This is a genomic window from Streptomyces mutomycini, assembly GCF_001700505.1.
Taxonomy (GTDB): Bacteria; Actinomycetota; Actinomycetes; order Streptomycetales; family Streptomycetaceae; genus Streptomyces; species Streptomyces mutomycini.
Genome location: NZ_MAPV01000153.1, coordinates 1 through 43513, shown reverse-complemented (window position 1 = coordinate 43513; position 43513 = coordinate 1). Strand labels below are relative to the sequence as shown.

At 70.2% G+C, this 43513-nt stretch carries 34 protein-coding genes and 1 pseudogene; 28 read left to right on the top strand and 7 right to left on the bottom strand.

Annotation, left to right across the window (positions count from 1 at the left end):
* Positions 1-180: 180 nt before the first annotated feature.
* The 11 genes from BFF76_RS21715 to BFF76_RS21665 all read left to right on the top strand — a co-directional run bounded on the left by BFF76_RS21715 (position 181) and on the right by BFF76_RS21665 (position 9724).
* On the top strand, positions 181-1539 hold the full coding sequence (locus BFF76_RS21715) for an ABC transporter substrate-binding protein (protein ID WP_031092659.1): 1359 nt from the start codon (positions 181-183) through the stop codon (positions 1537-1539).
* The gene (locus tag BFF76_RS21710; protein WP_065848883.1) at positions 1536-2501 is read left to right on the top strand and encodes a carbohydrate ABC transporter permease; all 966 of its coding nucleotides are present in this window, start codon (positions 1536-1538) and stop codon (positions 2499-2501) included. Before BFF76_RS21715 ends, BFF76_RS21710 begins: the two co-directional genes overlap by 4 nt.
* Positions 2498-3376, top strand: a complete 879-nt coding sequence (locus tag BFF76_RS21705; protein WP_031092656.1) for a carbohydrate ABC transporter permease — start codon at positions 2498-2500, stop codon at positions 3374-3376. Before BFF76_RS21710 ends, BFF76_RS21705 begins: the two co-directional genes overlap by 4 nt.
* Complete coding sequence (locus BFF76_RS21700; RefSeq protein ID WP_031092654.1) at positions 3376-4365, top strand: zinc-dependent alcohol dehydrogenase family protein; 990 nt, start codon at positions 3376-3378, stop codon at positions 4363-4365. The genes BFF76_RS21705 and BFF76_RS21700 overlap by 1 nt, the downstream gene beginning before the upstream one ends.
* Positions 4362-5267 (top strand): PfkB family carbohydrate kinase, encoded by a 906-nt coding sequence (locus BFF76_RS21695; protein WP_065848882.1) that lies wholly within the window; start codon positions 4362-4364, stop codon positions 5265-5267. Before BFF76_RS21700 ends, BFF76_RS21695 begins: the two co-directional genes overlap by 4 nt.
* A gap of 249 nt (positions 5268-5516) precedes the next feature.
* Complete coding sequence (locus BFF76_RS21690; RefSeq protein WP_031098818.1) at positions 5517-5939, top strand: DUF6221 family protein; 423 nt, start codon at positions 5517-5519, stop codon at positions 5937-5939.
* Between the two features lie 200 nt (positions 5940-6139).
* Positions 6140-7030: an SDR family oxidoreductase gene (locus tag BFF76_RS21685; RefSeq protein WP_031098820.1), complete on the top strand. Its 891-nt coding sequence runs from the start codon at positions 6140-6142 to the stop codon at positions 7028-7030.
* Between the two features lie 106 nt (positions 7031-7136).
* Positions 7137-7370: a hypothetical protein gene (locus BFF76_RS21680; protein WP_031098821.1), complete on the top strand. Its 234-nt coding sequence runs from the start codon at positions 7137-7139 to the stop codon at positions 7368-7370.
* A 339-nt stretch (positions 7371-7709) separates the two neighbouring features.
* Complete coding sequence (locus tag BFF76_RS21675; protein WP_053930035.1) at positions 7710-8228, top strand: lamin tail domain-containing protein; 519 nt, start codon at positions 7710-7712, stop codon at positions 8226-8228.
* Between the two features lie 149 nt (positions 8229-8377).
* Positions 8378-8875 (top strand): peptidylprolyl isomerase, encoded by a 498-nt coding sequence (locus tag BFF76_RS21670; RefSeq protein ID WP_031098825.1) that lies wholly within the window; start codon positions 8378-8380, stop codon positions 8873-8875.
* A gap of 150 nt (positions 8876-9025) precedes the next feature.
* Complete coding sequence (locus tag BFF76_RS21665) at positions 9026-9724, top strand: ribonuclease H family protein (RefSeq protein ID WP_065848881.1); 699 nt, start codon at positions 9026-9028, stop codon at positions 9722-9724.
* A 16-nt stretch (positions 9725-9740) separates the two neighbouring features.
* Here BFF76_RS21665 and BFF76_RS21660 read toward each other — a convergent pair whose 3' ends face one another.
* Positions 9741-10256 carry an ATP-binding protein gene (locus BFF76_RS21660; protein ID WP_078850752.1) on the bottom strand — a complete coding sequence of 172 codons (516 nt, stop codon included), beginning with the start codon at positions 10254-10256 and terminating at the stop codon, positions 9741-9743.
* Between the two features lie 120 nt (positions 10257-10376).
* Here BFF76_RS21660 and BFF76_RS21655 point away from each other — a divergent pair, with 120 nt between their 5' ends.
* The 4 genes from BFF76_RS21655 to BFF76_RS21640 all read left to right on the top strand — a co-directional run bounded on the left by BFF76_RS21655 (position 10377) and on the right by BFF76_RS21640 (position 13922).
* A complete protein-coding gene (locus BFF76_RS21655; protein ID WP_053930037.1) occupies positions 10377-11231 on the top strand; it encodes a helix-turn-helix domain-containing protein in 855 nt (284 codons plus the stop codon).
* Between the two features lie 123 nt (positions 11232-11354).
* Positions 11355-11612 (top strand): WhiB family transcriptional regulator, encoded by a 258-nt coding sequence (locus tag BFF76_RS21650; protein WP_031098834.1) that lies wholly within the window; start codon positions 11355-11357, stop codon positions 11610-11612.
* A 41-nt stretch (positions 11613-11653) separates the two neighbouring features.
* A complete protein-coding gene (locus BFF76_RS21645; protein ID WP_031098835.1) occupies positions 11654-11989 on the top strand; it encodes a YkvA family protein in 336 nt (111 codons plus the stop codon).
* 37 nt (positions 11990-12026) lie between these two features.
* The gene (locus BFF76_RS21640; RefSeq protein ID WP_065848880.1) at positions 12027-13922 is read left to right on the top strand and encodes a rhamnogalacturonan lyase; all 1896 of its coding nucleotides are present in this window, start codon (positions 12027-12029) and stop codon (positions 13920-13922) included.
* A 47-nt stretch (positions 13923-13969) separates the two neighbouring features.
* Here the strand turns inward: BFF76_RS21640 and BFF76_RS21635 are convergent, their stop codons facing one another.
* On the bottom strand, positions 13970-14503 hold the full coding sequence (locus BFF76_RS21635; RefSeq protein ID WP_051834760.1) for an SMI1/KNR4 family protein: 534 nt from the start codon (positions 14501-14503) through the stop codon (positions 13970-13972).
* A 295-nt stretch (positions 14504-14798) separates the two neighbouring features.
* On the opposite strand from BFF76_RS21635, the gene BFF76_RS21630 reads away from it, so the two are divergent.
* From BFF76_RS21630 to BFF76_RS21620, 3 genes are all read left to right on the top strand, one after another.
* Positions 14799-17234 carry a GH92 family glycosyl hydrolase gene (locus BFF76_RS21630; protein ID WP_065848879.1) on the top strand — a complete coding sequence of 812 codons (2436 nt, stop codon included), beginning with the start codon at positions 14799-14801 and terminating at the stop codon, positions 17232-17234.
* A gap of 172 nt (positions 17235-17406) precedes the next feature.
* Positions 17407-20733 (top strand): LamG-like jellyroll fold domain-containing protein, encoded by a 3327-nt coding sequence (locus BFF76_RS21625; protein ID WP_065848878.1) that lies wholly within the window; start codon positions 17407-17409, stop codon positions 20731-20733.
* 90 nt (positions 20734-20823) lie between these two features.
* Positions 20824-21801: a phosphotransferase family protein gene (locus BFF76_RS21620; protein WP_031098842.1), complete on the top strand. Its 978-nt coding sequence runs from the start codon at positions 20824-20826 to the stop codon at positions 21799-21801.
* Positions 21802-21876: 75 nt separating this feature from the next.
* On the opposite strand, the gene BFF76_RS21615 is transcribed toward BFF76_RS21620, so the two are convergent.
* The gene (locus tag BFF76_RS21615) at positions 21877-24228 is read right to left on the bottom strand and encodes a glycoside hydrolase family 2 (protein ID WP_065848877.1); all 2352 of its coding nucleotides are present in this window, start codon (positions 24226-24228) and stop codon (positions 21877-21879) included.
* A 74-nt stretch (positions 24229-24302) separates the two neighbouring features.
* A pseudogene (locus tag BFF76_RS21610) lies at positions 24303-26744 on the bottom strand (RICIN domain-containing protein); the annotation flags it as partial.
* Between the two features lie 477 nt (positions 26745-27221).
* On the opposite strand from BFF76_RS21610, the gene BFF76_RS21605 reads away from it, so the two are divergent.
* From BFF76_RS21605 to BFF76_RS21580, 6 genes are all read left to right on the top strand, one after another.
* The gene (locus BFF76_RS21605) at positions 27222-28307 is read left to right on the top strand and encodes an ABC transporter substrate-binding protein (RefSeq protein ID WP_031098845.1); all 1086 of its coding nucleotides are present in this window, start codon (positions 27222-27224) and stop codon (positions 28305-28307) included.
* A 101-nt stretch (positions 28308-28408) separates the two neighbouring features.
* On the top strand, positions 28409-30016 hold the full coding sequence (locus BFF76_RS21600; protein ID WP_065848876.1) for a sugar ABC transporter ATP-binding protein: 1608 nt from the start codon (positions 28409-28411) through the stop codon (positions 30014-30016).
* A complete protein-coding gene (locus BFF76_RS21595; protein ID WP_053930041.1) occupies positions 30013-31011 on the top strand; it encodes an ABC transporter permease in 999 nt (332 codons plus the stop codon). The genes BFF76_RS21600 and BFF76_RS21595 overlap by 4 nt, the downstream gene beginning before the upstream one ends.
* On the top strand, positions 31008-32051 hold the full coding sequence (locus BFF76_RS21590) for an ABC transporter permease (RefSeq protein ID WP_065848875.1): 1044 nt from the start codon (positions 31008-31010) through the stop codon (positions 32049-32051). Before BFF76_RS21595 ends, BFF76_RS21590 begins: the two co-directional genes overlap by 4 nt.
* 60 nt (positions 32052-32111) lie before the next feature.
* Positions 32112-33149 carry a LacI family DNA-binding transcriptional regulator gene (locus BFF76_RS21585; protein WP_065848874.1) on the top strand — a complete coding sequence of 346 codons (1038 nt, stop codon included), beginning with the start codon at positions 32112-32114 and terminating at the stop codon, positions 33147-33149.
* Positions 33149-34246, top strand: a complete 1098-nt coding sequence (locus BFF76_RS21580) for an aldose epimerase family protein (RefSeq protein ID WP_065848873.1) — start codon at positions 33149-33151, stop codon at positions 34244-34246. The genes BFF76_RS21585 and BFF76_RS21580 overlap by 1 nt, the downstream gene beginning before the upstream one ends.
* Positions 34247-34324: 78 nt before the next feature.
* On the opposite strand, the gene BFF76_RS21575 is transcribed toward BFF76_RS21580, so the two are convergent.
* The gene (locus tag BFF76_RS21575; RefSeq protein ID WP_065848872.1) at positions 34325-37333 is read right to left on the bottom strand and encodes a carbohydrate binding domain-containing protein; all 3009 of its coding nucleotides are present in this window, start codon (positions 37331-37333) and stop codon (positions 34325-34327) included.
* A gap of 320 nt (positions 37334-37653) precedes the next feature.
* Here BFF76_RS21575 and BFF76_RS21570 point away from each other — a divergent pair, with 320 nt between their 5' ends.
* Entirely contained in the window at positions 37654-38253 is a 600-nt protein-coding gene (locus tag BFF76_RS21570; RefSeq protein WP_065848871.1) for a helix-turn-helix domain-containing protein, read from the top strand.
* A gap of 124 nt (positions 38254-38377) precedes the next feature.
* Complete coding sequence (locus tag BFF76_RS21565; protein WP_065848870.1) at positions 38378-39253, top strand: class I SAM-dependent methyltransferase; 876 nt, start codon at positions 38378-38380, stop codon at positions 39251-39253.
* Between the two features lie 38 nt (positions 39254-39291).
* On the opposite strand, the gene BFF76_RS21560 is transcribed toward BFF76_RS21565, so the two are convergent.
* Positions 39292-39915 carry a YdeI/OmpD-associated family protein gene (locus BFF76_RS21560; protein WP_079122451.1) on the bottom strand — a complete coding sequence of 208 codons (624 nt, stop codon included), beginning with the start codon at positions 39913-39915 and terminating at the stop codon, positions 39292-39294.
* Positions 39916-40007: 92 nt separating this feature from the next.
* Positions 40008-40994 carry a LacI family DNA-binding transcriptional regulator gene (locus BFF76_RS21555; protein WP_042837141.1) on the bottom strand — a complete coding sequence of 329 codons (987 nt, stop codon included), beginning with the start codon at positions 40992-40994 and terminating at the stop codon, positions 40008-40010.
* Between the two features lie 552 nt (positions 40995-41546).
* Here BFF76_RS21555 and BFF76_RS21550 point away from each other — a divergent pair.
* Entirely contained in the window at positions 41547-42467 is a 921-nt protein-coding gene (locus BFF76_RS21550) for a carbohydrate ABC transporter permease (RefSeq protein ID WP_065848869.1), read from the top strand.
* A 3-nt stretch (positions 42468-42470) separates the two neighbouring features.
* The gene (locus BFF76_RS21545; protein WP_031098867.1) at positions 42471-43412 is read left to right on the top strand and encodes a carbohydrate ABC transporter permease; all 942 of its coding nucleotides are present in this window, start codon (positions 42471-42473) and stop codon (positions 43410-43412) included.
* Positions 43413-43513: the final 101 nt, after the last annotated feature.

Here is a 43513-nt window from a genome sequence, read left to right as displayed (position 1 = left end):
TCATCAGAGTCTGACCCCACCCGACAGCGGGCCCCGGACCCGCCCGCACCTACCCCACCCCGCTCGCCTCCCCGCTCCCGTCGGAGGCCGGAGGGCAGCCCCGCCATGCCCGGAACCGACAGGAGACCCGGAGGGCACGGCTATCGATCCACGAGCCGCTACGACCGATCAGGAGAACATATGCCCCACCAGCAACGACGCCGTGGGACCCGCGTGCGTGCGGTCGCGGGCACGGCAGTGATGACATTCCTCGCCGCCGGATGCGCCGGAGCGGGCGGCACCGCGTTCGGAGGGGGTGACGCACTGAACGTACTCATGGTGAACAACCCGCAGATGGTCGAGCTGCAGAAGCTCACCGCCGAGCACTTCACCGAGGAGACGGGCATCAAGGTGCACTTCACCGTGCTCCCGGAGAACGACGTCCGCGACAAGATAAGCCAGGACTTCTCCAACCAGGCCGGGCAGTACGACGTCGGCACCATCAGCAACTTCGAGGTGCCCTTCTTCGCGAAGAACGACTGGCTGCACCCGCTCGACAGCTACGCCGCCGAGGACACCGCCTTCGACCAGGACGACATCCTCGAACCCCTGAGGGAGTCGCTCACCGCGGAGGGCAAGCTCTACGCCGAACCCTTCTACGGGGAGTCGTCCTTCCTCATGTACCGCAAGGACGTCTTCGAGGCGAAGGGTCTCACGATGCCCGCGCACCCCACCTGGAAACAGGTGGCCGGCCTCGCGGCGGAGGCGGACGGCGCCGAGCCCGGCATGAAGGGCATCTGTCTGCGTGGACTGCCCGGCTGGGGCGAGCTCATCGCCCCGCTCACCACCGTGGTCAACACCATGGGCGGCACCTGGTTCACCGAGGACTGGGAACCCCGGCTCACCTCGCCCGAGTTCAAGAAGGCCACGAAGTTCTACGTCGACCTCGTGCGCGAGCACGGGGAACGCGGTGCCTCCCAGGCCGGGTACGCCGAGTGCCTCAACAACATGACGCAGGGCAAGACCGCCATGTGGTATGACGCCACGGCCGGTGCCGGTTCCCTCGAGGCGGACGGCTCCCCGGTCAAGGGGAAGATCGGCTACGTACCCGCGCCGGTCGAGGAGACCAAGAGCTCGGGATGGCTCTACACCTGGGCGTGGGGCATCCAGAAGGCATCCAAGAAGTCCGACGACGCGTGGAAGTTCGTCTCCTGGGCCTCCAGCAAGGAGTACGAGTCGCTCGTGGGCGAATCCAGCGGCTGGTCCAACGCACCGGCCGGCAAGCGGGCCTCCACCTACGACAACCCCGAATACCTCAAGGCGGCAGGCGCCTTCGCCGACGTCACCGAGCAGGCCATCTCCGGCGCCGACCCGAAGAACCCGGGCACCCAGCCGCGCCCCGTGCCCGGCATCCAGTTCGTCGGCATCCCCGAGTTCACCGATCTCGGCACCAGGGTCGCGCAGGAGATCAGCGCGGCCATCGCCGGCCGCCAGTCCGTCGACCAGGCGCTGGCCACCTCCCAGAAGCTGGCCGAGCAGGTCGCCAAGGAGTACCGATGACCACAGCAGTCGGCACCACGCCCCAGTCGCCACCCCGGCCACCCGCCGCTCCCGCCCGCAGGAGGACCGGCCCCCGGGCCTGGGCCACCAGGGCCCCGCTCCTGCCCGCCCTGGTCTTCCTGATCGTCGTCACCCAACTGCCGTTCGTGGCGACCCTGGTGATCTCGCTCTTCGACTGGAACTCCCTCAACCCCGACAAACGCTCCTTCAACGGACTCGACAACTACGCGTCGGTCTTCACCGACGCCGCGCTCCGCGACTCGGTCCTCACCACGATCCTGCTGACCGCGAGTGTCGTCATCGCCACCGTCGTCATCGGACTGGCACTCGCGCTGCTCCTGGACCGTACGTTCTTCGGCCGCGGCATGGTCCGCACCCTGCTCATCACACCGTTCCTGATCGTGCCCGTCTCCGCCGCGCTGCTGTGGAAGCACGCGCTCTACAACCCGGAGTACGGACTCCTCAACGGCGCGCTGAGCTGGGTGGGGGAGCTCTTCGGCGACACGACGCCGAGCCAGCCGGACTGGATCGCGGACATGCCGCTCCTCGCGGTCGTCGCCGCGCTGGTCTGGCAGTGGACGCCGTTCATGATGCTGATCCTGCTCGCGGGCCTCCAGAGCCGGCCCGCCGAGGTCGTCGAGGCCGCACGCCTCGACGGGGCGAGCGCCTGGCAGACCTTCCGTTACCTGACCCTGCCGCACCTGCGCCGGTACCTCGAACTCGGGGTCCTGCTCGGCGCCGTCTACATCGTGCAGAACTTCGACGCCGTGTTCACGATCACCGCCGGCGGACTCGGCACCGCCAACCTTCCCTACACGATCTACCAGACCTTCTACCAGGCCCACGAATACGGACTGGCGTCCGCCGCGGGAGTCGTCGTGGTGATCGGCACGATCATCATCGCCACCTTCGCGCTCCGGACCGTCTCGTCCCTCTTCAGTGAGGAGGCGAACCGCGCATGACCACCGCCACCGTCCCCGCGCCCGCCCCATCCGTGCGACGCGTCCTGCGCAGGGCCAGGCGGCGCTCCGCCGCGCTCGGCCTGCTGGCCTGGGCGGCAGGACTCGCCTTCTGCCTGCCCGCGCTCTGGATGCTGCTGACCTCGCTGCACGCCGAACCGGACGCCGCGACAAACCCGCCGTCCCTCTTCGCACCGCTCACCCTCGACGGCTACCGGGCCTTCTTCGGCGCCGACACCGGGGTCACCCCCTGGCCGCCACTGCTCAACTCCCTCGGCGCCTCCTTCTTCTCCACGGTCCTGGTGCTCCTGCTGGCGCTCCCGGCGGCGTACGCCCTCTCCATCCGGCGCGTCCGCAAGTGGACCGACGTCATGTTCTTCTTCCTCTCCACCAAGATGCTGCCCGTCGTCGCCGGTCTCCTCCCCGTCTACCTGTTCGCCAAGAACGCCGGGATGCTGGACAACATCTGGCTCCTCGTCCTGCTCTACACCTCGATGAACCTGCCGATCGCGGTCTGGATGATGCAGTCCTTCCTCGCGGACGTGCCGGTGTCCGTCATCGAGGCCGCTCAGGTGGACGGCGCGAGGCTGCCGACCGTCCTGGCCCGGGTGGTCGCGCCCATGGCCGCGCCGGGCATCGCCGCGACCGCCCTGATCTGTTTCATCTTCAGCTGGAACGAACTGCTCTTCGCACGGGTGCTCACCGGTGTCGTCGCCCAGACCGCACCCGTCTTCCTCACCGGGTTCGTCACCAGTCAGGGCCTCTTCCTGGCCCAGCTGTGTGCCGCGTCCGTCGTCGTGTCCCTGCCGGTGCTCGCCGCCGGCTACGCCGCCCAGGACAAACTCGTCCAGGGCCTGTCTCTCGGAGCAGTGAAATAATGCAGGCAGCGATCGTCGAAGCCCCCGGCAAGGTCTCCGTCACGACCGTCCCGGACCCCACGCCCGGCCCCCGCGAGGTCGTCGTGTCCGTAGCCTCGTGCGGGCTCTGCGGCACCGATCTGCACATCCTGCAGGGCGAGTTCGCGCCCACGCTGCCCCTCGTCCCCGGCCACGAGTTCGCCGGGGAGGTCGTCGGCCTCGGACGCGACGTCACGGAGCTGGCCATCGGCGACCGGGTCGCCGTCGACCCCTCCCTGCACTGTCACGAGTGCCGCTACTGCCGCAGCGGACGCGGCAACCTCTGCGAACGCTGGGCCGCCATCGGCGTCACCGTCTCCGGCGGCGCCGCCGAGTACGCGGTGGCCCCCGTCGCCAACTGCGTCCGGCTGCCGGAGCACATCGACGTGAAGGACGCCGCCCTGATCGAGCCGCTGTCATGTGCGGTCCGGGGCTACGACGTACTGAACAGCACCCTCGGTGCCGAGGTACTGATCTACGGTTCCGGGACCATGGGCCTGATGATGCTCGAGCTCGCCAAGCGCACCGGGGCGGCGGGTGTGGACGTCCTGGACGTCAACCCCGACCGCCTCGCCACGGCAGCTCTCCTCGGCTGCTCCCGGTCGGCGGCCGGGGCCGACGAACTCGACCGGCCCGGTGGCTGGGACGTCGTCATCGACGCCACGGGCAACGCCGCGGCCATCCAGGACGGCCTGGGACGCGTCGCCAAGGGAGGAACCTTCCTCCAGTTCGGGGTCGCCGACTACGCGACGACGGCGGTGATCGAGCCGTACCGCATCTACAACCAGGAGATCACCATCACCGGCTCGATGGCCGTCCTGCACAGCTACGAACGAGCCGCCGCGCTCTTCGCCACCGGAGTCCTCGACCCGGCCGTCTTCATCAGTGACCGGCTTCCGCTCGCGCAGTACCCGCAGGCCATCGACCGCTTCAAGGCCGGCATCGGCCGCAAGATCGTGGTCGAGCCGTGACGGGAGGGCCCGGCGCCGTCCTCGTGCTCGGCGAGGCACTCGTCGACCTCGTCCCCGTCGCCGGGGACGGCGGCGTGCGGACCGCCCAGTCCGGCGGGGCTCCGGCCAACGTCGCCGTCGGGCTGGCCACACTCGGCACCTCCGTATCGTTCGCCGGCGGTCTCGGCGGCGACGGCTTCGCCCGCATGCTCGAGGAACGGCTGCGCAACGCCGGGGTCGACCTCACGCTCTGCGGACGCTCGGGTCTGCCCACCGCGCTGGCCGTCGCCGAGCCGGACGCCGGTGGAACGGGTTACCACTTCCACCTCCAGGACACGGCGACGTTCCGGCTGCCGGACCTCTCCGCGCGGGCCGCCGGGTTCGGAGCCGTGTACGTGGGCGGCCTCGCGGCCGTCGTCGAACCGGCGGCAACCGCCGTACGGGCGACCGCCCTCGCGGCCGCCGAGCACTCCCTGCTCGTCGTGGACCCCAACGTCCGCCAGGACCGCACCCTCGGGGCGGACCACGGCTCGGCGGCGCTGCGCGAGCTGTGCGGCCTCGCCCATGTCGTGAAGGCCAGCGACGAGGACCTGGAGAGGCTGTGGCCGGGGCAGGATCCGGAGGAGACCTGCCGGAAGCTGGCGGCCGGAGGCCGGCTGGTGGTTCTCACCCGGGGCGCCCGGGGCAGTACGGCGTACACAGCGACGGCACCGCCCGTGTCCGTCGCGGCCGCGCCGGTCGAGGTGGTCAACACGATCGGTGCGGGGGACGCGTTCGCCGCGGGCCTGCTGAGCCGGATGGGGGCCCTCGGCGCCTTCACGGCGACACCGGGGCCCCAGGAGCTACGAGACATGCTGGCCTTCGCCTCCCGGGCCGCAGCCTCGGTCTGCGCGCGGGCGGGCACGGAGCCCTCCGTGGACTGACAGGGACGAGGCATCCGAGCGTCAGCCCGGTGCCCTCGCCGCCGGCGGCGAGGGCACCGGGCGCCGGGTTTGGTCCGCCCGTCCGAGCCGTCACAACCGGGCGCTCATGTCCGTCATCCGGAACGCATCCCGTGTGGACTGCGTCTCCGGCGGGCAGGTGAGGCATCCTCTGCTGGACGGGCAGAGCGGGCCCGCGGCGGTGAGTGGATCTACCGCCGCGGTCTGTGACGGAGAAGGATTCGGAACCAGATGGCAGACAACTCGGACCTGTTGGCATTCGTGCGGGCACGCCTCGCCGACGAGGAGAACATCGCGCGGGAGGCGGGCGGCGACGGCTGGCGGACGCCGGCCGAGACACCCGGAGAGGTGCACGACCGCACGAGCGGTATCGCGTTCGTCGTACGGTCGCGCGCCTACGACCGGCACATCGTCTTCCAGGACCCGGCGCGCACCCTGCGCCGCATCGAGACCACCAGGGTCCTCCTGGACGAGTACGAGGAGATCGCGGTCCTGGACACCGACCGCCCGGCCCAGGACTTCACCTCGGGCCGCGCCGTCGGGCTGGGGTTCGTCGTGCGGCAGACGGCGGCGGAGCACGCCGGGCATCCGGACTACCGGGTGAAGTGGCTGCCCCGGTTCTCCCACTGGGGCCCGCCCTCCCCTCCGGAGTGAGGACGCCGTCCTGAGGCCGGCCGCCGGCATCCGTGTGACCGGCGGTCTGCCGGCAGCTTCTGCGGCCCGCGCTCCGGAACGCCGCCGCACCGGCTCGCCTCGCGGGGCGAGCGGCCATCCGGAATGCTGGGCTCCATGCGCTGTCCGTTCGCGAACCGGCTGGACGGAGCGCCTTCGGGGCCGACCGCGAGGAGACGCGTATGACGGGCACGGCTGGTCCTCTGGAGGGCCGCGTCGCCGTCGTGACGGGCGCCGCACGCGGCCTCGGCGCGGCCATCGCCCGCGAACTGGCGAACCGGGGCGCAACGGTCGCGCTGATCGGCCGGGAGGAGTCGACGCTGGCCGAGGTCAGCGACACGCTCCCCGGTCCGGCACGGTGCTGGGAGGCCGACGTCACCGACGACGCCCGCATGGCGGAGGTGGCGGACGAGGTCCGGGAACAGCTCGGGCACGCCTCGGTCGTGGTCGCCAACGCGGGGCTCGCCGAGGGCGGCCCCTTCGCCGAGTCCGACCCGGCGACCTGGAGACGCGTGATCGAGGTGAACCTGATCGGCAGCGCGATCACCGCGCGCGCCTTCCTGCCCCACCTGCGTACGACCCGGGGCTACTACCTGCAGATCGCATCGCTGGCCTCCATCGGTGCCGCGCCGTTGATGAGCGCCTACTGCGCCTCCAAGGCCGGTGTGGAGTCGTTCGGGCACGCGATTCGCGCCGAGTTCGCCCATGAGCACGTCGGGGTGGGGATCGGCTATCTGAACTGGACCGACACCGACATGATCCGCGACGCCGACCAGCACCCCGTCCTGCGCGAGCTGCGGGCACACATGCCGAGGCCCGCGCGCAAGGTCTACCCGGTGGAGACCGTGGCACGTGCCATGGTGCGGGCGGCCGAACGGCGCAGTGCCGCCGTGTACGTGCCCGCGTGGCTCCGCGCCACGCAACTGGTGCGTGCCGCCATGCCCCCGGTCGTCACCGCGCTCTCGAAGCGCGAGCTGCCGAAGCTGGAGCGCAGGACCCAGTTCGTGGCCACCGGGCTCCTCGGAGCCGGCGGACGGGCCGACGCCGAGGGCAGCCGTAGGGCGGACGGCTGAATCCGCCCCCTCCGGAGCGGACCGGGTTGGACTGAGTACGGGGGAGCGGCGCGTATGAGTACGTGACCCGATTCCGGAACGCGCGCCCGCTGGTCGAATGGGAACCATGGTCCCCCAAGCGCCGACGCGCCCCCGCATCCAGAACCTGACCAGTGCCGGCACGGCCCTGGCCGTGGCCCTGCTCCCGCTGGCCGTCGGCGTCCTCATGGCCAGGACCATGGCCCTGGATCCGATGGCACCCGTGAACGCACTGGTCACCGGCGGAGGACAGCGCGTCCGTCTCGCCCCTTCGCGCTGGATGCTGAAGGCTCGAACGCACGCGCTTCTTTCCCGACGGTAATGAAACCTTTGTCCAGTAAGCGCTGTCGCATTTGTTACACGGATCCGAGCGGTCCGGGCAGGGGTGCAGGGGGGTGGGTTCAGGGTGAACGAGATGTGATGACTGTGTGAACGGCCCCCTCGAAAGGGTCGGTGCAATGATCAACGGTTGACAGGTCTACGACTGTCGGGATTCATGCCGCATGCAGTCGTGTGTGACAGAAATGTCCGCATCTCGTCACACGAACCAGGGCGCCTTTCGGCCACCGGGAAAGCGGGACAAAGTTTGCGTTCCCGGCACGACGCCGGGGTCGGAAAACGCCCGGGACTCCATTCCGGGCCTGCATGATGAGGGGTTTCCATGTCCCGTTCCGCACGACGGATCACCGCCACCGTTCTTGCCTCAGGCGCCCTGCTCGCCGCAGCGGCTCTGCCGGCATCGGCCGATGGCCGGGACCACGGTCACAACCGGCCGTCGCACCGCTCGGCGGTCGTCCTGGGTGAGATCCAGTACGACAGCCCCGGCCGCGACAACGGCTCCAACCGCAGCCTGAACGCCGAGTGGGTGACCGTCACCAACACGAGCCGTCACTCCGTCAACCTCCGCGGCTGGACGCTCAGTGACGAGAGCCGTCGGACGTACAGGTTCGACCTGCGGCTGCCGGCCCGTTCCTCCGTCCGCGTCCACACCGGTGTCGGCCGTGACACCCGGCACGACGTGTACCAGGACCGTCGCCACTACGTCTGGGACAGCAGGGACACCGCGACGCTCCGCGACAACCGCGGGCACAGGATCGACTCCGAGTCCTGGGGCCGGTACCGCGACGGCGGTTACCGTGACGGCGGCCACCGCGACGGAGGTCACCGCGGCAACCGCTGATCAGCGGCGGTAGGGGGAAGCGGCGTTCTCCCTGACTGAAACGGCGTACCACGGCTCACCCCCGTGGTGCGCCGCATTCGTGCAGCCCACGGCCGCCGTAGGGCGGGGTCTGTGCATCGGGGGGCGTTGAGTGATGTCAGGATGGACCCATGACCATCAAGGCGTATTTCGACATCACCATCGACGAGAAGCCCGCTGGGCGGATCGTGTTCAACCTCTTCGACGACGTTGCCCCCAAGACCGCGGAGAACTTCCGCGCGCTGGCCACCGGTGAGCACGGCTACGGCTACGCCGGCTCGCCGTTCCACCGGGTCATCCCGGACTTCATGCTCCAGGGCGGTGACTTCACCCGGGGCAACGGCACCGGCGGCAAGAGCATCTACGGCGAGAAGTTCGCCGACGAGAACTTCACCCTGAAGCACAACAAGCCTGGCCTGCTCTCGATGGCCAACGCCGGCCCGAACACCAACGGCTCGCAGTTCTTCATCACCACGGTCCTCACCCCGTGGCTCGACGGCAAGCACGTCGTGTTCGGCGAGGTCGCCGACGAGGCGAGCATGGAGCTCGTCCGCAAGATCGAGACGTACGGCTCCTCGAACGGCAGCACCAAGGCGAAGATCGCCGTCTCCGAGTCCGGCGTTCTCTGAGGCACGCGACGGGGCTCCCGGCCGGTTTCCACGGGCCGGGAGCCCCGCGCCGTCCCCGCGGCCGGCCCGGCGGCCGACCGGTCTCCGGGGCGAGGCCGTCAGGGCGCGACTCGATCGTGTCCCGGCCTTCCGTGCTGGCATGATCGGGGCATGGAAGAGCGCATCATCGCCGCGTGTGACGGGGCATCGAAGGGCAATCCGGGGCCTGCGGCCTGGGCATGGGTCGTGGCCGATGGCCAGGGGAGCCCCCGGCGGTGGGAAGCGGGCCCTCTGGGCACGGCCACCAATAACGTCGCCGAGCTCACCGCCCTGCTGGAACTGCTGAAGTCGACGGATCCCGCCGTGCCCGTCGAGGTGCGCATGGACTCGCAGTACGCGATGAACGCGGTGACCAAGTGGCTGCCGGGGTGGAAGCGCAACGGCTGGAAGACGTCGGCGGGCAAGCCGGTCGCCAACCGGGAACTGGTGACCGGCATCGATGAGCTGCTGAGCAGCCGCAGCGTGACCTTCCGCTACGTGCCGGCGCACCAGGTGGGCGGCGATCCGCTCAACGCTCTGGCCGACCAGGCCGCCAGTGAGGTGGCCGTCTCCCAGCAGGCGGCGGGTACGGCGTACGGCACGGCTGACATGCCCGTCCCGGCCCCGGCCCGCTCGACGAAGAGCCGGACGGCGGGGGCGGCCGACGGCGGGACCGCGGGCGGCTCCACGGGCCGGACGCGCTCCGGCGGTACGATCCGGGCGAAGTTCGCGGGCCGATGCCACTGCGGGAAGCCCTATGCGGCCAAGGACATGATCGCCAGGAATCCGAACGGCTGGGGCCACCCGGAGTGCCGGGCGGCGCTCGCCTGAGCCGTCGCGGAACGGCTCAGATGTCGGCCCAGACGAGCCGGCCGGACACGCTGGTGCGGGTGCCCCATCGCGTCGCCAGCATGTCCACGAGCATCAGACCCCGGCCGTCCTCGGCCACCGACGCCAGGCTGAAGCCGTCGATCCCGTCGAGGGCCACCGGACCCGGGCCGCCCGCGCCATGAGGTTCGCCTGCTGGCGGGTTGGCGGACTGCGGTGAGCGTGGTCCGGGCAGCCCCGGAGCGTGCCGCCGCCCGCGGTTCCACACGCAGATGCGCACCCGGCCGGGGGTCCGCACGAGGCGGCAGCGGATCCGCCGGCCCGCGGTGTGCTCCACCGCGTTGGTGACCAGCTCGGTCACGACCAGGGCCGCCGTCTCGACGCGCTCGTCGGGCTCCCCCCAGCTCCGCATGGCTTTCTGCACCCGGTGCCTCGTCAGGGGGACACTCCGGGCGGCGCGGGGGATCCACCAGTTCTGTGCGCGTCGACCCGAGCTCTCCGGGGCCTGGCGCGCGCTCGCGACTATTTCCGACATGTACGTACTCTCCGTGCAAAGTGCATACTTTGCAAGAGGCAGAATGCCGGAATGGTCCGTTTCTGAGTCTGCCCGCCCCGGAAACCGCACCGCATCGGCGCATGCGAGGAAGGTACGTGGATGAGGCCCCGATCCGGCCCCACCGTCGAGCACCGCGTCCTGGCGGCGCGCCTGCGACTGCTGCGGGAACGTGCGGGCGTAAGCCTCCAGGCGGCAGCCGTGGCACTGGGTGCCCACCCCGCCACCGTCCGCCGAATCGAGCGCGCCGAGACCGGGCTCGACCCCCACCAGGTGCGCGTCCTCCTGGAGCGCTACGAGGTGTCGGCCATGGAGGCCGAGCCGATCATGGCGGGCCTCGCCGCCGCGAACCTGCCGGGCTGGTGGCACCGGTGGCGGGACGCGATGGAGCCGTGGCAGCAGGAGGTCATCGGCATCGAGTCCTCCGCCGCGCTCATCCGGACCTGGCACCCGGCACTGGTCCCGGAGCTGCTCCGCACCCCTGCCTACGAGGCGGCCCTGTGCCGGACCCTGACCGCCGATCCCGCGTCGAGGCGCGAGGGCCGTCTCGAACTCCTGGCGGAGCGGCAGCGGCGGCTGGAGGATCGCGGTGCGGCGCTGTGGGCCCTGTTCCCGGCCGCCGCCCTCCACACGAGCGTCGGCGGTGCCGCGGTGATGGCCGAACAGCGGGCGGTGCTGGAGGAGGCCGCGCAACGGCAGCACCTCACGGTGCAGGTGGTGCCCCTCGACTTCCCGCCGCACCCCATGACCGGCGTCCCGCCGATACACCTGCTTCGAGCCCCGGCCCCGGAGATCGGCGACCGTGTGGTCCTGGAAACCCCCGGGGCCGGGGTGGACATCATCGGTGAACCGGCCGCCGTCATGGACTACCGCATCAGGCTGGACGCCGCGTGCACGGCCGCCCCGCCCCCGGGCCCAGCCCTGCCGGAGGACGGCCGGGGCACCGGGAACCGTTGAAGGCCGTCGCCTCGTTGTGGTTTCGATCGTCCGATGACGGTCACGCGCAGAGTACGGAACCCGGGAACGAAGCGGAATCCAGCAGAGACCGACGCACCGCCCCTGCGAGAAGGAGTGAGAGACATGGACAACTGGCGCATGCACGCGGCGTGCCGCGAAGAGGACCCCGACCTGTTCTTCCCCATCGGCAGCACCGGCCCCGCGCTCGTACAGGCCGAGGACGCCAAGGCCGTCTGCGGAACCTGCCCCGTGCGGGAGCAATGCCTGGCATGGGCCCTGGAGAACGGACAGGACTCCGGCGTCTGGGGAGGCCTGGACGAGAACGAACGCCGCGCCCTGAAGCGCCGTCGCGCCCGGCAGCACGCCAGGAGCCACGGGTGACACCTCCTGGCCACGGCCGCCCCGCCGGGAGACGATGAGCCATGGACACCTCGGTCTGGCTCATCATCGGCGCGCTGGCACTCCTGCTCATGGCGGGTGCCGCCGCCGTCCTCCTGGTACGCGTGATCCGCGCCAGGAAGCTCCTCGTCGACGCGGGCATCCCCCTGCGCAACAAGGCGCTCGTGTGGGCGGCGGTCATCTACACCGTGTCGCCCGTCGACCTTCTGCCGGACCCCGTCTACCTCGACGACATCGGCTTCCTGCTGCTCGCGCTGCGCTCGCTGCACACCGCGGCGCACGCGGCCGGCCTGAGGCGTGGGCCGAAGGCCACGCGAACGGAACCGGGCGGCAACCTTTCGGCTTCCGGGAGCAACTGAGGGGGCGTAAGCCGTCCCCTGCCAGAAGGTGCCTCCCGTGGAGCCTCTGCTTCCCCACCCCCGTTCCCGCCGCAAACGCCGTACCACCCGTACCCGCGCGCTGATCGGCGCTCTGGCGGCGGGGCTGCTCGCCGCAGGCGGGCTCGTAGCGCTCGGCCCGGCCTCGCAGGCCGCCACCGCCAGGCAGGCCGAGGCGCTCGACCGCGGTGTCGTGAGCGTGCACACCGACAGCGGGAACCTCGTCAGCTGGCGCTGGCTCGGTACCGACCCGGACAACGTGTCGTTCAACGTCTACCGGGCCGGCACCAAGGTCAACACGTCGCCCGTGACCGCCTCGACGAACTACTTCCACTCCGGCGCGCCGGCCACCGCCGACTACACGGTGCGCGCGGTCGTCGGCGGCGTGGAACAGGGCGACTCGGTGCACGCGATCCAGTTCCGCGCCGGATACAAGGACGTGCCCATCAGCCCGCCCGCCGGCGGGACGACACCCGACGGGGTCGCCTACACCTACGAGGCCAACGACGCCTCCGTCGGCGACCTCGACGGCGACGGTGCCCTCGACTTCGTACTGAAGTGGCAGCCCACCAACGCCAAGGACAACTCCCAGTCGGGCTACACGGGCAACACGGTCATCGACGGGATCCGCCTCGACGGCACCCGGCTCTGGCGGATCGACCTCGGACGCAACATCCGCTCCGGCGCGCACTACACCCAGTTCCAGGTGTACGACTACGACGGTGACGGCCGGGCCGAGGTGGCGATGAAGACCGCCGACGGCAGCGTCGACGGGGCCGGGAAGGTGATCGGCAGCTCCTCGGCCGACTACCGCAACTCCTCCGGCTACGTCCTGTCCGGACCCGAGTTCCTGACGATGTTCAACGGGAGGACCGGCGCGGCGATGGGCACCGTCGACTACGTGCCCGCGCGCGGCACGGTGTCCTCATGGGGCGACTCCTACGGCAACAGGGTCGACCGCTTCCTCGCCGGCACTGCCTATCTGGACGGTGCCAGGCCCTCCCTGATCATGGCGCGCGGCTACTACACGCGCAGCGTCATCGCCGCCTGGGACTGGCGCGGCGGGGCCTTCACCCGGCGCTGGACCTTCGACACCAACAGCTCGACCAACTCCGGCAAGGGGTATGACGGTCAGGGCAACCACCAGCTGTCCGTCGCGGACGCCGACGGTGACGGCAAGGACGAGATCATCTACGGGGCGATGGCCGTGGACGACAACGGCAGCGGACTGTGGACGACGAAGAACGGCCACGGAGACGCCATGCACGTGGGGGACCTCGATCCGTCCAGGGCCGGCCTGGAGGAGTTCAAGGTCGACGAGGACAGCTCGAAGCCGTCCTCGTGGATGGCGGACGCCAGGACCGGTCAGATCCTCTGGTCCACCCCCGCGAGCGGGGACAACGGGCGGGGCGTGTCCGGCGACATCTGGTCCGGCAGTGCCGGCGCCGAGTCCTGGTCCTCCGCCGTCTCCGGTGTGCGCGGCCCGAAGGGCGACGTGGTCACCAGCCGCAAGCCGTCCAGTTCCAACTTCCTGTCCTGGTGGGACGGCGACACGACCCGCGAACTCCTCGACGGCACCCGCATCGACAAGTACGGCACGTCGGCGGACACCCGTCTGCTGACCGGGGCCTCGGTCCACTCCGGCAACGGCACCAAGGCCACGCCCGCGATATCCGGCGACCTCTTCGGCGACTGGCGCGAGGAAGTCGTCTGGCCGACCACCAACAACACGGCGCTGCGGATCTACTCGACGCCGTACGAGACCGGCACGAAGATCACCACCCTGCTCCACGACACCATGTACCGGACCGCGCTGGCCTGGCAGAACACCGCCTACAACCAGCCGCCGCATCCCAGCTTCGCCATCGGCAGCGGGATGGCGACCGCGCCCCGGCCGAGCGTCACCACGCCGTAGCGCGCCGGAGCCGGCAGGTCCCGCCCCGGTGGGTGGGCCCTGCCGGCTCACGCTCGGAACTGCGCCGGGCCAGGTGCGGCCGGCACGTCGAAGGTGCCCTCGGAGGTGAGGCCCTCGACGAACGACCGGAAGTCGGGGGCCAACGCCAGTTCCTCGTCGCGTTCGACGTCGAACCAGGTGACCGAGGGTTCGCCGTACGGGCCGCACGAGCGGTAGTCGAGCGCGATCCAGGTGTGCCCGTCGCCGGACAGGAGCACGATCGGTGACGGCAGCCCCCACTCCTCCACCAGATACGCGGAATCGAGCAGGGAGGTCATTCCGGCGTGTTCCCCGATACCCGTCAACTCGTCGAACGGGACGTGGCTTTCGCTCCAGGACGTGGGGCGGGTGGTGGGGAACGCGTCTCGCTCCGAGGACACGACGCCGCCGTTCCGAGCCCGCAGGAGTACGAGCAGGTCGGCCGGCAAGGCCACGCCGAGCACACTTTCGGCCTCCCGTACGGCCTCGTCCGTCAGGGCCGGTCGGACTCCGTGCCGGCCGTCCTCCCAGAACGTGGCTCTGACCTCGTCGAATCGTGCCATGGCCGCACCCTATGCTGCGGCGCGGCCGCCATGCCTGCGGGCGCCGCACTGTCGGGACGGCCTGCCGCCGCCGCCTCCACGCGCATCGGTGCCGGGCGAGGGATCGCTGTTCTCGGGGGACGCGGCGCGGGCGGTGCCGAGGCCCGTTCACGGCTCGTTCACCGGCCGGATCCGTCCGCGGCATTCCCACGCACGCCGTGGGCGCCTACGCTCGGCCGCGAATCGATCAACGCCGCACGCCGTGTCCGTGCGATGCTGACAACGTTGTCCACATCTGTCGGAGGTATCCGAGAACATGCCCTCCAGACCGTCCGCGGCCCGGCGCCTCGCCGCACGCGCCGCCGCGATCGTCCTCACCGGCGCGCTCGCCGGTGCCGTCACGCCGCCGGCCGCCCAGGCCGACGCGCTCGTCACGCGTCCCACGGCGTACGTGGATCCGATGATCGGAACGGCGAACGGCGGCAACACCTATCCCGGCGCGGTCCGCCCGTACGGCATGATCGCCTGGTCGCCGACCAGCACCACCGGCGACCAGACGAGCACCGGGGCTGCCAACGGCTACGAGTACGGAGTCACCCGCATGCGCGGGCTGAGCCTCACCCATGTCAACGGCGCAGGATGCAACCCGGGCGCCGCGGGTGACGTGCCGGTCATGCCGTTCGTCGGCGACGTCACCTCCTCGCCCTCCGCCGACACCAAGGACGCCGTCTACGCGTCCGGCTTCTCCCACGACAACGAGCGTGCCGTGCCCGGCCGTTACACCGTCAAACTGGACTCCGGCGCCACCGCCGACCTCGCGGTGAGCGAGCGGGCGGGCGTGGCCGACTTCAGTTTCCCGGCGGGCAAGCCCGCCAACCTGCTCTTCCGGGTGTCCAACTCCCTCAACGGCAGCGAGGACGCCGAGGTCGAGATCGACACCGCGAACCGGAAGGTGACCGGTTCGGTGCTCACCGGGGCGTTCTGCGGCCGGCGCGCCAACGGCGGGACCAACAACCGCAAGAGCTACTACCGGCTCTACTTCAGCGCGTCCTTCGACCGCGCGTTCTCCTCCAACGGCACCTGGAAGGACGGCACCCTCGCGCCGGGTGCGACGAGCGCGAGCGGTGGCGAGGGATACGCCACCGGAGCCGACCGCGCGGGACGGGGATCGGGCGGCTGGGTCGGCTTCGACACCGCGGCCGACGACGACGTCCGTATGCGGATCGGGATCTCCTACGTCAGCCAGGCCGGCGCCGAGGCCAACCTCCGCAAGGAGATCGCCCCGAGGGCGAGCGTCGACGACGTCGCCCGGGCGGGGTCCGCCGCATGGGACCGAGAGCTCTCCTCCGTGCGCACCGGCGGCGGCAGCGACGCGCAGCGCACCTCCTTCTACACCGCGCTGTACCACTCTCTGATGCAGCCGAACCTGATCAGCGACACCGACGGCCGCTACCCCGGCATGGACGGGAAGCCGCACCGTGTGACGCGCGGCCAGAAGGCCCAGTACAGCAACTTCTCCGGCTGGGACCAGTACCGCGCCCAGATCCAGCTCCTGGCACTCCTCAAGCCGAGGATCGCCGGGGACTTCGCCCAGTCGCTGTACAACTTCGCGCGGCAGAACGGCGGTGTCTGGGACCGCTGGGTGCACGTCAACGGCGCCACGCACGTGATGACGGGTGATCCCACCGCCGCCACCCTCGCCACGTTCTACGCGATGGGGGTGCGCAACTTCGACTACGAGGGCGCATTCGAATCCCTGGCCCGCCAGGCCACGGTGCCCCACCCCGACGGCCTCTCCGACGCGGGGTGCCCCGGCCAGTGCGCCGGCCAGCGGCCCAACCTCGCCCAGTACCTGGAATCCCACTACGCGGCCCAGGACGTCTGCCACTGCTGGGGCGGTGCGGCCGAGACCCTCGAGGACGCGGTCGCCGACGCGGCGCTCGGCCGATGGGCACGGCTGCTCGGACGCGACGAGGAAGCCGACGCCTTCGAGGAGCGCGGCCTCTGGTGGCGCAACGTGTTCAACCCCCGGGCCGGCGACGGCGCCGGGACCACCGGCTACATCCAGGCACGCAACCTCGACGGCTCCTGGGTGACCCCCTTCAGTCCCGGCAGCGACAAGGGCTTCGCCCAGGGAACGAGCGCCACGTACACCTGGATGGTCCCGCAGGACGTGCAGGGCCTGGCGGAGGCCATGGGCGGCAGGGAGACGGCGGCGAAGCGGCTCGACGCCTTCTTCCACACGGCGGACGGCTCCTGGTCGGTCAAGGGCGGTGACGCGCTGCGCTACGACCCCACCAACGAGCCCGGAATCCACGCCCCTTGGCTCTACAACGCGCTGGGCCGGCCGTGGAAGACCCAGGAGACCGTGCGCGAGATCGTGAACACGGTCTACGGGACCGGCCCACGCGGTCTGCCCGGCAATGACGACCTCGGCACGATGTCGGCCTGGTACGTCTTCTCCGCCCTGGGCATCTACCCGCAGACGCCCGGCAGCGCCACCATGCTGCTCGGGGCGCCGCTCTTCCCCTCAGCGGTGCTGGACCGGCCGCAGGGCGGGGACATCCGCATCAGCGCTCCGCAGGCCGATGCGACACATCCGTACATCGACGCGGTGAAGGTCGACGGGCGGGCGAGCGACAGGTCCTGGACGGACGCCCGACTGGTCACCGGCGGGGGGTCGTTGACCTACCGGCTGGCCGACCGGCCGAACACGTCCTGGGCCACGGGGCCTGCGGGTCTTCCGCAGTAGCACACCAACCGGCCCTGAACCGCGATCCGGTGGGCGGCGCGACGCCGCCCACCGGATCACGCCTGCCCGCTGCCGGGGACCGGAAGGGGGTCGTTTTTCTATCGTTGAAAATTCTGCGTGCACGACCGTTGTCAGGTGTTTGGGGCTGTGGCTCAATGTTCGACTATGTGCAGTGCTTCGCGGTCCGGAGCACTCCGGCTTCTTCGACGAGGACGACGCCTTGATACGACAACCAGTCCGCCCGCGCACGATTCTCAGAACGCTCGCCTGTACGGCGGCGCTGCTGCTCCCCGTGGGGGCCGTCCTGGTCCCGGCCGCTGCCGCAGCCCCCGCCGCGAGCGCCGCCTCCGCCTCCGCGGTGACGGCGGAGAACCCCTCCACCGAGGTGCACGGCCTCAAGGGCGAGTACTTCGCGATGTCCGCCCCCGGTGCCCGTGACTTCGCGAAGCTCGGCGCCACCGCGCTCGACCCCGACATCAACTTCCCAGGGCTGACCGGCGCCTTCGAATCGGCCACCGGGAAGACCGAGCACACCACCGCCCGCTGGACGGGGCAGATCGAGGCCCCGGAGGACGGCGACTACACCTTCGCCGCCATCGGTGACAACGGCTTCCGGCTCTTCATCGACGACAAGGCCGTCATCGACCACTGGGAGCCGGACTGGGACAAGGAGCAGACCAGTGCTCCGGTCACGCTGAAGGCCGGTGAACAGCACACCTTCCGGCTGGAGATGTTCCAGGACACCGGCGGGGCGAACATGTTCCTGCGCTGGTCGAGCGCGAAGCTCGCCAGGCAGATCGTCCCCGAGTCCGCCTTCACCCCGCCCGCCGACTTCGAGGTCTACCCGGTCGGGCTGAGCGTCGCCGGAAACGGGCTGAAGCTGCAGGCCGCCTTCGACCACGAGGTCAGCGGCATCGAGGACGTGAAGAACCACCTCGACGTCGAGGCGGACACCACGCCGATGCCCGTGAAGTCGGTCGCCAGGGTCCCCGGCAACAGCAAGGCGCTCGTCGTCACCCTGGGCGCGGCCGTCCAGAAGGGCCAGCAGGTCAAGTTCGTCTACGACGGCGAGGCCGGCCTGAAGAACGGCGACGAGACCGTCCCCGAGATCAGCCGCAGGGCGAAGAACCTCTCGACGCACCGGCTGCTCACCCCGTGGGGCGAGAAGGCCGACCGCAAGAACCCGCTCCCCGAGTACCCCCGCCCGCAGCAGGTGCGCGACGACTGGAAGAACCTCAACGGACCGTGGGAGTTCGCGGGAGCCACCGCAGGTGAGAAGCCGGTCTTCGGCAAGTCGCTCGACGAGCGCATCACCGTGCCGTACCCCGTCGAGTCCCAGCTCTCCGGACTCGAGCGCCACGAAGACCACATGTTCTACCGCAAGCTCGTCACGGTGCCCAAGAAGTGGTCGGTCGGCAAGCGGAGCAGTGACGACCGGCTGAAGCTGAACTTCGGCGCCGTCGACTACCAGGCGCGGGTCTGGGTCAACGGCAAGCAGGTCGCCGAGCACACCGGCGGCTACACCGCCTTCAGCGCCGACATCACCGAAGCGCTCAAGGGCGGCGGCCCCCAGGAGATCGTGGTCGCGGTCACCGACACCACCGGTGCCGACCAGCCCACGGGCAAGCAGTCCGCCAACCCCAGCGGCATCTTCTACACCGCCTCCTCCGGTATCTGGCAGACCGTCTGGATGGAGCCCGTCGCTCCGGCCGCCGTCGACTCCCTGAAGACCACGCCGGACATCGACAAGGGCCGGCTCGCCCTGACTGTCAACTCGGAGGGCGCCTCGAAGTCCGCCCGCGTCACCGCTGTCGCCCGCGACAGGAAGGGCAAGGCCGTCGGCACCGTCACCGGCCCGGCCAACAGCGAGCTGAGCCTCCCGGTCGCCAAGCAGCACCTCTGGACGCCGGACGACCCGTATCTGTACGACCTCGAGGTCACCCTGAAGGACGGCCGCTCCGAGGACACCGTCGACAGCTACTTCGGGATGCGCTCCTTCGGCGTCGCCGAGGTCGGCGGCTACCAGAAGCTGGTCCTCAACGGGAAGCCGTTCTTCTCCCTCGCCCAGCTCGACCAGGGCTTCTACCCCGACGGTCTGAACACTGCGCCCAGCGACGACGCCCTGGTCTTCGACCTGAAGGCGCAGAAGGACCTCGGCTTCAACTCCGTCCGCAAGCACATCAAGGTCGAGCCCGCGCGCTGGTACTACCACGCCGACCAGCTGGGCCTCCTGGTGTGGCAGGACTTCGTCTCCGGCAACCTCACCGGTGAGAAGGGCCACAAGGCCTTCCTCGACCAGGGTGCCGAGATGATGGAGCAGATGCACAACTACCCCTCGATCGGCGCCTGGATCGTCTTCAACGAGGGCTGGGGCGAGTGGGACCGCATTGAGACCGGCAGGATCACCGAGAAGGTCCAGGCCGCCGACCCGTCACGCGTCGTCAGCGCCCACAGCGGTGTCAACTGCTGCAACAGCAAGGGTGACTCCGGCAAGGGCGACATCATCGACCACCACGACTACAACAACACCGACCCGGCCTTCCCCGATGAGACGCGAGCCGCGATCGACGGTGAGCACGGCGGCTTCACCCTGCGGATCCCCGGCCGTATGTGGCCCGGTGCCCCCACCGCGATCTACAGCGGCGTCGCCGACAAGGACGCACTGACCGCCAAGTACGTCGACAACACCCGTACGTACTACCTGGAGGCGGCCGGAGCCGAACTCTCCGGCTCCATCTACACCCAGGTGACCGACCTGGAGAACGAGCTCAACGGGCTCTGGACGTACGACCGCCGGGAGATCAAGGTCGACGCCGCCAAGGTGCGGAAGATCAACCAGGAGGTCATCGCGGCCGGTGCCGCCGCGGGCGAGCGGGACGGGATCAAGGGTGGTGGCGGCTGGTCCCTGGACGAGAACCAGGGCACCAGGGCCGCCGACAGCGGCCCGAACCACAAGGACCTCACCCTCTCCGAGGGCACGTCCTGGACGCCCGGAGTCCAGGGTTCGGCGCTGAAGTTCGACGGAGAGGGCCAGTACGCCGAGACGGACGGCCCGGTCGTCGACACCACCGGTGACTACACCGTCTCCGCCTGGGCGTCGCTCGACGCGCTGCCCGGCAACTACGCCACCGTCGTCAGCCAGGACGGCCGGCGCCAGGAGAACCCGTTCTACCTCCAGTACGGGCAGGGCGGGTTCGCCTTCTCCACCCCGGGCGCCCACCGGGCCCGGCTGGAGATCAAGCCCGAACTCGGCCAGTGGTACCACCTGGTCGGCGTACGCAGCGGTGACGAGATCAAGCTGTACGTCGACGGCGAGCTCGCCTCCACCGCGGCGGCCGGAACCGCCGACGTCAGCACCGGCTCCCTCGCGGTGGGCCGCGCCAAGTGGTCCGGCGGCAACGTCGACTTCTGGAACGGCTCCGTCGACCAGGTCAAGGTCTACGACAAGGCGCTCACCGACCAGGAGGTGACCGCACTCCACGACGGCGAACAGCCGTAGGGAACACCCCCGCAGGGCCGCTCCCGGCAGTGTGCGCACGCGCCTCACTGCCGGGAGCTCCGCGCCGGCCCTGGTCGGTAGGTTGTGCGCATGGACGAACAAGTCGCCTTCACGGAGCCCGGCGTCGTCGACGACCGGGGCTGGTCCCGTACGCGCACGTGGGTGGAGGAGCAGGTGGGCGAGGGCCGGCCGGTGGTCGCGGCCGAACGGCTGCGTGGCGGGTGGACTTCGCAGATGCGCCGCCTGCGCGTGGGCGGACCCGGCGAACCTCGCTGGTTCGTGCTGCGGTCCTTCACCGAACCCTTCTTCGTCCGCCACGCGGAGGGCCTCCTCACGCGGGAGGCCGACATCCTGCGGCTCCTCGCGCGGACCGAGGTGCCGGTGGCCGGGTTCGAGGCCGTGGACGCGACCGCGCGGTACTGCGACCATCCGTCGCTGCTGATGACGCTGCTGCCCGGCACGGTGCGCCTGGGTGATGAGGACGCGGGACTGCGGACGGAGCTCCTGGCGCGCCAACTCGTCGGCATCCACCGGGTACGTGTCCCGGCCGGGGCCCGGCCGCGTGTGTACGAGGCCTGGACCTCACCGGAACGGGTGAGGCCGCCCGAAGCGACGGAACGCTCGTACCTGTGGCAGCGCGCCGTCGACGTCATCCGCCGCGACCCCCCGGACTACCGGCCCTGCTTCCTGCACCGTGACTTCCACCCCGGGAACGTGCTCTTCAGCGGTTACGGCACCGATACCCGGATCACCGGAGTCGTCGACTGGGTCGAGACGTCCATGGGGCCGGCGGACCTCGACGTGGCCCACTGCTCCACGGCCCTGGCTCTCCTGCACGGCCCGGAAGAAGCGATGCGGCTCGCCGAGCGGTACGTAGCAGCCGGAGGCGTCCTGAGCGGTGATCCCTCGGCTCACCTGTACTGGCGGGTCCTGGACGCCCTCGCCTTCTCGAACGTCGAGAAGGTCGCGCGGCCCTGGCGCGAGCTGGGACACACCCACCTGACGACGGCCCTGCTCACGAGCCGGCTCGAGGACTACCTCCACGCCCTCTTCCACCGATACGCCTGACTCTTCGCAGGACGCAGGACGCAGGACGCAGGACGCAGGACGCAGGACGCAGAACCGGGCCCGGCGCAGCTCACCTCAGGGAGCCCAGGGGCCGTCCACGGCCCAGGTGGTGTCCTCGGCGAAGGTGGCCGCGTTGTCCCAGGCGTGACCGCCGCCGGGAGTGGCCAGCCACACCTCCGAGCCGATGTGGCGCAGGTAGCTGCCGGGCAGATTGGCGCTCGACAGCCGTACGCCGCCCTGACCGGCGACCGCGCACCACGTCGCGTCGGCCTTGAAGAGAGCCGAGCCGTCGCTCGCGTCCCGGCGGATCCGGAAGTCCCGGTGCCGCAGGTACTCCCCGGGGTAGTTGCGGGACTCGAACGAATAGCAGTTGCTGTTCGCGAGGCCCGTGACGACCTTCCAGGTGGCGTCGTTCTTCACCAGCGCGCTGCTGCCACTGTCGACGACCGCCGTGTACGCGAGTCCCTGCGAGTGCCGCAGGTACTTCGTCGTGTGCCCCGGCGTGGTGACCCGGAGCGACTTGTACTGGCCGGTGGGAAGGGTGACCGGCGGGGCGGGTGTCCTGGACGCCTGGATGAGGGCCTGGTTGGCCGCCTTCACCCGTCCGGTGTCCACCTTTACCACCTGGCGGTCGTAGGTGAGCAGCCCGTTCGCCTCGTTCTCGACGTCCGTGATCTCGGTGTAGACGGAGGCCGAGAGCCCGGCCGGCAGCTGGCCGACGCGGATGGCGTCCAGGAGCCCGACGAACCGGTTGCCCAGTGCGCCGAGGCTCGCCTGGTCCTCGTAACTGAAGCCGCCGCCCGGATACCACTCGTGGCCCGGGACCTTGTACCCGAGCCCGCCGAACTCGCCGAGGACGGCGGCCCGGGTCGCGGTGGGCGCGGTGTTGCCGGGGCCGACGTAGATGTGGTTGTCGATCACATCGCCGTTGCCGCCGTCGACGGAACCGCAGCAGTTGACCCCGCTCATGTTGTTGACCAGCCGGGACGGGTCGTAGGCCTTCACCTCGTCGGCGATCCTGGCCTGGTCGTACTGGCCCCAGCCCTCGTTCTGGTTGACCCACATGACCACCGACGGCGAGCTCCGGTGCTGGTCGATGACCGCGTGGTACTCGGCCTCCCACTGCGTCCGTGCCGCGCCGTCGGGCGTCTTCCCGGTGTCCATCGCGGGCATGTCCTGCCAGACGAGGAGGCCCAGCCTGTCCGCCCAGTAGAACCAGCGCTGCGGTTCGACCTTGATGTGCTTGCGGACCATGTTGAACCCGAGGTCCTTGTGCGCCTGGAGGTCGGACCTGAGAGCGGCGTCGGTGGGCGCCGTGTAGATGCCGTCGGGCCAGTAGCCCTGGTCGAGCGTGCCGGTCTGGAAGACGAACTTCCCGTTGAGAACGGGGCGCAGGATGTTGTCGACCTTCGCGACTCCGATGGACCGCATGCCCGCGTAGCTGCCCGCCGTGTCGACCACGGCCGTCCCGTCGAGCAGGTCGGCGCGCACGTCGTACAGGAACGGGTCCTCCGGGCTCCACAGCCGGGGATTCGGCACGGGGACGGAGATCTCGGTGCCGGCCGCCCCGGTCGCCGTACCCACGACGGTGCCGCCGCTGGAGACGGTGACCCGCGCGGTCCGGCCGCCGGCGGAGGCCGCTCTGACCTTCACCCGCAGCGTGCTGTTGCCGAGGTCCGGCGTCATGTCCAGCCGCGTGACGTGCGAGGCCGCGACGGGCTCCAGCCAGACCGTCTGCCAGATGCCGGAGGCCGCGGTGTAGAAGATCCCGCCGCCCGGATGCGGGTTCACGTCGTTGATCCGCTGCTTCCCGACGGCCTGGCCGCCGGTCTGCGTCGGGTCGTACACGGAGACGACGACGGTGTTCGTGCCGCCGCCCAGCTGCGGCGTGATGTCGTAAGAGAACGAGTCGAAGCCGCCCTTGTGGGCGCCGACCTGGGTGCCGTTGACCCAGACGGTGCTCTGCCAGTCGGACGCGCCGAAGTTGAGCACGACCCGGCGGCCGTTCCAGTCCGACGGCACGGTGAAGGTGCGCTTGTACCAGAGCTTGTCGTTCTCGGTGATCCTGCGCTTGATACCGGAGAGCGAGGACTCCGCGACGAACGGAACCCTGATCTGCTCGGAGAACGACGCGGGCTGTCCGGCGTCGCGGCCGGTGACCGCGAAGTCCCAGATGCCGTTGAGGTTCGCCCAGTCGGGCCGGGTCAGCTGGGGGCGCGGGTACTCGGGGAGGGGGTTGTCGACGGGGACCTGGTTCGTCCAGGGCGTCGTCATCGGCGCCGGCTTCGGCGTCCAGGCGGCGGGTGCGGCCGCCGCGGGGGCCGTGCCGGCTCCCACGAGCGCGGTGGCGAGCAGGGCCAGCAGGCCGGTTCCGGTGGTTAACCGTCTCCACCAGGTGCGACGGCGTGGTGCGGGTGCGGACTTCATTCCCGTATCTCCTCGGGGGAGGGAAGAACTCCCCACACCGGGGCGGCGTGGGGGCCGGTGGGGGCCGCTGCTCGGAGCAGCTGCCAGAGATGGTCACTGGTTCCGTTGTCGTCGTACTGCACGACGTGGGCGCTGTCGGCGCCGGACATGCCGTCCACGCCGAGCACCTTGTCCGAGTTGCGGTTCCGGATGCGGTACCAGCCGCCGCCGTCGGGCACGAGCTGCCACAGGTGGTCGGCGGTGTCGTTGTCGTCGTACTGCACGACGTGGGCGCTGTTCGCCGTGGACATGAGGTCCACGCCGAGCACCTTGCCGGAGTGCTGGTTGCGGATGCGGTACCAGCCGTCGCCGTTGGCCACGAGACGCCACAGGTGGTCGGCCGTCCCGGTGTCGCCGAACTGGACGACGTGGGCGCTGTTCGCGGTGGACATGCCGTCCACGCCCAGCACCTTGCCGGAGTTCCGGTTGCCGATGCGGTACCAGCGGTCCGCGAGCCAGGGCGCCGCGTCCGGGCTCGCCGTCGGGAAGGACGTGATCCGCAGCCGCGCCGCGCCCATCGGGACGAGCGTGACCTCCTCGACCGGCTCGGTACTGCGCGCGGGGCTCGGCTGGAGGGGCGCCACCACGTGCTCGTCGTCGGCGCTCCACTCGGGTATGCGGCGGGCCCGGGCGGTCATGACGAGCGGGGTGCCCTCCAGCGTGAAGGGGTTGTCGCCGGGGGCGCGACCGGTGGAGCGGCGCCGCAGAGAGGCGGCGGGCCGCGCGCCGTCCACGACGAGACCGTAGTTCCACGGGGTGGTGGCGTGGACGGCGTACTCCGGGAACTGCTCGGTGCCGCCGATGCGCTCGTAGGTCTCCCCGATGCGCAGGGAGTAGGTCAGCGGCCCGTGGTCCACGCTGACCGAGCCGTGGGTGTCCGCCCAGGTGCGCAGGGTGGTCCGCTGCGGCAGGCGCAGGGTGACCTTGTCGCCGTCGGACCAGGTCCGTTCGATCCGGGTGAAGGCGGGGCCCGCCGGGGCGGTGACCCGCCGCCCGTTGACCCGGATGTCAGGTTCGGCGCACCAGGCGGGCACGCGCAGGACCAGGGGGAAACGCAGCCGCTCCGGGGACCTGAGGGAGAGGGTCACGGTGTCCGTGAACGGGTAGCCGGTCTCCTCGGTGAAGGTGACCTCCGTGCCGTCGGCGACCTTCGCGGTGACCTCCGAGGCCGCGTACATCGCCGCGGCGAGACCGCCGTCCGGGGTGGCGAGCCAGAGCTCCTCGACGAAGTAGGGCCAGCCCATGCCGTAGTTGTGCGGGCAGCAGCGGTACTGGTCGACGCCCGGCAGGTACGCCTGCATCGCGAAGCCGTTCTGGAACTGCCGGTCCCGCTTCGGCGCGTTGTCCAGGTCGACGCTGTTGGCACCGGTGACGTAGTGGACCGCCTTCCCCGACGGGTCCAGCGAGGCGGGCAGCGAGTTGAAGGCCAGTTCCTCGCAGCGGTCCGCCCAGAGCGGGTCGCCCGTGATCCGGGTCAGCAACTGGTGGCTCGCCATGAACTCGACGATCCCGCAGGTCTCGAAGCCCTGCCGGGGATCTCCGTGTCCGGGACGGGCGTTCTCGTCCCCGGCGAAGCCGCCGCCGGGGAACTGGCCGTACTGGTCCATGGCCCTGGCGTACGTCCCGTACGTGTCCCGGGTGTCCTGCTGCGAGCCGCTGCGCAGGGCGTACTGGGCGGGCTCGCGGAAGCCCTGCGCGATGTTGACGTTGTGCGGATTGACGAGGTTGTCGCCCCAGTCGGCGCCGTACCGGTGGATCTTGTCGGCGAGGTCGAGCAGGAAGGTGTCGCCGGTGCGGTTGAAGAGCCAGTAGACGCTGTCGAGGCCGTCGCCCCAGCGCAGCGCGATCCAGCTGGTGTTGAAGGCGCCGGGGCCCTGTGCGTTCATGTAGCGGAAGAACCTGCTCAGAAACGGGATGATCCGGTTGTCCCCGTCGTACTCCTGCCAGGAGCGCAGTGCCTGGATCATGGGCAGGAAGGGCCAGAAGTCCGGGCCGCCGTTCAGCGAGGTGCGCAGGGCCTTAGGGCCGAAGAAGCCGTCGGACTGCTGGGTGGTGAGGACCGCGTCGATCCAGCGGCGTGCGGCGGCCAGCGCCGTCGCGTCACCGGTGACGATCGCCAGGTCGGTGTATCCGCGCAGCCAGTAGGGGACTTCCTCCCAGCCTCCCCGGTCGGGGCGCACCCAGCCGGAGGCCTCGAAGTCGAGGAAGTGCGAGAACTCCTCGTAGCGTCCGCAGAGACCGTCGAGCTGCAGCCGGAGCTGGCCCGCCAGCCAGCCCTTGGCGGTGACCCGTCCGGGCGGCAGCCTCAGGAAGGCCGTCGGGTGCAGTGGGGCGGCGTTGGGGGAGTAGTGGCCGCCGCGTGCGGCGGCCATCACGCCCCCGGCGGCCGTCGCCGTGGTGGCCCAGCGGCCGGCCGCGGTGGCCGCGGCGACGGTGGCCAGGGCGCCGGTGACGAGTTGTCTGCGGTTCAGGGGCATCGTGGGGGACTCCGCTTCTGCTCTGCCGGACAGGGTGGGTGACCGGCCCGGACCGGGCCGGCGCATGGCGAAGGTGGCCGTCGCGTCCGGACCCGGCGGCACGACAACTGGTGTGCAACGTTGGAAAACTGATGTCGGCGGTATGACAGCACGCGGTCAAGTCGGTGTCCAGGGGTGGCGCAGCAGCCGGTGCGCCGGCTCCCCGGTGGCGGGCCCGTGGAAGTCCGCACCCGGGGGCGACACATTTTGGAAACGCATCGACAACTCTCTTGCCGCCTGCGGCGCCACGCCTATATAACGTTGTAAACCGAGCCGCCGAGAGGCCTCACAAACCCTCGTGACCGCAGTTTCCGCAGCTAGGAGCCGGGTCGCGAGGGGTACAGCGTCATCTGCCGCCGAGCGGCTGACGCGCCGTCCCGCCATGCCCGACGGCACGCCGCACGGCGTGCCGTCACCTCGCCAAGGAGCGTCCCGCGCATGATGACCCAGCGTCGATCCCGTACCCTCGCCGCGGCCTGCCTGCTCGCCGCAACCGCCACGCTGGCCGTGTCCGGCTGCTCGAAGTCGGAGACCTCGGACAACGCGGGCGGTGACAGCAGCCAGGGAGCACAGGAGGCCAAGTCCCCCGAGGCCGCCTCGGGCCCCGGCTGTTCGCTGCAGACCTACGGCGCACCAAAGATCGACCTCAAGGACGCGGTGGTCGGCTTCTCCCAGTCGGAGAAGGAGGCCAACCCGTTCCGTATCGCCGAGACCCAGTCGATCAAGGACGAGGCCGCGAAGATCGGCGTCAAGAAGCTGCTCACCACCAACGCGCAGTCGCAGCTGTCCAAGCAGATCAGCGACATCCAGGACATGCTCTCCCAGGGTGCCCAGTTCCTCATCATCGCGCCGCTGAACTCCGACGGTCTGGAGCCGGCGCTCAAGGCCGCGGCGGCGAAGAAGGTGCCCGTCCTCACCGTCGACCGCAAGGTCAACTCCACCGCGTGCAAGGACTACGTGGCCTTCCTCGGCTCCGACTTCGTCGAGCAGGGCAAGCGGGCGGCCGACGCCATGATCAAGGCGACCGACGGCAAGGGGAAGGTGGCGATCCTCCTCGGCGCCTCCGGCAACAACGTGACCACCGACCGGACCAAGGGCTTCGTCGACCAGATCAAGGCCGAGGCGCCCGGCATCGAGATCGTCGCCCAGCAGACCGGCGAGTTCGCCCGCGACAAGGGCCAGCAGGTCATGGAGCAGCTCATCCAGTCCAAGCCCGACATCACCGCCGTCTACGCGGAGAACGACGAGATGGGCCTCGGCGCCGTCACTGCGCTGAAGGCAGCCGGCAAGAAGCCCGGCAAGGACGTCAAGATCGTCTCGGTCGACGGAACCCGCAACGCCGTGCAGGCCCTGGTCAACGGCGAGTACAACGCCGTCATCGAGTCCAACCCGCGCTTCGGACCGCTCGCCTTCGCGACCGCGCAGAAGTTCTACGCCGGCGAGGAGATCCCCGAGAACGTCATCATCACCGACCGCGCCTACGACGAGACCAACGCCGAGCAGTCGCTCGGCGGGGCGTACTGATCCGGTCCTGAACCCAGTGGCCCCGGCCGCCGTGGCGCTCGCACCGCGCCACGGCGGCCCCCGGGCCCTCGACCTTGGACAGCGGAAGGCCAAGAACACCCATGGCACCACCCGAAGCAGTACCTGAGGCACCGGAGGCGGCCGGGTACACGGCCTCCGCCGTGCTCGAAGCCCGCTCGGTGAGCAAGAGGTTCCCCGGCGTCGTCGCCCTCGACGACGTCACCTTCTCCCTGCGCGCGGGGGAGACCCACGCGCTGGTCGGGGAGAACGGGGCGGGCAAGTCCACCCTCATCAAGGTGCTGACCGGCGTGTACCGGCCGGACGGGGGCGAACTGCGGATGACGGGCGAACCGGTCAGGTTCGCCCGGCCGTTCGAGGCCCAGCAGGCCGGGATCTCCACGATCTACCAGGAAGTCAACCTCGTCCCGCTGATGAGCGTGGCGCGGAACATCTTCCTGGGCAGGGAGCCGAGGAACCGCTTCGGGCTCATCGACTTCGCCCGAATGCACCGGGAGACCGGCGAACTGCTCGACGGATTCGGCGTACGCGTCGACCCCCGGCGTCCCCTGCACACCCTCGGGGTCGGCACCCAGCAGATGGTCGCCCTCGCACGGGCGGTGTCCGTCAACGCCCAGGTCGTCATCATGGACGAGCCCACCTCCTCGCTCGAACCGCGCGAGGTGGAGACGCTCTTCCGGGTCATCGGCAACCTGCGGGACAAGGGCATCGCCGTCCTCTACGTCAGCCACCGCATGGACGAGCTCTACCGGATCTGTGACCGGGTCACCGTCCTGCGCGACGGACGCCACATCCACACCGGTGAACTCGCCGGCCTCGACCGGATGCAGCTCGTGTCGATGATGCTCGGCCGCGACCTCTCCGAGGTCCGCCGCTCCGGCGTCACCAGCTTCACCGCGGAGGGACACGAGGCCGCCCGCACACCCGTACTCACCGCGACCGGTCTCTCCAGCCGCCTCCAGCTGCACGACATATCCGTGTCGCTGTACGCGGGAGAGGTGCTCGGCCTCGGAGGTCTCCTCGGCTCCGGCCGCAGCGAGACGGCCAAGGCACTGTCCGGCGCGCTGCGCCTGGACGCGGGCGAACTCACCGTCGACGGCACCACCCTGAAGCGTCTCACCCCGGCCGCCGCCATCCGGGCCGGCATCAGTTTGCTGCCCGAGGACCGCAAGGCCGAGGGCATCGTGCCCGGTCTCTCCGTCCGCGAGAACATCGTGCTCGCCGCCATGCCCCGCCTCTCCCGGGCCGGCGTCGTCTCGCGCGCCAAGCAGGACCGCATCGTCGACATCTTCATGAAGCGCCTGCGGATCAAGGCGTCGAGCCCCGAGCAGAAGGTGGGGGAGCTCTCCGGCGGCAACCAGCAGAAGGTCCTGCTCGCCCGCTGGCTCTGCCTCGAGCCCAAGGTCCTCCTGCTCGACGAACCCACCCGGGGCATCGACGTCGGGGCCAAGGCCGAGGTCCAGAGCCTCATCGACGACCTCGCCCGCGAGGGCCTCGCCGTCCTGCTCATCTCCTCCGACATCGAGGAACTCATCGAGGGCGCCGACCGGATCGTCGTCCTGCGCGGCGGAGCGGTCGCCGGTGAGCTGTCGGGCGACGACGTGGCCGAGGACCAGCTGCTCGAAGTGCTCGCCGACCACGCACCAGAGCCGGCGGACACGGCCCCGGCCGCCCAGGAGGACCCCCGATGAACCCGACCGCCGTCGCACCGCCCGCGAAGAGCGACGAACCCCGCACGTCCGTGAGCCCACTGGCCCGGCTCCGCGATCCCGCCTGGTACCAGCGGTACGGCGTGTACATGGCCGTTGCGGTGGTGCTGCTCTTCAACGCGCTGTTCACCGAACACTTCATGACCGCGGACAACTTCCGCACCCAGCTCGTCCAGGTCGCCCCCATCGTCATCGTCGCGCTGGGTATGGCCCTGGTCATCGGCACCGAGGGCGTCGACCTGTCCGTCGGCTCGACCATGGCGCTCGCCGCCGCCTTCCTCCCGCTCTACCTCGGATACGGGCTCCTGCCCGCGCTCGTCGTCGCGCTCCTCGCCGGTGCCGTCGTCGGTGCCGTCAACGGCGCACTCGTCTCCCTCGTCGGACTGCAGCCCATCGTGGCCACGCTCGCCCTCTTCGTCGGAGGCCGCGGACTCGCCCTGGTCATGGCCGACGGCCAGCTCAAGCAGATCGTCAACCCCGACCTGCTGTCGCTGGGCACCGGCTCCTTCCTCGGCATCCCGCTCGTCGTCTGGATCGCGGGAATCCTCGCCGCCGTCGTGGCCTTCCTGGTGCAGCGCACCACCTTCGGCCGGCAGGTCGTCGCCGTCGGCGGCAACCGCTCCGCCGCCGCACTCGCCGGGCTGCCCGTCAAGCGGGTCCTCATCGGCGTCTACGTGATCTGCGGGGTGCTCGCGGCCCTCGCCGGCATCCTCGCCACGGCCAGGCTCACCGCGAGCGACCCGTCCTCGCTCGGCACCCTCATGGAACTCTCCGCCATCACGGCGGTCGTCGTCGGCGGCACCCCCCTCAACGGGGGCTCCGTCCGGGTGCTCGGCACCGTCGCGGGCGCCCTGCTCATGCAGCTCCTGCGCGCCACGCTGGTCAAGCACGACCTGCCCGACTCCACCGCACAGATCGCCCAGGCGGCCATCATCATCGCCGCCGTCTACGTCGCCCGGGAGCGTCGGTCCCGATGAACGAAACCAAGCCCGCCACCGCCGCCCCGGCCCCGGTGCCGACGAAAGCGCCCGCGGCACGCCCCGCCGCCGGCGCCGAGCAGACCGGCCGGCAGCGCGCCGCCGAACTCCTGCAACGCCAGGGCGTCCTCGCGGTCCTGCTGACCGTCGTGATCGCCGCCTCGTTCATCTACCCGACGTTCGCCTCCCTCGACAACGCCCGCGGGGTGACCATCCAGGCGTCCTTCCTCGCCGTGGTCGCACTCGGCATGACGATGGTCATCATCACCGGCGGCATCGACCTGTCCGTCGGATCGGTCTTCGCCCTCGGTGGAGTCCTCGCCGCCTGGGCCTCGCAGTACGGATTCCTCGCCGCACTGCTGCTCCCCCTCGTGGTGTGCGGCGGGATCGGCCTGCTCAACGGGCTCCTGATCGCCCGGGGGAACATGGCGCCCTTCATCGTCACCCTCGCCACCCTGCTCGGCGCCCGCGGCCTCCTGCTCGCCCTCACCGACGAGGGCGCGACCACCTACCTGGTGCCCGAGGACTCCGCCTTCGGCGAACTCGGCCAGGGCAGCGTCTGGGGCTTCGGCCACCCGATCATCATCGCCCTGGTGCTGTTCGGTGCCGGCGGACTCGTCCTGCAGCGCACCTCGTTCGGACAGACACTCTTCGCGGTGGGCGGCAGCAGCGACGCGGCCACCCTGATGGGCCTCCCAGTCGCCCGCACGAAGATCCTCGTCTACACGCTCAGCGGCCTGCTCGCCGGCCTCGCCGGCGCCCTCAACGCCGCCAGGCTGTCCTCCGGCGTCACCATCGTCGGTGTGGGCATGGAACTCGACGCGATCTCCGCCGTCGTCATCGGCGGCACGCTCCTCGTCGGAGGCGCCGGATCCATCAGCGGAACCCTCTGGGGCGTTCTGCTGCTGGCCGTCATCCAGAACCTGATCAACCAGATCGGCTCGCTCAACTCCTCCTACCAGTCGGTGGTGAGCGGCGGGTTCCTTATCGTTGTCGTGGTGGCCCAGCGCTATCTCGCGCGCAGTCGCAGAAGCACCTGACGACGAGCCGGCCGGTCACGGCCGGGCCCCGAACCAAGCCGAGCCGAACCAAGGAGTGCCGTGGGCGTCAGCCTCAAGGACGTTGCGCAACGGGCGGGCGTGTCCATCAAGACCGTGTCGAACGTGGTGAACAACTACCAGCACGTCACACCCGCCATGCGCGCCAAGGTGCAGCACGCGATCGACGAGCTCGGCTACCGGCCGAACCTCACCGCCCGCCACCTGCGCAAGGGCCGCACCGGCATCATTGCCCTCGCCGTCCCCGAGTTCGGCAACCCGTACTTCGCCGAACTCGCCGGAGCGGTCATCGACGCGGCCGCCCGGCACGACTACACCGTCCTGGTCGACCACACCGCAGGGCTCAGGGAGAAAGAGCTCCTGGTGAGCCAGGGATTCCGGTCCCATGTGATCGACGGCCTCATCCTCAGCCCCATCCACCTGGAGACCGAGGACCTCATGGCGCGCACCGAGACCGCGCCGCTGGTCCTGCTGGGCGAGCGGGAGTACGAGGCCCCCTACGACCACATCGCCATCGACAACGTGGCTGCGGCACGCGCGGCCGTGCGCCACCTCGTCGCCCAGGGCAACCGGCGGATCGCCTTCCTCGGATCGCGCACCGGCCAGGAACGCCAGCCCGCGCACCTGCGCCTGAGGGGCTGGCGCGAGGAACTCGCGGCCGCCGGCATCACACCCGACGAATCCCTCGTGGTGGTCACCGACGGCTACGGCAGAGAGGACGGCGCCGCCGGCATGGCGCGGCTCCTGGACCGGGAGGACCGGCCCGACGCCGTGTTCGCGTACAACGACCTCATCGCCATCGGCGCGATGCGTACCGTCACCGAACGGGGCCTGCGAATCCCGGACGACATCGCGGTCGTCGGCTTCGACGACATCGAGGAGAGCCGCTACACCACCACCACGCTCACCACCATCGCCCCCGACAAGGAAGCCATCGCACGCCTCGCCGTCGACAGCCTCGTCGCACAGCTCGCGGGCGAACCCGTCGCGGAACCGCGCAGGCCACGCCCCGGCTACCGCCTCGTCGTACGCGAATCCACCACGCCCGGGCCCGGATCCGGCCACACCGAGGACCTCTGATGCCGCGCCCCACCGTGCACCGCACCCCCTTCGGTTCCGCCCAGGGAACCAGGACCGACCTGTGGACCCTCGACAGCGGTACGGGGGTCAGCGCCGAGATCCTGACCTACGGCGCGTCCCTGCACCGCCTCACCGTGCCGGACACCACCGGCGCCGCGGCCTCCGTCGTCCGGTCGCTCACGACCCTCGACGACTACACGGCCAAGCACCCCTACTTCGGCGCCGTCGTCGGCCGGTACGCCAACCGCATCGCCCACGGACGCTTCGTCCTGGACGGGACCGAGCACCACATCCCCGCCAACGACCGGGGCCACGCCCTGCACGGAGGGCCGGACGGCTTCCACACCAGGGTCTGGGAAGCGGCCCCGGAGCAGACCGGTGACAGCGTGTCCGTACGGCTCACCCTGCACAGCCCCGACGGAGACATGGGCTTCCCCGGAGCACTGGACGCCACCGTCACCTACACCCTCGACACCTCGGGCACCCTGGCCGTCGACTACACCTCGGTCACCGACCGCCCCACGGTCGTCAACCTCACCAACCACGCCTACTTCGACCTCGCCGGTCACGACGACGTCCTCGGCCACCGCCTGGAGGTCGACGCCGACTCCTTTCTGCCGGTGGACGACGACGGCATCCCCCTGGGACCGCCGGCCGACGTCAGCGGAACCCCCTTCGACCTGACCGCGCCCCAGGTCCTCGGGGAACGCCTCGGCACCGAGGACGGACAACTGCGTGCCGCGGGCGGGTTCGACCACTGCTGGGTCCTGCGGGACCCCAGCGGCGGCCTGCGCCGCGCCGCACGTCTCACCGCCCCGGACGCCGCCCGGATACTGGAGGTGTGGACGACGGAGCCCGGTATCCAGGTCTACACCGCCAACCAGCTCGACGGCTCCTTCACCGACGGCACCGGCCGCCGCCACGAGCGGCACGGCGCGGTCTGCCTGGAGACCCAGCACCTGCCCGACTCGCCCAACCGGCCCGACCTGCCCAGCACCGTACTGCGCCCCGGCGACACCGCGCGCAGCCGCACCGAGCTGCGTTTCCCGCACCTCGGGAACCAGCCGATCGCCGCCCGGAGCGGCGGCCCGCTGTAACACGCACCCTGCGCGACGGCGCGCGGTGGGAGACGGCCGGTGTGACGGACGAGCGGCGCGCGCCCGTCACAGCACGGGTCACTTCAGATAGGCACCCGCCGTCCCGATCTTCCCCGGGGCCGCGTTCCTGCCGCCGAGGTCGAGGACGTACACCCGCAGATTGCCCTTGCCCGGTGCCGGGACGGCCAGCGTGCCGCCCGTCACCACCTTGGTGTCACCGGTGACGACGTCCTTGTAGGTGCCGTTGAGGATGCCCGAGTACGTGGCGCCGCCCGAGACCGTCACCAGCGCGAAGCTGTCCGTGCCGCTCGCCGCGTCGGTGTAGCGGCGCTTGTACGCCATCGAGCCGGTGATGCCCTCCGTCGAGTACTGCCCCATCTGCAGGGCGGGCACCGCACGGCGTATCTGGTTGAGCCGCTGCACGTGCTTGACCAGCGGCTTCGCCAGGGTGTCGGCGACCGCGCCGGTCGCCGAGTCGACGGTGCCGAAGTCCGACGCCTTGACGTCCCCGGCGAGATGGCCGCCGTAGTACGCCCGGCCGGTCGTCTCCAGCGGGCAGGTGGGGCCGCAGTCGATCTTCTTGCCGGCCCGGAACTCGATCTCGGAGCCGTAGTACAGCGTGGGGATTCCCCGGAAGGTCCACATCAGTGACATGTTCTCGGCCCAGGCGTCCGTACCTCCCGCGTAACGCTCGCTGCTCTTGTTGGGGCCGTAGTCGTGGCTGTCGACGTAGACGACGTTGTAGGTGGCGTCGTTGTAACTGTCGTCGGAGTCCTTGCCGTTGTTGTAGGCGTTGTTCGCGTCACCGAAGTTCATGTGCATGCGCATGTCGATGACGTTCATCCCGGAGGACCGGCTGTGATCCGGGGCGTGGTAGGAGTTGCCTTCCAGGAAGGCGTTGGTGGAGGTGGGCTGGGAGCCGGTGCCCTGCTGCTGTTCGTAGTCGTACATCTCCAGGGCGGCCTTCTCGTCGTCCGCGCTGTACTCCTTGCGCTCCTTCCACGTGTAGAACTGCGCGGAGTGGTTGACCGAGCCACGGTTCCACTTGTCGTTGACGAAGGCGGCGACCTCACCGAAGACGAAGAAGTTCTTCGCGGCCTCGGCACCGAACCGCTGGGTGACGCGCTCCTGGATGGCGGGCAGGAAACGGCGGTTCCAGGTGGTGCGGGGGATGTGCACGGCGGTGTCGACGCGGAAGCCGTCGACGCCCATGTCGATGTACTTGTGGTAGGCGCCGATCAGGTAGTTCTGCACGGGCGCGCTCTCGGTGTCGAAGTCGGCGAGATCGTCGTGCAGCCAGCAGGAACGGGAGTCCTCGCCCTCCCAGTTGCCGATCCAGCAGTTGTGGTAGTACGCCTTGGGGAACATTCCCGAAGTGGGGCTGGGCCACTGGCAGTTGTAGATCCTGTAGCCCTCCGGCGAGGTGTGCTGCGTGGGGGTGCCCCAGTTGACGCAGGTGTTGCCCGAGGGCTCGGCCGTGGACCACAGATCGCCGTTGTAGTACGACTTCCCCGACTTCGTCTCGACCGTCAGACCGTCGTACTCGAAGCCGTCGTTCCTCTCGTCGTAGTACCAGCTCCACTGGGTGTCGCGGACCCCGTACACCGTCGGGGTGAACAGGCCCTTGGCGCCCCAGCGGGAGGAGTGGTTGTAGACGACGTCCTGGTAGATCTTCATGCCCTTGGCGTGGGCCGCGTCGATGAGGTCCTGGTAGGAGGCGCCGGCGGACTCCAGCCTGGAGTCGACCTCGTAGAAGTCGTAGCCGTGGTAACCGTGGTAGTCGTAGTCGGACCGGTTCAGGACGACGGGGGTGATCCACACGGCCGACATGCCGAGGCCCTTGATGTAGTCGAGCTTGTCGACCAGGCCCTTGAAGTCGCCCCGGAACATCGGGTCGTCGTTGGCCGCGTTGCCCGACTTCGTGTGCTGGCTGCCACCCCGGTTGTTCGCGGTGTCACCGTCGTTGAAGCGGGCGGTGAGCACGAAGTAGACCGGATCCTTGCGGGGGTCGGTGCCGAGCGGCTTACCGGAGGCCGGGGCCGTCGGCTTCTCCCCGGTGGTCGCGGTGGCAGCGGCGGAGGCCGCCGAGACGTTCCCCGCGGCGTCGACCGCCCGCACGGTGTAGCCGTACGTCGTCCTCGCCTCCAGGCCGGTGTCCGAGAACACCGTGGAGCCGACGTCGCTGACCAGCGTGCCCCTGGTGCCGCCCGTCCGGGTCACCTGGTACTTCGTCACGCCGCGGTCGTCCGTGGACGGGTCCCAGGTCAGCACGACGGACACCCCGTCGGCGTTCGCCTCCACCTTCGACGGGGCGGTGGGGGCCTGGGTGTCCGGCGTCCCGGCGGCACAGGGGTCCGCGGCGCCGGCGGTGACCTTCTTGTCCTTCACCGTGGTGAGACCGGCGGGGACGGTGTAGTCGGCGCCGTTGTTGTTGTCCCACACACCGTTGCCGTTGTTGAAGGTGGCCCGCATCGACGTGGCCGTCCCGAGGGCCACCGTCCTCCTTACCCAGCCGGTGCAGGCGGGCTCCATGCCCACGCCCGGCACAGTGGTCCAGGCGCCTCCCGCAGGCTGGTAGTGCAGATTGGTGGTCGTCCAGCCGACGGTGGCGGTCGAGTAGTAGACCGTGGCCGTACGGGCTTCCCCGGGCTCAGTGCCGGTCTCCGCGCAGGGGTCGCTGTGGGCCACCACTCCGTCCTTGACGGTGATGGCGCCGGTGCCCAGGGCGTAGTTCTTCCCGGCGTTGTTGTCCCAGACACCGGAGCCGTTGTTGAACGTCGCGGCCAGGCCGGACGCGCTGCCCAGCGAGACGGTCCGCTTCACCCAGTCGGTGCACGCGGCTTCCATGGCCACCCCGGGCACGGCGGTCCAGGATCCGCCGTCGGGCGCGTAATGCAGCTTGTATTCGGACCAGTTCCTGGTCTTCGTGTAGTAGAAGACGGTGGCGGTGGATTCCGAGGCTGCCACGGGCACGGCCGGCCCCGGGCCGGAAGACCCGGGTGCCGGGGTCAGGAGCCCCAGCATCACCGTAGCCGCGAGGGCCGCCGCGGCGGGGCGCCCGAGCAGCCGGACAGGGGTGCGTCTCATTCGTGTGTCTCCAGGGGAGGGCCGCGGGCGGGTGGGCCGCGGCTGCCGAGAGCACAGCCGCTCCGCGAGCGGCTGCCAGGATCCCGCCGGAGAACCCGGACGCGCCTCGGGGTTCGGGCGAGCAGTGCGCACTGACAGCAATTCCCGTCAGAACCTTTCTGCAATGTCTTGCATCGGGGAAGTTACCGGTGCATGACAGGTCCGTAAAGGGGTGTGCGCAGCCTCGCCCACGCGGCAGGCGTAGGGGGCCGGGTCCCAGCTGCTCCTGACCGCGTCGGGGAACGTCGCCCGCTGTGCACCAGAGGCATACGATGTTGCCTATGACGCAAAACGCCGCCGAGCTGGACAGCCTGGTACGCAAGCGGATCCGCGCCTTGCGGGTGGCGCAGGGCTGGTCCCTGGAGGACCTGGCCACCCGCGCCAACGTCAGTCAGTCCACCCTCTCGCGCATCGAGAACGGCCAGCGCCGACTCGCTCTGGACCAGCTGGTCATCCTCGCCCGCGCCCTGGACACTTCGCTGGACCAGCTCGTGGAGACAGCCCCCGACGACATCGTCACCAGCCCGGTGATCGACGGTGCGCACGGCCTCATGCGCTGGCTGGTGAAGTCGGACCCCGGCATGACCGTCGTGCGCCAGAGGATGACCGAGCCGCCGCCGGACAATCCCGCGCGCATGCGCGCGCACCCAGGCCACGAATGGCTGGTCGTCCTGTCCGGCACCGCGATCCTCGTGCTGGGCCACCGCCGCTTCCGCATCGAGACCAACCAGGCCGCGGAGTTCCCCACCATGCTGCCGCACGCCATCGGAGCCGAGGGCGGCCCCTGCGAGATCCTCGGCATCTTCGACCGTGACGCCCGCCGTGGTCACCAGCGCGGCAGCGGACGCAGGGACAAGGACGCGGGAGGCTCCTCCGAGTGAGACGGCTCCCGCGGATGACCTCCAGCTGAAGCCGGTTTGCGTGTTCGGCACCGCCGGTGGTCAAATCCTTGCGGACGAGGCAAGAGATCGTGCCACTCGCGCAATCGCGACCTAGCGTGAAGACATGACACACACCCACCCGCACAGCCCCCGCCATGGCTCGCACCACGGCCCTCAGCACGCCGCCGGCTCCGGCGGTCAGGCCGAGATCCTCGACCTGGACGCGGAAGTCCTCGCCGGACACACCGCCGCCATCACGGCATGGCTGCCCGTCGAAGAAGCCCCGCACGAGATCGTGGACCTGGGCTGCGGGACGGGCGCCGGTACCTTCGCCCTCCTGGCACGCTTCCCGGGAGCGCGCGTCACCGCGGTCGACTCCTCGGCCGAGCACCTGCAGCGCCTGCGGGAGAAGGCGCTTGCCGGAGGAGTGGAGGACCGCGTGCGCACCGTGCAGGCCGACCTCGACTCCGCGGACTGGCCCGGCCTCGGCACACCGGATCTCGTCTGGGCCTCCGCCTCGATGCACCACATGGCCGACCCCGACAGCGCGCTGCGCCACGTCCACGACACCCTCGGGACCGGTGGGCTGTTCGCCGTCGTCGAGCTGGCCGGCTTCCCCCGCTTCCTGCCCGAGAACGCCCCCGAGGAGCGGCCCGGCCTGGAAGACCGCTGCCACGCCGCGACGGACCGGCTCCACGCCGAACACGTACCCCACCGCGGAGCCGACTGGGGGCCGATGCTGACCGCCGCCGGCTTCGCGCTCGAAGGGGAACGCACCGTCAGGGTGAACATCCAGGATTCCCCGGCCGAGGCGCTCGGCCGCTACGCCCTGGGCACCCTCCAGCGCATCCGCGGCGCCGCCGCCGGATCACTCGCGCCCGAGGACCTCGCCGCCCTCGACCGGCTCCTCGACGTCGACGGCCCCCACAGCATCCTGCGCCGCACCGACCTCGTGGTGCGCACCGAACGCACCGTCTGGGCCGCGCGCCGCAAGGACTGAACCGGCGGGGGCCACCCGCGAAGAGCGGGCGGCAGCGGTCAGGGGGCCTGCTCGTCCGCTCCCAGCGTCGTGACCAGGCGTTCCAGGCGGGCAGCTCTGAGCCCGGGTGTCCGCGCCTTGAGGTGCTGAAGGATCATGAGGTACGGGTCCGTCCTGCCGAGCCGCTCGAAGAGTTCCGCCGCCCGGGGGCCGGCGGCAGGCGCGGCAGCGAGGTCGGCGGGGACGGTGGCCTCCTTCTGCGAGGGACAGGCCGTCTCCCACCGGCCGTCCCCCTTCGCGGCCCGCACCTCTGCGAGTCCGGGCTCCCGCATCCGGCCGGCCGCTGTCAGCGCCTCCACCTTCCGTACGTTGACGAGGGACCACGGGCTTCCCGGCCGGCGGGGCGAGATCCGCTGGAGGTGGTACGTCGCGTCCAGTGACTTGCGCTGCCCGTCGATCCACCCGTAGCAGAGCGCGGAGTCGATGACCTCGGACGCGGAGACCGACTCGACGCCCGAGTCCTTCTTCGCGATGCTCAGCCAGAGGGAGGACGACTTTCCGTGGTGGTCTTTCAGCCAGGGCCTCCAGCAGGTCGGCCCGCTCGAAGAGCAGCGGCTCCGCCCCTGCCGGTCTGCCGTTTCTCGGCCGTCACGGTGCCCGTCCTTACCTGCGAGAGAGAACATGGTCTGCCGGCTGAGGGTCCGACAGGACGGTCCACGGCAGCCGAGGGGAGCGGCTGGGGAATATGTTCCGCCCGAGAAGCGTCCCCCGCCGTTCACCCGGGAGGCGGCGGAGCCGTGCTCGCCCGGACGACCAGGCGGGTCGGGACCAGGGTGGTCCCGCGTTCCGTCGTCTCGTTCCTGATCTGCCGCAGCACACCGTCCACGCACAGCCGTCCGATCTCGGCGAAGTCCTGGTGGACCGTGGTCAGCGGCGGAAGGAACGACGCGGAGTCGGCGATGTCGTCGAAGCCCACCACGCTGACGTCGTCCGGCACGCGCCTGCCCTGCTCGTGCAGGGCCCGCAGGACGCCCAGCGCCATCTGGTCGTTGGCCGCGAAGATCGCGGTGCAGGACGGGTCGGCCGCCAGGGCGAGCCCCGCCGCGTATCCCGATGCCGCCGACCAGTCGCCGCCCACCGGAGGCGGAACCGGTCGTCCCGCCTCCTTCAGGGTCTGCCGCCACGCATGGGCACGCCGCTGTGCGGCGAAGGACTCCGCAGGACCGGCGACATGCACGACGCTGCGGTGTCCGAGGTCGAGCAGGTGCTGCACGGCTGCCCTGGCGCCACCGGACTGGTCGGTGTCCACGACGCTGTAGCGGTCGCCCGCGTCGGAGTCGGCCACCACCACGTGGGTGTGGGGCGGCAGTGATATGGCGGCGTCCAGCAGACGGACTTCCATGATCACGATGATGCCGTCCACGACCTGCTCGCCGAGCACGGTGACGGCCCCCCTGACGCCCGTACTGGTCGGCGTCGCGACGGGCAGCAGGGTGATGGCGTAGCCCTCGTCCGCCGCGGAGGCGGAAATGGCCTCCAGCGTGCGGACGTTGCCCGTCGTGGCGAGAGTGAACAGGATGACGCCCAGCGTGCGGAACTTTCCGCTCTTGAGGGCGCGCGCGGCGCTGTTGGGCCGGTAGTTGAGCTTCCTCATGGCGGCGAGGACACGTTCGCGGGTCTCCTCGGACACCACGGAATGCCCGTTGGAGACGCGGGAGACCGTCTGTGAGGAGACTCCGGCCAGGCGTGCGACGTCGGCCATGGACGCCTCCTTGTGAGAAGGCCGGTCCATGGCTTGTTCCTGTCCTTGCACTTCGTCTGCCTCCGTCGTGATTCCGTGAGCCTTTCGCCGTGTGGGGGGCGCTCATCCGGCCGCGGGGCCGTCTTCCATCGCGTGGGCCCTGATCATGATCCGTGAGGGTCGAGCCCTGTCGCCACTTCGCATCCGGTCGGTAATCGCGGGCGATGCGGGCCGGGCCACCGGCATTTCTACCACTTTCGGACGGACGCTGCTGACGTCTGCCGCTGCCCCCGCTGCTGAAGTCCGAGCCCGGCCGTGCGGACGCCGAAGGGACGCGACCCCCGGCCTCACGGAAGCTCTCCGGAGGGTTGGCCCTTTGGTGGGGTGATGTCCGAATGTCGTCCGTGTGAAAGGGAATTCCGGTCTTGACCGCAGGAGAGAGGGCGTGTAGACATCATTCCACCGATGGATGTTTACGTAAACATCCAGTCTTCTCAAGCACAGCGCCTCCACGATGTCCGGTGTCTCCATCCGGCCGGGGCCATGCTCAACGCCGGATCAACAGGAGTACCCATGACGGCCGTTACGCCGATCACGACCGGACGCCGCCCACCGGCGAGAGGCACCCGCAGTCGGCGCGGGCGGGTCGGCTGGGTCTTCGTAGGACCGTTCATGGCCGTGTTCGCCCTGGTCTTCCTCGCCCCGATCGCCTACTCGCTGTATCTGAGCTTCTTCCGGGACCAGTTGGTGGGCGGCACATCGTTCGTCGGCCTGGAGAACTTCCAACGCGCTTTCGAGGACGAACAGTTCTGGGCCGCCGTCGGCCGGGTGCTTCTCTTCCTCGTGGTCCAGGTGCCCGTCATGCTCGGCCTCGCCCTGCTCGTGGCCCTCGCCCTCGACAGCGGCAGGCTCTACGGCAAGAGCTTCTTCAGGATCGCCGTCTTCCTCCCGTACGCCGTACCCGCCGTCGTCGCCACGCTGATGTGGGGCTTCATCTACGGCACCCGCTTCGGGCTGGTGGGGAACATCAACGACGCCTTCGGTGTGTCGCTGCCCGACCCGCTCTCGCCCTCCCTGGTGCTGGCCAGCATTGGCAACATCGTCACCTGGGAGTTCATCGGCTACAACATGCTGATCTTCTACTCGGCGCTGCGTGTCGTCCCCAAGTCCCTCTACGAGGCCGCCGAGATCGACGGAGCGGGGCAGTGGCGGATCATCACCGCGGTCAAGATCCCCGCGATCCGCGGTGCGCTGGTGATCGCGACGATCTTCTCGGTGATCGGCAGCTTCCAGCTGTTCAACGAGCCCAGCATTCTGCAGAGCCTGGCACCCAACGCGATCACGACCTACTTCACGCCCAACCTCTACACCTTCACGCTGTCGTTCTCCGGCCGGCAGCAGAACTACGCGGCCACCGTCTCCCTCGTCATGGGTGTCGTCACGATGATCATCGCCTACGCGGTCCAGCTGCGCGGCATGCGAAAGGAGGCGTGAGCGATGACCGCCTCTTCCTTCACCGCCGAGCAGACGCCCCGGCGAACCACCCACCGGGCCCCGGTACCCCGCCGCGCCACGCGCAGACGGCACACGGCCGACCGGCCGCGGCGCAGCATGGTGCTCACGGTCCTCATGGGCCTGACCGCGCTCTACGCGCTCATGCCGCTGGCCTGGCTCGTCATCAACGCCACCAAGACGCAGAAGAGCCTCCTCGGCTCCTTCGGTCTCTGGTTCAGCGGTGACTTCGCCCTCTGGGACAACATCTCGCAGACGCTCACCTACGACGACGGCATCTTCGTCCGCTGGTTCCTCAACACCCTGCTGTACGTGGTCGTGGGCGCCGGCGGAGCCACCTTCCTCGCGGTACTCGGCGGCTACGGCCTGGCCAAGTTCGACTTCACGGGCAAGCGCGCCGTCTTCGCCACCGTCATCGGGGCGGTGGCCGTGCCCGCGACCGCGCTCGCGGTCCCCACCTTCCTCATGTTCAGCAAGATGGGTCTCACGAACACCCCGTGGGCCGTCATCATCCCGTCCCTGATCTCACCGTTCGGCCTCTACCTCATGTGGGTGTTCGCCGCCGAGGCCGTCCCCACCGAGCTCCTGGAAGCGGCCAGGATGGACGGCTCCGGCGAGCTGCGGACCTTCTTCCGCGTCGCGCTCCCGCTGCTGACCCCGGGCATCGTGACGGTTCTGCTGTTCACCATGGTGCAGACCTGGAACAACTACTTCCTGCCCCTGATCATGATCAAGAACCCGGACTGGTACCCGCTGACCCTGGGACTGAACGCCTGGAACGAGCAGGCGTCCACCGCCGGCGGCCAGCCGGTCTTCAACCTGGTCATCACGGGCTCACTGCTGACCATCGTGCCGCTGATCATCGCCTTCCTGCTGCTCCAGCGCTACTGGCAGTCGGGCCTGGCGGCGGGCAGCGTCAAGGGGTGACCTGCTCCCCGGTTCCGCGCTCCCCGGCCCCGTCGGCCACCCGGTCTCCCCGCTCCGGGACGGATCTCCCCCGGCACGCGGCCGGTGCGGCGTCCCACCCC

What these genes read in the sequence shown, in the direction of transcription:
- BFF76_RS21715 (WP_031092659.1), top strand. Translation starts at nt 181, where the DNA reads ATGCCCCACCAGCAACGACGCCGTGGGACCCGCGTGCGTGCGGTCGCG.
- BFF76_RS21710 (WP_065848883.1), top strand. Translation starts at nt 1,536, where the DNA reads ATGACCACAGCAGTCGGCACCACGCCCCAGTCGCCACCCCGGCCACCC.
- BFF76_RS21705 (WP_031092656.1), top strand. Translation starts at nt 2,498, where the DNA reads ATGACCACCGCCACCGTCCCCGCGCCCGCCCCATCCGTGCGACGCGTC.
- BFF76_RS21700 (WP_031092654.1), top strand. Translation starts at nt 3,376, where the DNA reads ATGCAGGCAGCGATCGTCGAAGCCCCCGGCAAGGTCTCCGTCACGACC.
- BFF76_RS21690 (WP_031098818.1), top strand. Translation starts at nt 5,517, where the DNA reads ATGGCAGACAACTCGGACCTGTTGGCATTCGTGCGGGCACGCCTCGCC.
- BFF76_RS21685 (WP_031098820.1), top strand. Translation starts at nt 6,140, where the DNA reads ATGACGGGCACGGCTGGTCCTCTGGAGGGCCGCGTCGCCGTCGTGACG.
- BFF76_RS21680 (WP_031098821.1), top strand. Translation starts at nt 7,137, where the DNA reads ATGGTCCCCCAAGCGCCGACGCGCCCCCGCATCCAGAACCTGACCAGT.
- BFF76_RS21675 (WP_053930035.1), top strand. Translation starts at nt 7,710, where the DNA reads ATGTCCCGTTCCGCACGACGGATCACCGCCACCGTTCTTGCCTCAGGC.
- BFF76_RS21670 (WP_031098825.1), top strand. Translation starts at nt 8,378, where the DNA reads ATGACCATCAAGGCGTATTTCGACATCACCATCGACGAGAAGCCCGCT.
- BFF76_RS21665 (WP_065848881.1), top strand. Translation starts at nt 9,026, where the DNA reads ATGGAAGAGCGCATCATCGCCGCGTGTGACGGGGCATCGAAGGGCAAT.
- BFF76_RS21660 (WP_078850752.1), bottom strand. Translation starts at nt 10,256, where the DNA reads ATGTCGGAAATAGTCGCGAGCGCGCGCCAGGCCCCGGAGAGCTCGGGT.
- BFF76_RS21655 (WP_053930037.1), top strand. Translation starts at nt 10,377, where the DNA reads ATGAGGCCCCGATCCGGCCCCACCGTCGAGCACCGCGTCCTGGCGGCG.
- BFF76_RS21650 (WP_031098834.1), top strand. Translation starts at nt 11,355, where the DNA reads ATGGACAACTGGCGCATGCACGCGGCGTGCCGCGAAGAGGACCCCGAC.
- BFF76_RS21645 (WP_031098835.1), top strand. Translation starts at nt 11,654, where the DNA reads ATGGACACCTCGGTCTGGCTCATCATCGGCGCGCTGGCACTCCTGCTC.
- BFF76_RS21635 (WP_051834760.1), bottom strand. Translation starts at nt 14,503, where the DNA reads ATGGCACGATTCGACGAGGTCAGAGCCACGTTCTGGGAGGACGGCCGG.
- BFF76_RS21630 (WP_065848879.1), top strand. Translation starts at nt 14,799, where the DNA reads ATGCCCTCCAGACCGTCCGCGGCCCGGCGCCTCGCCGCACGCGCCGCC.
- BFF76_RS21620 (WP_031098842.1), top strand. Translation starts at nt 20,824, where the DNA reads ATGGACGAACAAGTCGCCTTCACGGAGCCCGGCGTCGTCGACGACCGG.
- BFF76_RS21615 (WP_065848877.1), bottom strand. Translation starts at nt 24,228, where the DNA reads ATGAAGTCCGCACCCGCACCACGCCGTCGCACCTGGTGGAGACGGTTA.
- BFF76_RS21605 (WP_031098845.1), top strand. Translation starts at nt 27,222, where the DNA reads ATGATGACCCAGCGTCGATCCCGTACCCTCGCCGCGGCCTGCCTGCTC.
- BFF76_RS21600 (WP_065848876.1), top strand. Translation starts at nt 28,409, where the DNA reads ATGGCACCACCCGAAGCAGTACCTGAGGCACCGGAGGCGGCCGGGTAC.
- BFF76_RS21595 (WP_053930041.1), top strand. Translation starts at nt 30,013, where the DNA reads ATGAACCCGACCGCCGTCGCACCGCCCGCGAAGAGCGACGAACCCCGC.
- BFF76_RS21590 (WP_065848875.1), top strand. Translation starts at nt 31,008, where the DNA reads ATGAACGAAACCAAGCCCGCCACCGCCGCCCCGGCCCCGGTGCCGACG.
- BFF76_RS21580 (WP_065848873.1), top strand. Translation starts at nt 33,149, where the DNA reads ATGCCGCGCCCCACCGTGCACCGCACCCCCTTCGGTTCCGCCCAGGGA.
- BFF76_RS21575 (WP_065848872.1), bottom strand. Translation starts at nt 37,333, where the DNA reads ATGAGACGCACCCCTGTCCGGCTGCTCGGGCGCCCCGCCGCGGCGGCC.
- BFF76_RS21570 (WP_065848871.1), top strand. Translation starts at nt 37,654, where the DNA reads ATGACGCAAAACGCCGCCGAGCTGGACAGCCTGGTACGCAAGCGGATC.
- BFF76_RS21565 (WP_065848870.1), top strand. Translation starts at nt 38,378, where the DNA reads ATGACACACACCCACCCGCACAGCCCCCGCCATGGCTCGCACCACGGC.
- BFF76_RS21560 (WP_079122451.1), bottom strand. Translation starts at nt 39,915, where the DNA reads ATGTTCTCTCTCGCAGGTAAGGACGGGCACCGTGACGGCCGAGAAACG.
- BFF76_RS21555 (WP_042837141.1), bottom strand. Translation starts at nt 40,994, where the DNA reads ATGGCCGACGTCGCACGCCTGGCCGGAGTCTCCTCACAGACGGTCTCC.
- BFF76_RS21550 (WP_065848869.1), top strand. Translation starts at nt 41,547, where the DNA reads ATGACGGCCGTTACGCCGATCACGACCGGACGCCGCCCACCGGCGAGA.
- BFF76_RS21545 (WP_031098867.1), top strand. Translation starts at nt 42,471, where the DNA reads ATGACCGCCTCTTCCTTCACCGCCGAGCAGACGCCCCGGCGAACCACC.